52 protein-coding genes, 1 pseudogene and 2 riboswitches (1 of these 55 running past the window's edge) are annotated in these 55,834 nt (G+C 72.7%); of the genes and pseudogenes, 21 read left to right on the forward strand and 32 right to left on the reverse strand.

Annotated elements, in window-relative coordinates; all coding sequences use genetic code 11:
• Positions 1-1,396: the 3' portion of a DUF3488 and DUF4129 domain-containing transglutaminase family protein gene (locus ACICHK_RS12200; RefSeq protein WP_406836908.1), read on the forward strand. 992 nt of this gene lie to the left of the window's left edge; only the last 1,396 of its 2,388 coding nucleotides appear in the window; the start codon falls outside the window, past its left edge; the stop codon is at positions 1,394-1,396.
• A 330-nt stretch (positions 1,397-1,726) separates the two neighbouring features.
• Here ACICHK_RS12200 and ACICHK_RS12205 read toward each other — a convergent pair whose 3' ends face one another.
• The 3 genes from ACICHK_RS12205 to ACICHK_RS12215 form a co-directional block, all read right to left on the reverse strand.
• Positions 1,727-2,125, reverse strand: coding sequence for a DUF3040 domain-containing protein (locus ACICHK_RS12205; protein ID WP_151469724.1), 399 nt, complete (start codon positions 2,123-2,125; stop codon positions 1,727-1,729).
• 273 nt (positions 2,126-2,398) lie between these two features.
• The gene (locus tag ACICHK_RS12210; RefSeq protein ID WP_151469723.1) at positions 2,399-3,169 is read right to left on the reverse strand and encodes a methyltransferase; all 771 of its coding nucleotides are present in this window, start codon (positions 3,167-3,169) and stop codon (positions 2,399-2,401) included.
• A 136-nt stretch (positions 3,170-3,305) separates the two neighbouring features.
• Positions 3,306-3,872 carry an SAV_6107 family HEPN domain-containing protein gene (locus ACICHK_RS12215; protein WP_406836909.1) on the reverse strand — a complete coding sequence of 189 codons (567 nt, stop codon included), beginning with the start codon at positions 3,870-3,872 and terminating at the stop codon, positions 3,306-3,308.
• Positions 3,873-4,047: 175 nt separating this feature from the next.
• Between ACICHK_RS12215 and ACICHK_RS12220 the strand changes: the two genes are divergently transcribed.
• The 5 genes from ACICHK_RS12220 to ACICHK_RS12240 all read left to right on the forward strand — a co-directional run bounded on the left by ACICHK_RS12220 (position 4,048) and on the right by ACICHK_RS12240 (position 10,398).
• Positions 4,048-5,025, forward strand: a complete 978-nt coding sequence (locus ACICHK_RS12220) for an ATP-binding cassette domain-containing protein (protein ID WP_406836910.1) — start codon at positions 4,048-4,050, stop codon at positions 5,023-5,025.
• On the forward strand, positions 5,012-7,096 hold the full coding sequence (locus ACICHK_RS12225; protein ID WP_406836911.1) for a YhgE/Pip family protein: 2,085 nt from the start codon (positions 5,012-5,014) through the stop codon (positions 7,094-7,096). Before ACICHK_RS12220 ends, ACICHK_RS12225 begins: the two co-directional genes overlap by 14 nt.
• 35 nt (positions 7,097-7,131) lie before the next feature.
• The gene (locus tag ACICHK_RS12230; RefSeq protein WP_103552125.1) at positions 7,132-7,761 is read left to right on the forward strand and encodes a TetR/AcrR family transcriptional regulator; all 630 of its coding nucleotides are present in this window, start codon (positions 7,132-7,134) and stop codon (positions 7,759-7,761) included.
• 431 nt (positions 7,762-8,192) lie between these two features.
• Positions 8,193-8,837: a DUF4126 domain-containing protein gene (locus ACICHK_RS12235; protein WP_406836912.1), complete on the forward strand. Its 645-nt coding sequence runs from the start codon at positions 8,193-8,195 to the stop codon at positions 8,835-8,837.
• Positions 8,838-8,847: 10 nt separating this feature from the next.
• On the forward strand, positions 8,848-10,398 hold the full coding sequence (locus ACICHK_RS12240; protein ID WP_406836913.1) for a phytoene desaturase family protein: 1,551 nt from the start codon (positions 8,848-8,850) through the stop codon (positions 10,396-10,398).
• Between the two features lie 60 nt (positions 10,399-10,458).
• Here ACICHK_RS12240 and ACICHK_RS12245 read toward each other — a convergent pair whose 3' ends face one another.
• The 6 genes from ACICHK_RS12245 to ACICHK_RS12270 form a co-directional block, all read right to left on the reverse strand.
• Positions 10,459-11,466, reverse strand: a complete 1,008-nt coding sequence (locus ACICHK_RS12245) for a hypothetical protein (RefSeq protein WP_406836914.1) — start codon at positions 11,464-11,466, stop codon at positions 10,459-10,461.
• A gap of 56 nt (positions 11,467-11,522) precedes the next feature.
• A complete protein-coding gene (gene metF, locus ACICHK_RS12250) occupies positions 11,523-12,446 on the reverse strand; it encodes a methylenetetrahydrofolate reductase [NAD(P)H] (protein WP_151469716.1) in 924 nt (307 codons plus the stop codon).
• Positions 12,447-12,574: 128 nt separating this feature from the next.
• Positions 12,575-13,234 carry a thiamine phosphate synthase gene (thiE, locus tag ACICHK_RS12255; RefSeq protein ID WP_406836915.1) on the reverse strand — a complete coding sequence of 220 codons (660 nt, stop codon included), beginning with the start codon at positions 13,232-13,234 and terminating at the stop codon, positions 12,575-12,577.
• Between the two features lie 90 nt (positions 13,235-13,324).
• Positions 13,325-13,696: an Rv2175c family DNA-binding protein gene (locus tag ACICHK_RS12260; RefSeq protein ID WP_151469714.1), complete on the reverse strand. Its 372-nt coding sequence runs from the start codon at positions 13,694-13,696 to the stop codon at positions 13,325-13,327.
• 65 nt (positions 13,697-13,761) lie between these two features.
• Positions 13,762-14,925: an NAD(P)/FAD-dependent oxidoreductase gene (locus ACICHK_RS12265; protein ID WP_406841204.1), complete on the reverse strand. Its 1,164-nt coding sequence runs from the start codon at positions 14,923-14,925 to the stop codon at positions 13,762-13,764.
• Between the two features lie 107 nt (positions 14,926-15,032).
• A complete protein-coding gene (locus ACICHK_RS12270; protein WP_406836916.1) occupies positions 15,033-15,410 on the reverse strand; it encodes a hypothetical protein in 378 nt (125 codons plus the stop codon).
• A 51-nt stretch (positions 15,411-15,461) separates the two neighbouring features.
• Positions 15,462-15,574, forward strand: a riboswitch (TPP riboswitch).
• Here ACICHK_RS12270 and thiO point away from each other — a divergent pair.
• The 5 genes from thiO (at position 15,572) to ACICHK_RS12295 (ending at position 21,074) form a co-directional block, all read left to right on the forward strand.
• Positions 15,572-16,738: a glycine oxidase ThiO gene (thiO, locus tag ACICHK_RS12275; protein ID WP_406836917.1), complete on the forward strand. Its 1,167-nt coding sequence runs from the start codon at positions 15,572-15,574 to the stop codon at positions 16,736-16,738. It overlaps the preceding riboswitch by 3 nt.
• Entirely contained in the window at positions 16,735-16,935 is a 201-nt protein-coding gene (thiS, locus tag ACICHK_RS12280; RefSeq protein ID WP_406836918.1) for a sulfur carrier protein ThiS, read from the forward strand. The genes thiO and thiS overlap by 4 nt, the downstream gene beginning before the upstream one ends.
• Positions 16,936-16,939: 4 nt before the next feature.
• Entirely contained in the window at positions 16,940-17,734 is a 795-nt protein-coding gene (locus tag ACICHK_RS12285; protein ID WP_406836919.1) for a thiazole synthase, read from the forward strand.
• A 392-nt stretch (positions 17,735-18,126) separates the two neighbouring features.
• Positions 18,127-20,067: a Stk1 family PASTA domain-containing Ser/Thr kinase gene (pknB, locus tag ACICHK_RS12290; protein ID WP_406836920.1), complete on the forward strand. Its 1,941-nt coding sequence runs from the start codon at positions 18,127-18,129 to the stop codon at positions 20,065-20,067.
• A 137-nt stretch (positions 20,068-20,204) separates the two neighbouring features.
• On the forward strand, positions 20,205-21,074 hold the full coding sequence (locus ACICHK_RS12295) for a deoxyribonuclease IV (RefSeq protein WP_151469707.1): 870 nt from the start codon (positions 20,205-20,207) through the stop codon (positions 21,072-21,074).
• 10 nt (positions 21,075-21,084) lie between these two features.
• Here the strand turns inward: ACICHK_RS12295 and ACICHK_RS12300 are convergent, their stop codons facing one another.
• Positions 21,085-21,717 (reverse strand): sulfite oxidase-like oxidoreductase, encoded by a 633-nt coding sequence (locus ACICHK_RS12300; RefSeq protein WP_406836921.1) that lies wholly within the window; start codon positions 21,715-21,717, stop codon positions 21,085-21,087.
• Positions 21,718-21,872: 155 nt separating this feature from the next.
• Between ACICHK_RS12300 and bfr the strand changes: the two genes are divergently transcribed.
• Positions 21,873-22,352 (forward strand): bacterioferritin, encoded by a 480-nt coding sequence (gene bfr / locus ACICHK_RS12305; protein WP_103552107.1) that lies wholly within the window; start codon positions 21,873-21,875, stop codon positions 22,350-22,352.
• 28 nt (positions 22,353-22,380) lie between these two features.
• Here the strand turns inward: bfr and ACICHK_RS12310 are convergent, their stop codons facing one another.
• The 3 genes from ACICHK_RS12310 to ACICHK_RS12320 form a co-directional block, all read right to left on the reverse strand.
• Positions 22,381-22,653, reverse strand: a complete 273-nt coding sequence (locus ACICHK_RS12310; RefSeq protein WP_406836922.1) for a bacterioferritin-associated ferredoxin — start codon at positions 22,651-22,653, stop codon at positions 22,381-22,383.
• Positions 22,654-22,821: 168 nt separating this feature from the next.
• A complete protein-coding gene (locus ACICHK_RS12315) occupies positions 22,822-24,174 on the reverse strand; it encodes a class II 3-deoxy-7-phosphoheptulonate synthase (RefSeq protein WP_151469704.1) in 1,353 nt (450 codons plus the stop codon).
• Between the two features lie 137 nt (positions 24,175-24,311).
• A complete protein-coding gene (locus ACICHK_RS12320) occupies positions 24,312-25,529 on the reverse strand; it encodes a glycoside hydrolase domain-containing protein (protein WP_406836923.1) in 1,218 nt (405 codons plus the stop codon).
• Between the two features lie 125 nt (positions 25,530-25,654).
• Here ACICHK_RS12320 and ACICHK_RS12325 point away from each other — a divergent pair, with 125 nt between their 5' ends.
• Together ACICHK_RS12325 and ACICHK_RS12330 are read left to right on the forward strand one after the other, a co-directional pair.
• Complete coding sequence (locus tag ACICHK_RS12325) at positions 25,655-25,711, forward strand: trp operon leader peptide (RefSeq protein ID WP_101392327.1); 57 nt, start codon at positions 25,655-25,657, stop codon at positions 25,709-25,711.
• A 110-nt stretch (positions 25,712-25,821) separates the two neighbouring features.
• Complete coding sequence (locus ACICHK_RS12330; RefSeq protein WP_406836924.1) at positions 25,822-27,723, forward strand: anthranilate synthase family protein; 1,902 nt, start codon at positions 25,822-25,824, stop codon at positions 27,721-27,723.
• Here ACICHK_RS12330 and ACICHK_RS12335 read toward each other — a convergent pair.
• The 5 genes and pseudogenes from ACICHK_RS12335 to ACICHK_RS12355 form a co-directional block, all read right to left on the reverse strand.
• Entirely contained in the window at positions 27,675-28,670 is a 996-nt protein-coding gene (locus tag ACICHK_RS12335; RefSeq protein WP_406836925.1) for a 2-hydroxyacid dehydrogenase, read from the reverse strand. The two genes, ACICHK_RS12330 and ACICHK_RS12335, sit on opposite strands and share 49 nt — an antisense overlap.
• Before the next feature lie 112 nt (positions 28,671-28,782).
• Entirely contained in the window at positions 28,783-29,811 is a 1,029-nt protein-coding gene (locus ACICHK_RS12340; RefSeq protein ID WP_151469699.1) for a 6-phosphofructokinase, read from the reverse strand.
• A 141-nt stretch (positions 29,812-29,952) separates the two neighbouring features.
• Positions 29,953-30,600, reverse strand: coding sequence for a response regulator transcription factor (locus tag ACICHK_RS12345; RefSeq protein ID WP_103552118.1), 648 nt, complete (start codon positions 30,598-30,600; stop codon positions 29,953-29,955).
• A gap of 61 nt (positions 30,601-30,661) precedes the next feature.
• Positions 30,662-31,882 carry a MacS family sensor histidine kinase gene (gene macS, locus ACICHK_RS12350; RefSeq protein ID WP_406836926.1) on the reverse strand — a complete coding sequence of 407 codons (1,221 nt, stop codon included), beginning with the start codon at positions 31,880-31,882 and terminating at the stop codon, positions 30,662-30,664.
• A 258-nt stretch (positions 31,883-32,140) separates the two neighbouring features.
• Positions 32,141-32,920 (reverse strand): annotated as a pseudogene (locus tag ACICHK_RS12355) (lysophospholipid acyltransferase family protein); the annotation flags it as partial.
• A gap of 159 nt (positions 32,921-33,079) precedes the next feature.
• Here ACICHK_RS12355 and ACICHK_RS12360 point away from each other — a divergent pair.
• Both ACICHK_RS12360 and ACICHK_RS12365 read left to right on the forward strand, forming a co-directional pair.
• Positions 33,080-33,889 (forward strand): alpha/beta hydrolase, encoded by an 810-nt coding sequence (locus ACICHK_RS12360; protein WP_406836927.1) that lies wholly within the window; start codon positions 33,080-33,082, stop codon positions 33,887-33,889.
• 202 nt (positions 33,890-34,091) lie between these two features.
• Positions 34,092-34,688 carry a hypothetical protein gene (locus ACICHK_RS12365; protein WP_406841205.1) on the forward strand — a complete coding sequence of 199 codons (597 nt, stop codon included), beginning with the start codon at positions 34,092-34,094 and terminating at the stop codon, positions 34,686-34,688.
• A 38-nt stretch (positions 34,689-34,726) separates the two neighbouring features.
• Here ACICHK_RS12365 and ACICHK_RS12370 read toward each other — a convergent pair whose 3' ends face one another.
• The 6 genes from ACICHK_RS12370 to ACICHK_RS12395 all read right to left on the reverse strand — a co-directional run bounded on the left by ACICHK_RS12370 (position 34,727) and on the right by ACICHK_RS12395 (position 40,278).
• Positions 34,727-35,491: an endonuclease/exonuclease/phosphatase family protein gene (locus tag ACICHK_RS12370; protein WP_151469694.1), complete on the reverse strand. Its 765-nt coding sequence runs from the start codon at positions 35,489-35,491 to the stop codon at positions 34,727-34,729.
• A 390-nt stretch (positions 35,492-35,881) separates the two neighbouring features.
• A complete protein-coding gene (locus ACICHK_RS12375; RefSeq protein WP_151469693.1) occupies positions 35,882-36,835 on the reverse strand; it encodes an ROK family glucokinase in 954 nt (317 codons plus the stop codon).
• Positions 36,836-36,889: 54 nt separating this feature from the next.
• Positions 36,890-37,375, reverse strand: a complete 486-nt coding sequence (locus ACICHK_RS12380) for a DUF5304 domain-containing protein (RefSeq protein WP_151469692.1) — start codon at positions 37,373-37,375, stop codon at positions 36,890-36,892.
• 92 nt (positions 37,376-37,467) lie between these two features.
• Complete coding sequence (locus ACICHK_RS12385; RefSeq protein ID WP_406836928.1) at positions 37,468-38,646, reverse strand: ArsA family ATPase; 1,179 nt, start codon at positions 38,644-38,646, stop codon at positions 37,468-37,470.
• Positions 38,647-38,915: 269 nt separating this feature from the next.
• A complete protein-coding gene (locus tag ACICHK_RS12390) occupies positions 38,916-39,356 on the reverse strand; it encodes an SRPBCC family protein (protein WP_103552094.1) in 441 nt (146 codons plus the stop codon).
• A gap of 124 nt (positions 39,357-39,480) precedes the next feature.
• Positions 39,481-40,278, reverse strand: coding sequence for a metallophosphoesterase (locus tag ACICHK_RS12395; RefSeq protein WP_406836929.1), 798 nt, complete (start codon positions 40,276-40,278; stop codon positions 39,481-39,483).
• Between the two features lie 296 nt (positions 40,279-40,574).
• On the opposite strand from ACICHK_RS12395, the gene ACICHK_RS12400 reads away from it, so the two are divergent.
• Complete coding sequence (locus tag ACICHK_RS12400) at positions 40,575-42,371, forward strand: AMP-dependent synthetase/ligase (RefSeq protein ID WP_406836930.1); 1,797 nt, start codon at positions 40,575-40,577, stop codon at positions 42,369-42,371.
• Positions 42,372-42,718: 347 nt separating this feature from the next.
• Here the strand turns inward: ACICHK_RS12400 and ACICHK_RS12405 are convergent, their stop codons facing one another.
• Positions 42,719-43,861 (reverse strand): glycosyltransferase family 4 protein, encoded by a 1,143-nt coding sequence (locus ACICHK_RS12405; RefSeq protein ID WP_406836931.1) that lies wholly within the window; start codon positions 43,859-43,861, stop codon positions 42,719-42,721.
• Between the two features lie 143 nt (positions 43,862-44,004).
• Between ACICHK_RS12405 and ACICHK_RS12410 the strand changes: the two genes are divergently transcribed.
• Entirely contained in the window at positions 44,005-45,246 is a 1,242-nt protein-coding gene (locus ACICHK_RS12410; RefSeq protein WP_406836932.1) for a glycosyltransferase 87 family protein, read from the forward strand.
• Here ACICHK_RS12410 and ACICHK_RS12415 read toward each other — a convergent pair.
• Complete coding sequence (locus tag ACICHK_RS12415; protein ID WP_406836933.1) at positions 45,207-46,535, reverse strand: MATE family efflux transporter; 1,329 nt, start codon at positions 46,533-46,535, stop codon at positions 45,207-45,209. The genes ACICHK_RS12410 and ACICHK_RS12415 overlap by 40 nt on opposite strands.
• A gap of 134 nt (positions 46,536-46,669) precedes the next feature.
• Here ACICHK_RS12415 and ACICHK_RS12420 point away from each other — a divergent pair, with 134 nt between their 5' ends.
• Positions 46,670-47,194, forward strand: coding sequence for a PadR family transcriptional regulator (locus tag ACICHK_RS12420; protein WP_151469815.1), 525 nt, complete (start codon positions 46,670-46,672; stop codon positions 47,192-47,194).
• 13 nt (positions 47,195-47,207) lie between these two features.
• Here the strand turns inward: ACICHK_RS12420 and ACICHK_RS12425 are convergent, their stop codons facing one another.
• The 5 genes from ACICHK_RS12425 to ACICHK_RS12445 form a co-directional block, all read right to left on the reverse strand.
• Positions 47,208-48,443: a hypothetical protein gene (locus ACICHK_RS12425; protein ID WP_406836934.1), complete on the reverse strand. Its 1,236-nt coding sequence runs from the start codon at positions 48,441-48,443 to the stop codon at positions 47,208-47,210.
• A gap of 66 nt (positions 48,444-48,509) precedes the next feature.
• A complete protein-coding gene (locus ACICHK_RS12430; protein WP_406836935.1) occupies positions 48,510-49,532 on the reverse strand; it encodes an NlpC/P60 family protein in 1,023 nt (340 codons plus the stop codon).
• Positions 49,533-49,773: 241 nt separating this feature from the next.
• Complete coding sequence (locus ACICHK_RS12435; RefSeq protein ID WP_151469682.1) at positions 49,774-50,808, reverse strand: C40 family peptidase; 1,035 nt, start codon at positions 50,806-50,808, stop codon at positions 49,774-49,776.
• Positions 50,809-51,198: 390 nt separating this feature from the next.
• Positions 51,199-52,548 carry an NYN domain-containing protein gene (locus ACICHK_RS12440; protein ID WP_406836936.1) on the reverse strand — a complete coding sequence of 450 codons (1,350 nt, stop codon included), beginning with the start codon at positions 52,546-52,548 and terminating at the stop codon, positions 51,199-51,201.
• Between the two features lie 36 nt (positions 52,549-52,584).
• Positions 52,585-52,824 carry a hypothetical protein gene (locus ACICHK_RS12445; RefSeq protein WP_037624014.1) on the reverse strand — a complete coding sequence of 80 codons (240 nt, stop codon included), beginning with the start codon at positions 52,822-52,824 and terminating at the stop codon, positions 52,585-52,587.
• Between the two features lie 153 nt (positions 52,825-52,977).
• On the opposite strand from ACICHK_RS12445, the gene ACICHK_RS12450 reads away from it, so the two are divergent.
• Both ACICHK_RS12450 and ACICHK_RS12455 read left to right on the forward strand, forming a co-directional pair.
• Positions 52,978-53,733 carry a rhomboid family intramembrane serine protease gene (locus ACICHK_RS12450; protein ID WP_406836937.1) on the forward strand — a complete coding sequence of 252 codons (756 nt, stop codon included), beginning with the start codon at positions 52,978-52,980 and terminating at the stop codon, positions 53,731-53,733.
• 43 nt (positions 53,734-53,776) lie between these two features.
• Entirely contained in the window at positions 53,777-54,058 is a 282-nt protein-coding gene (locus ACICHK_RS12455; RefSeq protein ID WP_151469679.1) for an Lrp/AsnC family transcriptional regulator, read from the forward strand.
• Between the two features lie 39 nt (positions 54,059-54,097).
• Here ACICHK_RS12455 and ACICHK_RS12460 read toward each other — a convergent pair whose 3' ends face one another.
• Entirely contained in the window at positions 54,098-55,459 is a 1,362-nt protein-coding gene (locus tag ACICHK_RS12460; protein WP_406836938.1) for an aminotransferase class V-fold PLP-dependent enzyme, read from the reverse strand.
• A 187-nt stretch (positions 55,460-55,646) separates the two neighbouring features.
• A riboswitch (SAM riboswitch) is annotated at positions 55,647-55,763 on the reverse strand.
• Positions 55,764-55,834 lie beyond the last annotated feature (71 nt).

The following is a 55,834-nucleotide window of genomic DNA, read 5'->3' on the forward strand; positions in this document are numbered from 1 at the left end:
CGGCGAGGTCAAGCGGGCGACGGTCCGGACCCGGATCGAGGCCGCCGACGGGTACGTGCAGAACTGGCTGCCGATGCCGTATCCGGCCAGCGAGGTCGACATCAGCGGCAACTGGCGCTACGAACCCGTGGGGCGCACCCTCATCGGCGACCACGGACAGAACACGAGTGGCGCGCGGTACGAGGTCTCGAGCCTGATGGTGGAGCCGACGGCGCAGCAGCTGGCGGGCGCCCCGGAACCCTCACCCGCGATGAAGCGCGAGTACACCAAGGTTCCGCGGTCGTTGCCCGCGGTGGTGGCGAGGACGGCGCGCGAGGTCACCGCGGGCTCGGCCAACCACTACGAGCAGGCGGTCAAGCTCCAGGACTACTTCGCCGTCAGCGGTGACTTCCGGTACAACACCGACGTCCATGTGGGTACCGGCTCCACCGCGATCGCGAGCTTCCTGAAGAAGAAGGAGGGCTTCTGCGTCCACTTCTCCTTCGCGATGGCCTCGATGGCGCGGACGCTCGGAATCCCGGCCCGTGTGGCGGTGGGCTTCACACCGGGGACCCCGCAGGCGGACGGCTGGACGGCGGTGGGGCTGCGGGACGCGCACGCCTGGCCCGAGCTGTACTTCGAGGGCGTGGGCTGGACCCGCTTCGAGCCGACCCCGAGCCGGGGCTCGGCGCCGTCCTACACCCAGACGAACACGCCGGGCACCGTCGAGTCCGCCGCCCCGAAGCCGACGGTCTCGGCGTCCGCGGAGCCCTCGGCCGAACCGTCGGCGAGCGAGAGCTGCTCGGCCCAGCTGCGGAAGCTGGCGTCCTGCCCCGGTCAGTCCTCCGCGGTGATCGGTCCCCAGGACGACGACTGGCCCTGGACCAGGATCCTCGGACTGACGCTGACCGGACTCCTGGTCCTGGGAGTGCCGCTGCTGCCCCTGCTGTGGCGGATGCGGGTACGGGCGGTCCGGCTCGGCGGCCACGGCCGTACCGAGGCGGACGTGGCCGCGTACACGCTGGGGGTCTGGTCGGAGGTGACCGACACGGCGTGGGACCACGGGATCGCGCCGGAGGGGTCGCAGACGCCGAGGAAGGCGGCCGAGCGGATCGTCCGGCTCGGGAAGCTGGATCCGGAGGCCTCGGACGCGGTGCACCGGCTGGCCACGGCCGTGGAGCAGGTTCTCTACGCTCCGCGCCCCCGGCCGGTGGCGAGCCTCGCGAACGACGCGCGTCTGGTCGCGAAGTCCTTCAGGGCCTCCGCGAGCCGTCCGGCCCGTCTGCGCGCCCTCCTCGCCCCTCGTTCGGCCGTCCGGGTGATGTGGAGGATCTCTGCCGTCCGGACGACTCTGAGGACCCGCCTGTCCGCCCGTCGGCGGGCGCTGTTCCACCGCCCGTCGAGCCAGAACGGCTGACCTGCGCCGAGTTCGACCCGGCCCGGTCCTGGTCCTGATCTCGGTCCCGGTTCTCGACAGGACGCCCCCTGCGGCCTGTCGAGAACCCGCCCGGCGGCAACCAGCCCCGCGGCAACCGCCTCGGCGGGGACCGGCCTGACGGGGGCGGCCCAGGGAGCCGGTCCCGACGGGGAACCGGGCTCGGCGGGAAGCCGGGGCCGGTGGAGGGCGACCTGGCAGGCGTCGGCACCACGGAGGTTCGACCGCACATATGCGTGAGGGGGCGTCCACCCGGATCCGGGTGGACGCCCCCTCACGCATATGTATGTCTGCGGCGACGACGCCGGAGGCTCAGTGGCCGTCCTGTTCGTCGCGCCGACGCTGCCAGCGCTGTTCGATCCGGTCCATCATGGAACGGTGTTGGCGCCCCTGCCTGCGCGCCGCGGGCGAGCCCGGCACGGTCGGCTGCTCACCCGGCTTGGGGGCTTTGCGCCAACCGGTGACGGCGAGCACCGCACAGCCCAGCATGACGAGGAAGCCCACCACGCTCAGCCAGATCTGGACCGCGACCATTCCAGCCATGAGGAGCGCGATACCCACCAGGAAGCCCACGACCGCCTGGTAGACCCGTCGCCGGGTGTACGTACGCAGCCCGCTTCCCTCAAGCGCTGTCGCGAACTTGGGATCTTCGGCGTACAGCGCTCGCTCCATCTGCTCGAGCATTCGCTGCTCGTGCTCCGAGAGCGGCACGGAGTCCTCCTCATCGTGCAGTCGCCGGGGCGACCGGGGGTCCCCTTCAGGATAGGCAGGGAATCGGCCCCGTGAAACCCGCCCTCTACGCCAATTCGCCGACCGGGACCCGGCACGGCGCCCCGATCCGCTGAGGCGTGCATTCCCCAGCGAACGGCCCGTCATGCCGGACGGTCTCCCCCGATCATACGGCGCCGAGCACTCGATCGGGTGGTCTGTGGCGTACTCCATCTGCCGCCGAGCCCCTGATCAGCGGCGCACCACGGGAGCCGCTCAGTCCTCCGTGGCCCCTCGGGCCTCACCGAGCACATGGAGCTGCGTGGCCACCGAGTGGAACGCGGCGAGCTCGGCCGCCGCCGCCTCCAGCTTCAGCAGGGCTTCCAGGGCACCCGGCTCGGTGTCCACCAGGACTCCCGGCACCAGGTCCGCGAAGACCCGCACACCGTGCACGGCGGCGACGTGCAGGCCGGCGCCCGCGACCAGGGAGGTGAGCTGTTCGGCCGTGAACCGGTGCGGAACGGGATCACTCGTGCCCCAGCGTCCGTCCGGGTCGTCGAGCGCGTGCCGGGCCTCCTTGAAGTGTCCGGCGAGGGCGCGGGCCAGCACGGCCCCGCCCAGGCCCGCGGCGAGGAGGCTGAGCACGCCCTCGGGGCGCAGCGCGTCCACCACGTTGCGGACGCCCTCGGCCGGGTCGTCGACGTACTCCAGGACGCCGTGGCACAGCACGGCGTCGTAGCCGCCGCGCTCGACCACGTCGAAGAGGCCGTGCGCGTCGCCCTGGACACCCTGCACGCGGTCGGCGACGCCGGCCTCGGCGGCACGCCGCTCCAGCGCGAACAGCGCGTTCGGGCTGGGGTCGACGACGGTGACACGGTGGCCGAGGCGGGCGACGGGCACGGCGAAGTTGCCGCTGCCGCCGCCCGTGTCGAGTACGTCGAGCGACTCCCGCCCGGCGGCCTTGACCTGACGGTCCAGGGCGTCCTTGAGGACCTCCCAGACCACGGCGGTACGGAGAGAAGCGCGGGGGCGCATCGGGTCCGACACGGCAGTTGACTCCTCGGCGTGGCACCGCGCGCTGAACGGCGGAGCGATCTTCGAGCCTCCCGGCGGGGAGGCAGCAGGCGCCTCCACCCTATTGCCTCCGCCACCGTGGCCGTTCTCCCGTCTCACGCGCGCCGGATCACGCAGGGGCCTGGTCCTGGTCCTGGTCCTGGTGCCGGTCCCGGTCCCGGCCTCCGTCCTGGCGGGGCTGGGGCAGCACGGGCTGCAGCATCAGCATCCGCTCGACCAGGCGCAGGAACATGGCCACGTCGCGTATCAGGTCGTCGGCGTCGCGGGTGGTGGCGGCCCCCTGGATGCCGGCTTCGGCGCGGGCACGGCGAGTGGCCCCCGAGGCGAACAGCGCGCTCCACTCGGTCAGTTCGGGCGCGATCTCCGGGAGTACCTCCCAGGCGCTGCGGATCCGGGCCCTGCGCCGGGACGCGGGCTCCGGGCGGGCGCGGGCGGCGAGGACGGCGGCCGCGGTGCGCAGTGCGGCCAGGTGGGCTGTCGCGTAACGCTCGTTGGACGTCTCCAGCGCCGCCGCCTCGTCGAGTCCGGCGCGGGCCTGGGAGAGCAGGTCGAGGGCGGCGGGCGGGGCCGTGGCCCGGCGGAGCACGGGATGGACGTCGGCCGCCGGTCCGGTCAGTGAGGGGGCAGGGCCGGTGGCGCGGCGCCGACGGGCGGCGGCTGCGGAGGAGCTGGCCATGACGAACCTCCTGTCGTCGTGTGACGGCACTGTGGCCGTATGCGCACATCGTGCGGTATGCCACTGACAATCCGTTCTGACCTGCGGTTTTGCTTCGATCGCAAGTTCGGGTTAGTTTTTGCACTGACCAGTCAGTTCAAAAGTAGTTCGATGTGTTCCAGAGGATGGGGGAGCTGTGGACGGTCCGTACGGACTGCGTGTCACGGCCGAGGACTTCGGACTCGACGGACCCCGCGGACGGGTTTTCCGCGGGGTCCGTCTCGACGCGGAGCCCGGATCGCTCATCGCGGTCGAGGGACCGTCGGGATCCGGCCGCACCTGCCTGCTGCTCGCCCTCACGGGCCGGATGAAGGCCACCGAGGGGACGGCGGCCGTGGGTCCGGCGAGGCTGCCGAAGCAGATGGCGGCGGTGCGCCGCGTGAGCGCGCTCGCGCACGTGCCCGGCGTCACGGACCTCGATCCCGCGCTGACCGTCGGGGAACACCTCCGGGAACGGGCCCTGCTGCAAAGGCGGTTCGGGGACTCGCTGCGCGCCCTGCTGCGACCTCGCGGCGAACGGGCGGGCGAGGCCCGGACACGGATCGGCGCCGCGCTGGCCGCCGCCGGACTCGACCTGGACACGCTGCCCAAGGGGCCGAGGACCGCCGTACGCGATCTGGAACGGCTCGAAACCCTGCGGCTGTCCCTCGCCCTGGCCCTGATCGGCCGCCCGGGGCTGCTCGGCGTCGACGACGCCGACCTCAAGCTCTCGGACGCCGAACGGTCCGAGGCCTGGGCCCTGTTGAGGTCCGTCGCCGAGTCCGGCACGACGGTCGTGGCGGTGTGCAGCGAGGCTCCCGAGGGCGCCGTCGTCGTGTCCACCGCACCGGCCGGCACGGCGAAGGCCGCCGCCGGGGAGGACCCCGGCACCGTCACCACCGCCACGCCCCCGGAAAACACGGCCGACACCGACACCGGGACGGACGCGGCCACGGAAACGGCCGCGGACGTGGAAAAGGCCGCGGACGCGGAAAAGGCCGCGAGCACGGACACCGACACCACAGCCACCGCCACCGCCACAGCCACAGCCACCGCCAGCGACAGCGACAGCGACAGCGACAGCGACAGCGACAGCGGGAACCACGACAGGGAGACGGCCGATGCGCTCGCCTGAACTGGCCTTCCTCGAACTCCGCCGCTTCGGCCGGGGCAAGCTCCCGCGCGCCGCCCTGGTCGCGCTCCTGCTGCTGCCCCTGCTGTACGGCGCCCTCTACCTGTGGTCGTTCTGGGACCCGTACGGCCGTCTCGACCGCATCCCCGTGGCGCTGGTGAACGACGACGAGGGCGCGACGGCCGACGGCCGCAGGGTCGCCGTCGGGGACACCATCACGGAGAAGCTGCGCGACAGCGACACCTTCGAGTGGCACGAGGTGAGCTCGGCCGAGGCCCGCCGGGGCGTGGAGGACGGCACGTACTACCTGTCGCTGACCATGCCGGGCGACTTCAGCAGGAGGATCGCGTCCAGTTCCGGGACCTCGCCCGAGACGAGCGCGCTCCAGGTGCGGACCAACGACGCGAACAACTACATCGTCGGGCAGATCTCCCGCACGGTGTTCAGCGAGGTGCGGACGGCCGCCTCCACGAAGGCCTCGCGTTCGTTCCTCGACAAGATCTTCATCTCGTTCTCGGACATCCACGGGAAGACCGTGCAGGCGGCCGAGGGCGCCGACCGGCTCAACGGCGGCCTCGGCAAGGCGAAGAAGGGCTCCAAGGCCCTGGCGGACGGTCTGAAGGAGGCCAAGGCGGGCAGCGGGAAGCTCTCCGGGGGCCTCAGGAAGCTCACCACGGGCGCGGGCGACCTGGAGGACGGTTCACGGCAGGTCGCGAACGGCACGCAGGCGCTGGCGGACAAGGTCGACGGCGTCGCGGACAAGGTGGGCCCCTTCCTGGAGGACAACGAGAAGACGATCGGTGACACGGCCCGGCTGGTCGCCGACTCCGCCGCCGGGATCCGCCACGATCTCGGCACCCTGGTGAAGACGGCCCCGGTCGCGGCCAAGGGCGCCCGCACGGCCTCCGACGCGCTGAAGGCCGTCCACCGCACGCGGTGCGAGACCCTGCCCGTCCCCGACCCGGCGTGCCCCGAGCTGACGAAGGCCGCCCAGGCCGCCGCGGACGTCGTCAAGGTCACCGACGACGTGAACGCGCTGATCGACGACCAGGACGGCGACCTCGGCGAACTGGACGGCAACCTGGCCACCCTGGAGAAGCAGGCCCGCGCCCTCGCCGCCCGCGCGCCGCACCTCTCCGAGGACCTCGACGACGCCGTCGCCAGGATCGACAAGCTGAACGAGGGCGCCGCCGCGGTCGCCCGGGGCGCCAAGCGGCTGCACTCCGGTCTCGGCACCGCGAAGTCCGGCGCGGCGGACCTCGACAAGGGCGTCGGGCGGCTGAAGACCGGCGCGAACGACCTCGACGGCGGCCTCTACAAGCTCGTCGACGGTTCCGGGAAGCTGGCCGGCGGCCTGCACGACGGCGCCGGGCGGATCCCCGACTACGACAAGCCCGACCGCGATCTGCGCACCGAGGTCATGGCCGACCCGGTGCGCATGGCCTCCAGGGACCTGCACAAGGCGCCCAACTACGGCACCGGTTTCGCCCCGTACTTCATCCCGCTGTCCCTGTGGGTCGGCGCGATGGTGGCGTACATGCTGATCCAGCCGCTGAACCGGCGCGCGCTCGCGGCGGGCGCCCCGGCGTGGCGCGTCGCGCTGGCGGGCTGGCTGCCGGTCGCCGCCGTCGGCGTGCTCCAGACCAGTGCCCTGATGGCCGTGCTGCACTGGGCGATCGGTCTGCAGATGGCGCGGGCCGCGGGGACGGTCGGCTTCCTGTTCCTGGTGACGGCCTGCTTCGCGGCGATCGTGCAGTGGCTCAACGCCCGCTTCGGGGCGGCGGGCCGGATCCTCGTCCTGGCCCTCCTGATGCTCCAGCTGACCTCGGCGGGCGGCACGTACCCCGTCCAGACCAGTCCGGGCTTCTTCAACGCGATCCACCCCTACCTGCCGATGAGTTACATCGTCGAGGCCCTGCGCAGGCTCATCACCGGCGGCGGCCTGGAGCCGGTGCGGACGGCGTGCGCCGTGCTGGCGGCCTTCACGGTGGGCGCGCTCGCGCTCACCGCCCTGACGGCGCGCCGCAAGCAGGTGTGGACCCTCGACCGGCTGCACCCGGAGCTGAGCCTGTGATCGCGCGCGCGGACGCTCCTGTGACAATCGGAGCCATGGAAAGCAGCAGCACCACGGCGGGCGGCGGCAGCCGCCGCGAGGCGACCCGGCAGAAGCTCTACGAGGCGGCCGTCACCCTGATCGCCGAACAGGGCTTCTCCGCCACCACGGTGGACGAGATCGCCGAGCGGGCCGGGGTCGCGAAGGGCACGGTCTACTACAACTTCGCGAGCAAGTCGGTCCTCTTCGAGGAGCTGCTGCGCCATGGCGTGGGGCTCCTCACCGCCTCGCTGCGGGAGGCCGCGGAGAAGACCGAACGGGACGGCGGCAGCAAGGTCGACGCGCTGGACGCGATGATCCGGGCGGGGCTCGTCTTCATCAACCGCTATCCGGCGTTCACCCAGCTGTACGTGGCGGAGCTCTGGCGCACCAACCGGGCCTGGCAGTCCACCCTGATGGTGGTGCGTCAGCAGGCGGTGGCGGTCGTCGAGGGCGTGCTGCTCGACGCGGTGGCGGGCGGGGAACTCAGCGACGAGATCGACATCCCACTGACGGCGGCGGCGCTGGTCGGGATGGTCCTGGTGGCCGCCCTGGACTGGCAGGCCTTCCAGCCGGAGCGCTCCCTGGACGACGTCCACGCGGCACTGTCCCGGCTCCTCCAGGGACGCGTGAGCGGTCACCGCTGAGGCCGCCGGCCCGTACCGCCCCGTCGGCGCTCCGGAGCGGCACCCGTTCCCGGAGCGCCTCACGCCGTGCGCGCGAAGGCGCCGGTACGGACGGCCGCGTCCCCCGCGGGCCGTCCGTACCGGCGCTCCGTCGTGCTCCCCCGTACCCCCCGTACCCCCGTCGGGCCCCCGTTCGGTCGTCCCCCCGGGTTCCCCCGTGCCTCGCTCCCGCCGAGCGGCTCGGCGGAAGGAGCGGCCAAGGGCGCGGGTTCCGTTCCGCCGCCCCGTGTCGGCGGTGCCGGAACCGCGCCCCTCTCCGTGCCTCCACTCTTCCGTTCGCGCAGGTCGGGCCCATCCGTGCGCCTACTCATCTCACCCCGTAGGTACGGATACTCAGACGTACGTGCTCAGACCCAGGACACCCCCGTCGCCCCCTGGTTACGATCCCCTCCGTGTCCGTACTCCCCTTGGTCTTCACCAGCGGCTGGGCCAGCGGCGTCAACGCGTACGCGGTGGTGCTGCTCCTCGGCCTCTTCGGCGCCACCGGACTGAGCGACGAGGTCCCGGCGGCCCTGCAACGCCCTGAGATCCTGGTCACAGTCGGCGTCCTCTTCCTGTGCGAGGCCGTCGCCGACAAGATCCCTTACGTCGACTCGGTGTGGGACTCCGTGCACACCGTGATCCGGCCGGCGACGGGTGCCTGGGTCGGCGCGCTGCTCGCCGGGCAGAGCGGCTCGGTCTCGGACCTGGCGGCGGCCGTGATCGGCGGTTCGACGGCGCTGGCCAGTCACACGGTCAAGGCCGGGACGCGGATGGCGGTCAACTCCTCGCCGGAGCCCTTCAGCAACTTCGTGCTGAGCACCGCCGAGGATCTCGGGGTGGCGGGCGTCGTCACGCTGGCGATCTTCCATCCCTGGGCCGCGGCGAGCATCGCCGGCGTGCTGCTGTTCACCGGGCTCGCGGTGCTCTGCTTCCTCGTCTCGCGGATCAGACGGTTCCTGCGCCGCCGGGCACAGCGCCGGGAGGAGCGGCGGACGGCCTCGGCGGGGCACACCGGGCGGACCGCGGCCGACGGGAGCGTCGGCGGGGGCCGATAAAGTCGCCGGCATGGGACGGATCGCGGTGATCGGCGCCGGGATGGGCGCGATGGCGACCGCCGCCCGGCTGGCCGTCGCGGGCCACCGGGTGGTGGTGTACGAGCGGACGGAGACGTACGGCGGTGCGGTGCGCCGCTTCGAGCGGGACGGCTTCGCCTTCGACACGGGACCGGGGCTGCTGCCGGTGCCCGCGGTCTACCGCGACCTGTTCGTCAAGACCGGGAAGCGGCCCCTGGAGGAGTGCGTCGAGCTGGTGCAGGTCGATCCGTCGGCCGGCCACGTCTTCGCCGACGGCACCCGGGTGTCGCTGCCGAACGCCTCGCGCGCGGGTGTGGTCGCCGCGCTGGACGAAGCGCTCGGCGACGGTGCGGGCGCCCGGTGGGGCGACTTCCTGGTGCGGGCCCGGGAGGCGTGGGACCGCGCGCGCCGTCCGCTCCTGGAGGAGCCGCTGTGGCCCAACTGGACGGTGCTGGCCGAGCGCGAGCCCTATCCCTCGGTGGCGCACAGGAAGCTGCTGCGCACCCGCCGGGCCGGCACCCTCGCCGAGGTCGGCGCCTGGGAGCTGCGCGACCCGCGCCTGAGGGCCCTCCTGGAGAGCCACGCCCTGACGTACGGGCTCGACCCGCGCACCACCCCGGCGAGCGCCGCCGTGCTGCCGTACATGGACCACGCCTTCGGCACCTGGTACGTGCGCGGCGGCATCCGGGAACTGGCGCGCGCCGTGTACGAGCGGTGTCTGGAGCGCAGGGTCGAGTTCCGCTTCGGCGCCACCGTCGGGCGGATCGTCGAGAAGGACGGCCGGGCCGCCGGTGTGGAGCTCTCCCGGGACGGCTCCGCGGCCGTCGGGACCGGGGGCGGCCCGGAGTCCCCCGGATCCGGGGGAGGCACGTTCGAGGAGGCGGACCTCGTGGTCGCGGGTGTGGCGCCGGGCGCCCTGGACGGCCTTCTCGGCGGGGCGGCGCTCCGCGGCGGTGACGAGGTGCCGCCGCGGCCCGGCGCGCCCAGCCGGCTGACGCTGCTGCTCGCGCTGCGCGGCGCGCGGCCCGCCGGGACGGCCCACCGGACGGTGGTCCACTCGGCCGACCGCGACGGCGAGCTGGACCGGCTCTTCGGCGAGCGTCCCGGGGTGCCCGCGGCGCCGACCGTCGTGGTGGCGCGTCCCGACGACCCGGCGCTCGTGCCGGACGCGGAGCACGAGGCGGTCACGCTGACCGTCACCGTGCCGTCCGGGGCCCGGGTGTCCGGGGAGGACGTGGAGCGGGTCCTGGGCACCGCCGAACGGGCCCTGCCCGGCCTGCGCGACCGGCTCCTGTGGCACGAGGTCCGCACCCCGGCCGACATCGCGGCGGCGACCGGGGTGGAGGGCGGCGCGGTTCCCGCCCCGGCGCTCGCCGCGGCGGGCGGACGGCTGCTGCACCCGTCGAACACCACCCGGATCCCGGGGCTCTTCGCGGCCGGGGGCTGGGCGCACCCCGGCGGCGGTCTGCCGCACGCGGGCATGTCGGGCGCGCTGGTGGCCGGACTGATCGTGGAAGGGCCGGACTTCCAGGGCTCGCAGTGAACGGCCCGGCGGGCGCGGACGGCGGGCGGCTCGGGTGCCCCCGTACCGCCGCCCGGCCGGTCAGTAGCGGTACTGCTCGTCGTACCCGGCGTTGCCGTTGCCCTGGTACGGGTACTGCTGCTGCTCGGGCGGGAGTTCACCGCCGTACTCGTCGGTGCGCTGCTGCGGCATCCAGACGCCGCCGGCCGGGGTCTCGCCGCCATACGTGCCGGTGGCGTACTGGTCCTGGCCGTAGTTCTGCTGCTGCTGTGCGTACTGCTGCTGCTCGCCGCCGTTGTAGGCGGTGTTGTCGTACGTGCCGCCGGTGTACTGCTGCTGGCCGGTGTACGGGTCCGTGTAGCCGGCGTACTGCTGCTGGCCGGTGCCGTAGCCGTACTGCTGCTGGTCGTAGCCCGTGTAGCCGTCGTACGCGTAGGCCTGCTGGTTCTGGCCCGTGGCGTAGGCCTGCTGGTTCTGGCCGGTCGCGTAGGCCTGCTGGTCCTGGGACGGGGACGCGCCGGCGTAGGACTGGCCGGTGGCGGCGGCGTACGTGTCGGAGTCGTAGACGCCGTAGGAGCCGGTGTCCTCGGGCAGGGGCTGCGGCTCGTACACCGAGGTCGACTCGGCGGCCGTGGGCTCGGACGGCTGCTCCGGGGACGCGTTCCGGTCGGACGAGGCGGGCGTGAACACGTCGTCCTCGTCGGCGTAGGGGTCCTCACGCCGGTAGGCGGCCACCTCGACCTCGTCGAGGTCGGGGTTCTCCTCCGGCTCCTCCGCCTCCTCCGGCTCACCGCGGCGGCGCTTGCTGAGCTTGCCGACCTTGCCCTCCACAGCGGGACCCTTGATGGCCCAGCCCTGTGCGAAGCCCTGGCGGAACGACAGCGTCACGTACGTCTGGCCGACCGTGAAGGCGGCCGCGCCCAGCCCGATGACCACGACCGAGTGCATCAGGACGCCGAGGACCACGCCGAGGAAGCCGACGAAGGCGAGCAGCCTGAAGCGCAGCCGCGCCTTGTACTGCAACAGCACCTCGCCGAGCAGCCACAGCGCGACGATGCCGAATGCCAGATAGAGGACCGTCAAGCCCATGTACGCCCCTCTCCCAGTGGCCGCTACGCAGTGTGTCGTACGCGGGTGCGACCGGTCTAGGCCTGCTGCGGGTGATGCAGGCCCAGATTCTCGTAGATTTCCAGCGTCGCTGTGGAGTTGTTGAGCGTGATGAAGTGCAGTCCGGGGACTCCCTCGGCCAGCAGCCTCGCGCAGAACTCCGTCGCGAACTCGATCCCGATCGAGCGTACAGCCGCCGCATCGTCTTTGACTGTGAGGATCCGCTCTTTCAGGACGTCCGGGAACGAAGCGTTCGAGAGTTTGGGCAGCCGTTCCAACATCTTCACACTTGTCACGGGCATGACTTCAGGGATGACCGGCGTCCCGCAACCCGCCGCGTCCACGCGGTCACGCAGACGGAGGTAGGACTCCGGCTGGAAGAACATCTGCGTGATCGCGTAGTCGGCGCCGGCGCGGCACTTGTCGACGAAGTGGGAGACGTCCAGGTCCCACTCCGTGGAACGGGGGTGCATCTCCGGGAAGGCCGCCACCCCGACGCAGAAGTCGCCGGATTCCTTGATGAGACGCACGAGTTCGGCCGCGTAGGTCAGCCCCTGGGGGTGGGGGACCCACTCGCCCATGGGGTCGCCGGGCGGGTCGCCGCGCACGGCGAGCATGTTGCGGATGCCCGCGTCCGCGTACTGCCCGATGATGTTGCGCAGTTCCGCGACGGAGTGGTCGACCGCGGTGAGGTGCGCGACCGGGGTGAGCGTCGTGTCGAGGACGATCTGCTCGGTCTCCTTGACCGTGCCGGCCCGGGTGGAGCCGCCGGCCCCGTAGGTCACGGAGACGAAGTCGGGGGCCACGGCCTCGACCCGTCGCAGGGCGTTCCACAGGTTCCGCTCACCCTTGGGGGTCTTCGGCGCCGAGAACTCGAAGGAAAAGGTCTGTTTGCCGGTCGCGAGCATGTCGCGCACGGTGCGCGCGCGATCAGTCCTGGTGGAAGCAGATCCGAGGGCCATACTCGCAGGTTAGCCAGAGGGCGACGGCCACCCAACCGAACCGCTGGCTTTTGTCCGATCTGTCGATTTCTTGTCCACCCCTCGGACAGCGGCCCGCCGGAACGCTCCCCGCGGACGGTCCGCGGGGGCTACGCCGTGCGCAGCCGCTTCGCGAATTCCGCCGCCGCCGCGCCCGGGTCGTCCGCCTCGGTGATCGCCCGTACGACGACGACGCGGCGGGCGCCCGCCTCGAGCACCTCGTCCAGCCGGCCGAGGTCGATGCCGCCGATCGCGAACCAGGGGCGGGCGGTGCCGAGGGCCGCCGTGCCGCGGACGAGGCCGAGCCCGGGCGCGTGGCGGCCGGGCTTGGTGGGGGTGGGCCAGCAGGGGCCGGTGCAGAAGTAGTCCACGCCCTCCTGGACGGCGGCGGCCCCGGCCTCGGCCTCGGAGTGCGTGGAGCGGCCGATGATCACCTCGTCGCCGAGGATCGCGCGGGCCGCGGGAACCGGGAGGTCCCCCTGGCCCAGGTGCAGGACGTCGGCACGGGCGGCGTGGGCCACGTCGGCCCGGTCGTTGACCGCGAGGAGCTTGCCGTGCCGGGCGCAGGCGTCCGCGAAGACCTGGAGGTGCTCCAGCTCCTCCCCCGCCTCCATGCCCTTGTCGCGCAGCTGCACGATGTCGACGCCGCCCGCGAGGACCGCGTCGAGGAACTCGGGGAGGTCGCCCTGGCGTCTGCGGGCGTCCGTGCAGAGGTAGACACGGGCGTCGGCGAGGCGGCCCCGCGCGGTCGTGGCGGCGGTCTCGGGCATGCGTGGGTCCCCCGTTGTCGGTGCGCGGGGAGCTCGGCGGCCGGGATCCTCCCGCCGCCGGGCTCCCCGCGCCGGACGGTCTCGATCAGGTCAGACGGCGAGCGCCTGGGCGCGGCGCTTCACCTCCGTGCCGCGATTCTCGCTCAGTGCCTGCGCGGGGGTGCCGGGCAGGGTCGGGTCGGGGGTGAAGAGCCATTCGAGGGCCTCTTCGTCGGAGAAACCGTCGTCCCTCAGGAGCGTCAGGGTGCCGACCAGGCCCTTGACGACCTTCTGCTCGGCCACGTCGATGAAGTCGGCGGGGACGTGCAGCGCGCGGTTCTCACCACGGCGTACGGCGATCAGCTGGCCCTCCTTGACCAGCTGCCGGACGCGCGTCACCTCGACGCCGAGCTGTTCGGCGATGTCGGGGAGGGTGAGCCAGGCGGGGACGAGAGCATCGGTCTTTGCGTCAATCTCGGTCACGGGACAAGCCTGCCATCCCGGACCGACAGCCGGAAGCCGAGGGCGTCCGACCCGGGGTGACGGGATCAGGCCGTGGCGCCCTTCAGCGGTCTCGACGGGTCCGCGAGCAGCGCCGGATCCATCGTGGCGCCCGCCTCGATCAGCCGGCGCCCCTGGGCGAGGTCCCTCGGGCGGCCCACCGCCAGGAGGGCGACGAGCCGCGCCTCGCGCAGCCAGCACACCGACCAGGAGGCGCCCGAGGGGTCCCCGCGCCACAGCAGGGTGTCGGCGGGCGTGTGGTGGCCGACGTACTGCACGAAACGGCCGAACTGCTCGGACCAGAAGTACGGCACGGGGTCGTAGGCGGCGGGCGTCTGGCCGACGATGTTCAGGGCGACCGTGCGCGGGCCCTGGAGGGCGTTGTCCCAGTGGTGGACGAGGAGGCGCTCCTCGTAGCGGCCCGAGGGGAACGAGGCGCAGTCGCCGACCGCGTAGACGTCCGGCAGGGAGGTGCGCAGGTGGTCGTCGGCGACGATCTCGCGGTGCGCGCCGAGTTCGATGCCGGAGCCGGCGATCCAGGCGGTCGCGGGCCGCGCGCCGATCCCGACGACCACGGCGTCGGCGGGCACCCGGGAGCCGTCGTCCAGGACCACCGCGCCGGGTTCGATCCGCTCCACGCGCGCGCCGGTGCGCAGCGAGGCCCCGCTGTCCGCGTACCAGGCGGTCATCGGGGCTGCCACCTCGGCGGGCAGCGCCCCGGCGAGCGGCCGGTCGGCGGCCTCGACGACGGTCACCGCGCAGCCCGCCTCGCGCGCCGCGGTGGCGAACTCTGCGCCGATCCAGCCCGCGCCGACCACCACGATGTCGTGCTGCCGGGCGAGGACGGGCCGCAGCCGGTCGGCGTCGTCCAGGGTGCGCAGCAGGTGCACCCCGGGCACGCCTTCGGCGCCGGGGAGCCGGATCGGTTCGGCTCCGGTGGCGACGACCAGGACGTCGTAGGGGACGGGTCCCGCGGCCGTGTCCAGTTCGTGGTCGCCGGGGCGCACGCCGAGCGCCTCGCTGCCCAGCCTGAGGTCGATGTCCAGGGCCTCGAAGTCGACGTCGAAGGCGGAGCCCTCGGCCTTGCCCAGCAGGACGGCCTTGGACAGCGGCGGCCGGTCGTAGGGCTGGTGCGGCTCCGCGCCGATCAGCGTGACGGTGCCGGTGAAGCCCTGTTCGCGCAGGGCGACGGCGGTCTGCACCCCGGCCATGCCCGCGCCCACCACGACGACCCGCCGTGCCGCGGGCTCTCGCTCCTGAGACTGTGCCTGCGTCTGATCGCTCACCTGATCACCATAGACACGTGACAATCCGTCAGTCAGCGGACGTGCTCGGTGACCTGTTCCACACCACCGGTCCTGGACGGTTCCTCGACCACGCTCGTCCCCTCGCCCGGCTGCGACTCCCAGGTCCAGGTCTCCTCCAGCCGCACCCGCCCGTCGGGCAGTTCCACGACGAGGGACACGCAGTGGCCCGACGCGGTGGTCCCGTCACCTCTGAGCTGCACGTACCGGAAGTCGAGGCGGTCGCCCTCGCGGGTGCCCACGAGGTGTCCGCGGACGATGTCGCCGCCCGCGTAGTCGGCCCAGACCACCCCGTCCTCCTCGTGGTAGGCGAACCGGGTGCCGGTGCCCACCTGGCCGGGGGCCTGGTCGGCGACGGGGGCGAGGACGAGGCCGTCGAGCGGTCGCGCCATGGGCGAGGCTCCCTTACTGAGACGGACGGGGGCGGGCTAGGGTGGCCAACGTAAAGCACTCGCGGGAGCCCGGACGCACCGGGCTGAGAGGGAGGCTGGGCGGCCTCCGACCGTACGAACCTGATCCGGGTCATGCCGGCGAAGGGAGGGGCTGGACGCCCATGCCGTCTGCACGTTCGTCGGACGTCCTCGTCGTCGGGGGCGGGATCATCGGTCTGGTGACGGCCTGGCGGGCCGCGCAGCGCGGGTTCACCACCGCGCTCGTGGACCCCGAGCCGGGCGGCGGGGCCGCCCAGGTCGCGGCGGGGATGCTCGCCGCCGTCACCGAACTGCACTTCGGCGAGGAGACCCTGCTGGGTCTCAACCTCGCCTCCGCGCGCCGTTATCCGGACTTCGCCGCCGAGCTCACCGAGGCCACCGGCCAGGACCTCGGCTACCGCCGGAACGGCACGCTGGCCGTCGCGCTGGACGCCGACGATCGCGCCCACCTGCGGGAACTGCACGCGCTGCAGGTCCGGTCGGGGCTGGAGTCGCAGTGGCTGAGCGGTCGTGAGTGCCGCCGTCTGGAGCCGATGCTCGCGCCCGGCGTGCGCGGGGGGCTGCGGGTGGACGGCGACCACCAGATCGACCCGCGGCGCCTCGCCACGGCCCTGGTCACCGCGTGCGAGCGGGCCGGAGTGGTGGTGCACCGGACCTGGGCGGAGCGGCTGGGCGTCGTACGGGAGCGGGCGACCGGTGTCGTCACCGCGGACGGCACCGACCTCGCCGCGGACCGGGTGGTGCTCGCCGGGGGCAGCCTCAGCGGGCGTCTGGCGGGCGTCCCGGACGACGTCGTGCCGCCGGTGCGCCCGGTCAAGGGGCAGGTGCTGCGGCTGACCGTGCCGCGGCGGTACGCGCCCTTCCTGAACCGCACCGTGCGGGCCGTGGTGCGCGGCAGCCACGTCTACCTGGTGCCGCGCGAGAACGGCGAGCTCGTGGTGGGCGCGACCAGCGAGGAGCTGGGCTGGGACACCACCGTGACGGCGGGCGGCGTGTACGAACTGCTGCGCGACGCCCACGAGCTGGTCCCCGGGATCACGGAGCTGCCGCTCACCGAGACCCGCGCGGGGCTGCGTCCCTGCTCGCCCGACAACGCCCCGCTGCTCGGCCCGAGCGCGCTGGACGGGCTGCTGCTGGCCACCGGCCACCACCGCAACGGCGTGCTCCTGACGCCGGTGACCGGCGACGTGATGGCCCACGTCCTGACCACGGGCGAACTCCCCGCCGAGGCCCGCCCCTTCACCCCCCAGCGCTTCGGCGCCACGGCCCGCACGGAGCTGCCCGTATGAACATCGTCGTCAACGGGGAGCGGCGGCGGATCGCCGCGGGAACCGCTCTCGACGCGCTCGTCGCGGCCCTCACCCCGGCACCGTCCGGGGTGGCCGCCGCCCTGAACGAGACCGTCGTCCCGCGCGCGCAGTGGTCGTCCACCCCGCTCCGCGAGGGCGACCGCGTCGAAGTCCTCACCGCCGTCCAAGGAGGCTGAACCCATGGCAGACGATCCCTTCGTCCTCGGCGGTACGGCCTACGCGTCCCGGCTGATCATGGGGACGGGCGGCGCGCCCAGCCTGGACGTGCTGGAGCGCTCCCTGGTGGCGTCCGGCACGCAGCTGACGACGGTCGCGATGCGGCGCGTGGACGCGTCCGTGCACGGCTCGGTCCTGTCGGTGCTCGACAGGCTGGACATCCGCGTCCTGCCGAACACGGCCGGCTGCTACACCGCGGGCGAGGCCGTGCTGACGGCCCGTCTGGCGCGCGAGGCGCTGGGCACCGATCTGGTCAAGCTGGAGGTCATCGCCGACGAGCGCACCCTGCTGCCCGATCCGATCGAGCTGCTCGACGCGGCGGAGACGTTGGTCGACGACGGTTTCACCGTGCTGCCGTACACGAACGACGACCCGGTGCTGGCGCGGAAGCTGGAGGACGTCGGCTGCGCGGCGATCATGCCGCTCGGCTCGCCCATCGGCTCCGGGCTCGGCATCCGCAACCCGCACAACTTCGAGCTGATCGTCGAGCACGCGCGCGTGCCGGTGATCCTGGACGCGGGGGCGGGTACGGCGTCGGACGCCGCGCTCGCGATGGAGCTGGGATGCGCGGGGGTGATGCTCGCCTCGGCGGTGACGCGGGCGCAGGAGCCCGTGCTGATGGCGGAGGCCATGCGGCACGCGGTGGAGGCGGGGCGTCTGGCACGGCGTGCGGGGCGCATCCCGCGACGGCACTTCGCGACGGCGTCCTCCCCCGCGGAGGGCATGGCGGTGCTGGACCCCGAGCGTCCGGCGTTCTGAGAGCGTCCGGCGTTCCGAGAGCGTCCTGACCGCCGGTCCGCCGCCGTCGGTTTTCGGCCGGACGGGCGCGTCGGGCCGGACGCGGACGGGTCGGCCGCCGGCGGGCGCGGTGGGATGAAGTGTCCGTGCGCCCCCGGGCGCGCCCCCGTACGACGTGCGCTTCGTGTCGCGGGTCGGGCCGCGGACCGGTGGACGCCGTCGCCCGTGGACCGTTCCGCCGCCGTCGCGGGTTGTCGCGTTGTGGCCTTGCGGTGACGGACGGGGCCTGATCGGACATCTGTGCGACGAACGGACTCCCGTACCCGCGGTGCGCGTCACAGCTCGGCTGCAGTCGGGCCCCCGGATCGGCCGAACGGGGCGCCGTGACAGTGACGGCTCGTAGACTCACCTGCGTGGATACGACCCTTCAGGACCCGCTTGTCGGACACGTGCTCGACGGCCGCTACCGCGTCGAGGCACGGATCGCGGTCGGCGGGATGGCCACGGTCTACAGGGCCTTGGACACCCGCCTCGACCGCGTGCTCGCCCTCAAGGTGATGCACCCGACGCTGGCCGCCGACGCCTCGTTCGTCGAGCGGTTCATCCGCGAGGCGAAGTCGGTGGCCCGGCTGGCCCACCCCAACGTGGTGCAGGTCTTCGACCAGGGGGCGGACGGGTCGTACGTCTACCTGGCCATGGAGTACATCGCCGGGTGCACCCTGCGCGACGTGCTGCGCGAGCGCGGCGCCCTGCAGCCCCGGGCCGCGCTCGACATCCTGGAGCCGGTGCTCGCCGCGCTCGGCGCGGCCCACCGCGCCGGGTTCGTGCACCGCGACATGAAGCCTGAGAACGTCCTGATAGGGGACGACGGCCGGGTCAAGGTCGCGGACTTCGGCCTCGTCCGCGCCGTGGACACGGTGACCAGCACGACGGGCGCCGTCCTCGGCACCGTGTCGTACCTCGCCCCCGAGCAGATCGAGCACGGCACCTCCGACACCCGGGTCGACGTCTACGCCTGCGGAGTCGTCCTCTACGAAATGCTCACCGGCGCCAAGCCGCACACCGCGGACTCCCCCGCCCAGGTCCTCTACCAGCACCTCCACGAGGACGTGCCGCCCCCCTCGGCCGCCGTGCCGGGCATGGCGCACGCCCTGGACGAGCTGGTCACCGCGGCCGCGGCCCGCAACCCCGAACTCCGCCCGGCCGACGCGGTGGCGCTGCTCGGCCAGGTCCTCGAGGCGCGGGCCGGTCTCACCGCCGAGCAGCTCGACGCGGTGCCGCCGGGCGCCCTGTCCGTGAGCCACGACAACGCCGACGACCGTACGAGTGTGATCCCGCGCTCGCTGTCCGTCCCCCGTCTGCTGCCCGTGAACGAGGTCGACGGCGCCGTCGACCGGACCAGCCGGTTCGAGCAGAGCAGCCCGTTCACCACGGCGCCGGTCGTGCCGCAGCGGGCTCCGGCCGCGCGGCCGCGGCGCGGGATGCTGCTGGTGATCGCCGCGATCGTGCTGGTGCTCGGCCTCGGCGCCGGTGTCTGGTACATCAACTCGGGCCAGTTCACCCAGGTCCCGCCCGTCCTGGCGAAGACGGAGCAGCAGGCCAGGGACCGGCTCCAGGGCGCCGGGCTCGACGTCAAGCGGGTCGAGCACGCCTACAGCGACACCGTGAAGCGCGGCACGGTCATCAGCACCGACCCCGGTGTCGGCGAGCGGATCCGCGACAACGGCTCGGTGACCCTGACCGTCTCCGACGGCCCCCAGACGGTGAAGGTGCCGGACCTCGACGGCCTCGCCCTGTTCAAGGCGAGAGAGGTGCTCAAGGGCGACGGGCTCGTCGCGGGCATGGTCACGCGCGAGTTCAGCCAGGACGTCACCAAGGGCTTCGTGATCCGTACGGAACCGGCCGCGGGCACCGAGCGGCACACGGGTTCGGCGATCGCGATCGTGGTGAGCAAGGGCAGCCCGGTGGAACTGCCCGACGTGAGCGGCTCGTCGGTCGAGGACGCCACCGCGCAACTGGAGGGCGCGGGCCTGAAGGTGAAGATCGCCCCGGAGCGGGTCGAGTCGGAGTTCGACAAGGGCCAGGTCGCCCGGCAGTCGCCGGCCGCCGGCCGCGAGGCCGCCACGGGCGACACGGTGACGCTGACCCTCTCCAAGGGTCCGGAGATGGTCGAGGTCCCGGACGTCGTGGGCGACAGCGTGGACGACGCCCGGAAGGCGCTGGAGGGCGCCGGGTTCCAGGTCGACGAGGACCGCGGGCTGCTCGGGCTCTTCGGCGACACGGTCAAGAAGCAGTCGGTGGACGGCGGCGACATGGCGCCCAAGGGCTCGAAGATAACCATCCAGATCCGCTGAGCGGGGCCTCCGGGCCGCGGTGACGCGGGGCCTCCGGCCGGGCGGCCGCCCGGAGGCCGCTCCCGCGGTGTCCGCCCGCGGGTCCGCGCACAGGTCCGCCCGCGGGGCGCCCGGCGGCGCGTGACACCCTGGCGGGTGTGACCAGCAAGCAGCTCCGCAACCCCGTCGGCGGCCATGTCCCCGTGGCCGGCGGCCTCAGTTCCGTCGGCCTGGCCTACGCCCGCGACCTCGCGGCGGAGACCGTCCAGGTCTTCGTCGCCAACCCGCGCGGCTGGGCGACGCCCGCCGGGAACCCGCAGCAGGACGAGGACTTCCGCGCCGCCTGCGCCGCCGGGTCGATCCCCGCGTACGTCCACGCCCCGTACCTGATCAACTTCGGCTCGCACACCGAGGCGACGGCCGAGAAGTCGGTGGAGTCGCTGCGGCACTCGCTGCGGCGCGGGCGGGAGATCGGCGCCCTGGGGGTCGTCGTGCACACCGGGAGCGCCACCGGCGGCCGGGAGCGCTCCGTCGCCCTGAAGCAGGTGCGCGACCGTCTGCTGCCGCTGCTGGACGAGCTGACCCATGACGACGACCCGTTCCTCCTGCTGGAGTCGACGGCCGGCCAGGGCTCCTCCCTCTGCTCGCGCACCTGGGACTTCGGTCCCTACTTCGAGGCCCTGGACGCGCACCCCAAGCTGGGTGTCTGCCTCGACACCTGTCACATCTTCGCGGCGGGCCACGATCTGACCGGACCGAGCGGCATGCACCAGACCCTCGACTCCCTGGTCGACACCGTCGGCGAGGGACGGCTGAAGCTGATCCACGCCAACGACTCCAAGGACGTGGTCGGCGCGCACAAGGACCGCCACGAGAACATCGGCTCCGGGCACATCGGCGAGGACCCGTTCCGCGCCCTGATGACCCACCCCGCCACCGAGGGCGTACCGCTGATCATCGAGACGCCCGGCGGGAAGGAGGGGCACGCGGCGGACGTGGAGCGGCTGAAGAAGCTGCGCGAGGGATAGTCCCGCGGGGTCAGAGTTCGGGGCCGTCCCCGGGTTCCTCCTGGTAGGAGTAGCGCTGCTCGCGCCAGGGGTCACCGACGTTGTGGTAGCCGCGCTCCTCCCAGAAGCCGCGGCGGTCGGCGGTCATGTACTCGATGCCGCGGACCCACTTGGGGCCCTTCCAGGCGTACAGGTGGGGCACGACCAGGCGCACCGGGAAGCCGTGCTCGGCGGTGAGGAGCTCGCCGTCCTTGTGGGTGGCGAAGATGGTGCGCTCGGAGGCGAAGTCCGCGAGGCGCAGGTTCGAGCTGAACCCGTACTCGGCCCACACCATCACGTGGGTGACGGCGGGCGCGGGAGGGGCCGCCTCCAGGATCGTGCGGGCGCGGACACCGCCCCATTCGGCCCCGAGCATGCTGAACTTCGTGACGCAGTGCAGATCGGCGACGACGGAGGCGTACGGGAGGGCGGTGAACTCGTCGTGGTTCCAGCACTGCTTCCCGCCGTCGGCGGTGGCCCCGAAGACCCTGAACTCCCAGCGCTCGGGGCGGAACTTGGGGACGGGCCCGTAGTGGGTGACCGGCCAGCCGCGTTGAAGCCGCTGTCCCGGCGGAAGCTCCGGCTGCGCCGTTTCTCCAGATTCGCGCTTCACCGGCTGACCCATGACTCCATCCTGACAGACCCGGAACGATGCCCATGACCAGCACCGGCACCATTCTGGGCAAGTAGGAGTAAGCATGCACTTACTGGACGCTACCGGACACCGGTGCAAAGATGCGGCGCAATCTGCCCAGTACCCGCTTGGAAGGAGCCTCTGCGATGCAGGGCGACCCCGAGGTCATCGAATTCCTCAACGAGCAGCTGACCGCCGAGCTGACCGCGATCAACCAGTACTTCCTGCACGCGAAGATGCAGGAGAACTTCGGCTGGACGAAGCTCGCCAAGTACACGCGGCACGAGTCGTTCGACGAGATGAAGCACGCGGAGGTGCTCACCGACCGCATCCTCTTCCTGGACGGGCTGCCGAACTACCAGCGGCTCTTCCACGTCCGGGTGGGGCAGACCGTCACCGAGATGTTCCAGGCCGACCGGCAGGTGGAGGTCGAGGCGATCGACCGCCTCAAGCGCGGGATCGAGGTGATGCGCACGAAGGGCGACATCACGTCCGCGAACATCTTCGAGTCGATCCTCGCGGACGAGGAGCACCACATCGACTATCTGGACACCCAGCTGGAACTGGTCGAGAAGCTCGGTGAGGCGCTCTACATCGCGCAGCTCGTCGAGCAGCCGGAGAGCTAGTCGGACACAGGGCCGGGCGGCCGGAGGGTCACGCGGCCTCGCGCCCGGAGGTCCCGTGGCCGACGGCCTCGCGCCGATCGGCCTGCCCGAGGACCTCGGAGAGCACCGGCTTCCCCTGGTCGGCCAGCTCACGGCGCGGACACGAGCCCCTGCCCAGCAGCGCCTGGATCCGGCGCACGCACGAACCGCAGTCCGTGCCCGCCTTGCAGGCCGAGGCTATCTGCCGAGGAGTACAGGCGCCGTCCTCCGCGTGCTTCTTCACCTGCTGCTCGGTGATCCCGAAGCAACTGCAGACGTACATGCGGTTCACCTCCCGCCGGAATCGTTGGTGGTGCCGTCCCGATGATCGGTGAGGCTAACCTAACCTTACCCGTCACACAGAAGCCACAAAAGTGGCGTGGGGCGCGGATCGCATGTGATCCGCGCCCCACTTCAGGCGTCCGTAACAGGCGTCGCGCCTGTTGATCTGCTACTGGTCCCGGTACATCTCGGCGACGAGGAAGGCCAGGTCGAGGGACTGGCTGCGGTTCAGACGGGGGTCGCAGGCCGTCTCGTAGCGCTGGTGCAGGTCGTCGACGAAGATCTCGTCGCCGCCGCCCACGCACTCGGTGACGTCGTCACCGGTGAGCTCGACGTGGATGCCGCCCGGGTGCGTGCCGAGGCCCTTGTGGACCTCGAAGAAGCCCTTGACCTCGTCGAGCACGTCGTCGAAGCGGCGGGTCTTGTGGCCCGAGGCCGCCTCGAAGGTGTTGCCGTGCATCGGGTCGGTCACCCAGGCCACGGTCGCGCCGGAGGCGGTGACCTTCTCGACCAGCTCGGGCAGCTTGTCGCGGACCTTGTCCGCGCCCATGCGCACGATGAAGGTGAGACGGCCCGGCTCGCGGTCCGGGTCGAGGCGCTCGATGTACTGCAGCGCCTCCTCGGCCGTCGTCGTCGGGCCCAGCTTGATCCCGACGGGGTTGCGGATCTTCGACGCGAACTCGATGTGCGCCCCGTCCAGCTGACGGGTGCGCTCGCCGATCCACACCATGTGGCCCGAGACGTCGTACAGGTTGCCCGTGCGCGAGTCGACGCGGGTCAGGGCCGACTCGTAGTCGAGGAGCAGCGCCTCGTGGGAGGCGTAGAACTCGACGGTCTTGAACTCCTCCGGGTCGGTGCCGCAGGCCCGCATGAAGTTCATCGCGTTGTCGATCTCACGCGCGAGCTGCTCGTAGCGCTGGCCGGACGGGGACGACTTCACGAAGTCCTGGTTCCAGGCGTGCACCTGGCGCAGGTCGGCGTAACCGCCGGTGGTGAAGGCGCGCACCAGGTTGAGCGTGGAGGCGGACGCGTTGTACATCCGCTTCAGGCGCTCGGGGTCCGGGACGCGGGCCTTCTCGTTGAAGTCGAAGCCGTTGACCGAGTCGCCCCGGTAGGTCGGCAGGGTCACGCCGTCGCGGGTCTCGGTGCTCTTGGAGCGCGGCTTGGAGTACTGGCCGGCGATCCGGCCGACCTTCACCACGGGGACCGAGGCGGCGTACGTGAGGACGGCGCCCATCTGGAGCAGCGTCTTGAGCTTGTTGCGGATGTGGTCGGCCGACACGGCGTCGAAGGCCTCGGCGCAGTCGCCGCCCTGGAGAAGGAACGCCTCTCCCTTGGCGACGGACGCCATCCGGGCGCGCAGCTGGTCGCACTCGCCCGCGAAGACGAGCGGCGGATACGACTCGAGGTCCGCGATCACATCGCGCAGAGCCTCGGCATCGGGGTACTCGGGCTGCTGCGCCGCGGGCAGGTCTCGCCAGGTGTTGCCAGCGCTCGCGCTGGACTTAGCGTTCACGGTCACCCGGACAACATTACGGGGTCGTGTCGGGCGTCTTGTTCACATGCCCATCAAGTGAGACGAACCCCGCTCGATCGGTGACTCCCCGGGCGGCCGCACGACCGGTCGCGGCGCCCGCCCGGGGAGTGGGGACGGGAGTCCTAGTCCACGTCGAGGCGGTCGCGGTCGATGGAGATCCGCACCCCGCCGTGGGTCTCGGTCGTGTCGCCCACGTACTGGTGGACGCGCTGGTGCTTGGCCCACAGGGTCGAGGGGATCGAGGAGTCGGACGTGCTCGACACACGGTTCCAGCGGGCGAAGTGGATCACGTCTGGCAGGGTGACGCGGCTCTTGTTGGCGATCAGGTCGGACATCAGGGACGAGGTGTTGCCGTACGCGCCGGAGCGGTAGCCGAGCGCGTGCAGGCGCACGGTGTAGGCCTGGAGGTAGGCGAGCACCGAGTCGGTGACCTTGCCTCCGGGCTCGTAGTGCTCCAGGTCGAGGTAGATCACCGAGCCCTTGCCGAAGCCCAGCGCGGCGGCCTGCTTGACGGCGTCGTCGGCGCCCGCGGTGCCCTGCGACACCGGGCTGGTGATCGCCGCGCAGCCGCCCCCGCAGCTGCCGCCGTCGGAGGAGGGCTGCCGGCCGACGTACAGCGGGAAGAACCGCCAGCCGCGCGTGTACTGCGTGCGCACCCAGTCGGCGGTCAGGTTCTGCTGGGCGCAGGCGCGGTTGATGCCCCCGATGTAGACGCCGACGGCGCCGTACGGGGAGTCGTCGCGCCAGGCGTCCATCGCCGACCGGCTCGGGGCGGCGCAGGTGTCGAAGCCCTCGCCGCGGAAGGAGGTCGCGTCGGTGGGCAGCGGGGCCGCCGCGCGCTGTTCGGCGGACCCCTCGCGCCGTGCGCCGGCGACGGGCAGTCCGGCGCCGCGCAGGACGTCCTGGATGCGGGCGCGGTCGTAGCCGTAGGCGGCGGTGACGGCGATGCGGTCGGCGGTGGCCCGGTAGGTGCGGGCCACCGGGTTCTCGGTGACGGCCCTGGGGGCCGCGGAGGCGGGCTGGACCAGGAGCGCCTCGGTGCGGCCGCTGGCCCTGGCCGGGCAGTTCTGGTCAGGGCCAGGTGTGCCGAGGTAGACGGCGTGCCGGTCGAAGCGGACACAGGTGTCGGGATGCTTCCTCAGGTCCACGATCCGCCAGGAGTCGGGCACGGTGAAGACGTGACCGCGGTAAGCGACCTGGGTCAGGTCCTCGGAGCCGCTCCGGCGCGGGGCCGAGCTCGCGGGGACGAGCGTTCCGGCGGCGAGGGCGGCCGCCGTGAGGAGCACGGTCAGGGCGCGGGCTCCGGTCCGGCGGGTCTGGGACGAACGGGCTGCGTGCATGGTTCTCGTTTCTCGGTGCGTTCGGACTGTCTGGCCATCCATGGCCGGTGACCGGACGGTCGGAACGCCCCGCGGGACCGTTTCACGCTGTTGCCCGCCCCTCACCGTCGGGTAAGGTGCGGCGCATGTTCGCGCATTCGAACCAGAACTGGTGGTGGACCGCTCATCCGGCGGCCCACTGACTGCGCGTTGACGAGAACTTCGCGAAGGCCGCCCGAGGGGCGGCCTTCGGTGTTTGCGGACCCGGGCCGTTCCTCTCCGAGATGCACGTTCCGAGAGAAGGACCGCACCGATGAATCTGCTCGACCTGCTGGACGATCCCCGTCCCTTCGCCCTGCTGCGCCGCCGTACCCCGGGCCGCGACCACGACGTGGTCGAACTGCTGCTGGGGCCGGTGCGCGAGGTGGAGCGCCTCGCCGACATCCCCGACGAGGCCCTCGCGCTGATCCCGTTCCGGCAGATCCGCGAGCGCGGCTTCGACGTCCGTGACGACGGCACGCCGCTCTCGGTGCTCGTTCCCGAGGAACGCCGTGAACTGCCGCTCGCACAGGCACTGGCGGAACTCCCGGACCACGACGTGCGGGTCGAGGGCGGCGGCTTCGACGTCGGGGACGAGGAGTACTCCGGGATCGTCGAGCGGGTGCTGCGCGAGGAGATCGGGCGCGGCGAGGGCGCCAACTTCGTGATCCGGCGGACGTACGAGGGCCGGATCCCGGGGTTCGGACGGGCCGACGCCCTGGCGCTGTTCCGCCGGCTGCTGGTCGGCGAACGCGGCGCGTACTGGACGTTCGTCGTGCACACAGGGGAGCGAACTTTGGTCGGGGCGAGCCCGGAGGTGCACGTGCGGATGTCCGCCGGGACGGTCGTGATGAACCCGATCAGCGGGACGTACCGCTATCCGGCCGGGGGTCCGACGCCCGAGGACCTGCTGGCCTTCCTCGCCGACGGCAAGGAGATCGAGGAGCTCTCGATGGTCGTCGACGAGGAGCTCAAGATGATGTGCACGGTCGGGGACATGGGCGGGGTGGTGATCGGGCCGCGGCTCAAGGAGATGGCCCATCTCGCGCACACCGAGTACGAGTTGCGGGGCCGCTCCTCGCTGGACGTGCGGGACGTGCTGCGGGAGACCATGTTCGCGGCGACCGTCACCGGCTCGCCCGTGCAGAACGCCTGCCGGGTCATCGAGCGCCACGAGGTCGGCGGGCGCGGCTACTACGCGGGCGCGCTGGCGCTGGTCGGGCGGCAGCGCGAGGACGGGCCGGACGGCGGGCCCGGGGCGCAGACCCTCGACTCACCGATCCTCATCCGCACCGCCGACATCGACGCGGACGGCCGGCTGCGGGTGCCGGTCGGCGCCACCCTCGTCCGGGGATCGGACCCGGCGGGCGAGGTCGCCGAGACGCACGCCAAGGCGGCGGGCGTGCTGGCGGCGCTCGGGGTGCGGCCCGGCCGGCCGCGCCCGGAGGCGGCCCGGCCCCGGCTCGGCGACGATCCGCGGGTGCGGGCGTCGCTGGACGGGCGGCGGGCCTCGCTGGCGCCGTTCTGGCTGCGGATGCAGGAGCGGTCCCGTGACCTCACCGGGCACGCGCTGGTCGTGGACGCGGAGGACACCTTCACCGCGATGCTCGCGCACGTGCTGCGCTCGTCCGGCCTCGAGGTGACGGTGCGCCGCTACGACGGGCCGGGGCTGCGCGAGGCGGTCCTCGCGCACGTGGGCCCGGTCGTCCTCGGCCCGGGTCCCGGCGACCCCTCGGACGCGGCGGACCCCAAGATGCGTCTCCTGCGCGCCCTGACCGCCGAGGTGCTGCGCGAGCACCGGCACGGCGTCCTCGGTGTCTGCCTCGGGCACGAGCTGATCGCGGCCGCGCTGGGGCTGGAGATCGTGCGCAAGGACGTGCCGTACCAGGGCGCGCAGACCCGCATCGACCTCTTCGGGCGACCCGAGACCGTCGGCTTCTACAACAGTTTCGCGGCGCGCTGCGACGACGAGGCGCTGGCGGAGCTGGCGGAGCACGGCGTGGAGGTCAGCCGGGCCGCGAACGGCGAGGTGCACGCGCTGCGCGGTCCCGGGTTCGCGGGCGTGCAGTTCCACCCGGAGTCGGTGCTGACGCTGAACGGGGCGGCCGTGGTGCGGGAGCTGACGGGTCAGCTGCGGGGCACGAGCACGTTCTCCGAGCGGCGGCCCTCGGTGTAGTCGAGGACGTTGGCGGCGGTGGCGTCGACGATCTGGCCGACCGCGTCCCGGGTGTAGTACGCCTGGTGCGAGGTGACCAGGACGTTCGGGAAGGTGACCAGGCGGGCCAGGGTGTCGTCCTCGACGGTCTCGAGGGACTTGTCGAGGAAGAAGAGTCCGGCCTCCGCCTCGTACACGTCGAGGCCGACGCCCGTGAAGCGGCCCTCGCGCAGCTGCGTCACGAGGGCCTGGGTGTCGACGAGGCCGCCGCGGCTGGAGTTCACCAGGATCGCGTCGTCCTTCATCAGGCGCAGGGCCTCGGCGTCGATGAGGTGCTGGGTCGCCGGCATCAGCGGGACGTGCAGGGTGACGAGGTCGGACTCGGCGAGGAGGCGCTCCTTGGAGACGTACTCCATGCCGAGTCCGACGCACGCCGGGTTCTCGGCGACGTCCCAGCCGAGCAGCTTCATGCCGAACCCGTGGGCGATCCTGGCGAAGGCCTCGCCGATCTTCCCGGTGCCGACGACGCCCGCGGTGCGGCCGTGCATGTCCCGGCCCATCAGCCCCGCGAGGCGGAAGTCGAAGTCGCGGGTGCGGTTGGCGGCGCGCACGATACGGCGGTTGACGGCCATGCCGAGGGTCCAGGCGAACTCGGCGACCGAGTACGGCGAGTAGGACGAGACCCGGGCGACCGTCATGCCGAGGCGCTCGGCGACCTCCAGGTCGATGTTGTTGAACCCGGTAGAGCGCTGGGCGACGAGCTGGGTGCCGCCGGCCGCCAAGGTCTGCAGGACGCGGTGTCCCAGGGCGCAGTTGACGCTGGTGGACACCACCTCGTAGCCGGCCGCGATGGGCGCGGTGTCCGCGGTGAGGAAGACGTCGAGGCAGCGGACCTCGTGGCGTCCCTCGAAGGCCTTCTCGATCAGGGGCTTCTCGTCGGACTGGACGCCGAACGCCAGGATCTCCACCGGTCTCTCCCGTGCTGGGGTACGGGCCGAATATTACGGCCCGTACCCCAGCGCCCGCTCGGGCGGTACCGGAGCTCCGCCGTCAGCCGTCGGTCGCCGTCGGCCTCGGCCGTCAGCCGAAGAAGACTCCTGCCTCCGCGTACAGGCCCGGGTCCACCGTCTTCAGCCTGGCGGTGGCCTCCGCGATCGGGACGCGGACGATGTCCGTGCCGCGCAGGGCCACCATCTTGCCGAAGTCACCGTCGCGGACGGCCTCGATGGCGTGCAGTCCGAAGCGGGTGGCGAGCCAGCGGTCGAAGGCGCTGGGCGTCCCGCCGCGCTGGACGTGCCCGAGGACCGTGGTGCGGGCCTCCTTGCCGGTGCGCCGCTCGATCTCCTTGGCCAGCCACTCCCCGACGCCGGAGAGCCGGACGTGCCCGAAGGAGTCCAGGCTGCCGTCCTTGAGGACCATGTCGCCGTCCTTGGGCATGGCGCCCTCGGCGACGACGACGATCGGCGCGTACGAGGCCTTGAAGCGCGAGGTCACCCAGGCGCAGACCTGGTCCACGTCGAAGCGCTGCTCGGGGATGAGGACGACGTTCGCGCCGCCGGCCAGACCCGAGTGGAGGGCGATCCAGCCCGCGTGGCGGCCCATCACCTCGCAGACGAGGACGCGCATGTGCGATTCGGCGGTGGTGTGCAGGCGGTCGATGGCCTCGGTCGCGATGTTGACCGCCGTGTCGAAGCCGAAGGTGTAGTCGGTGGCGGAGAGGTCGTTGTCGATGGTCTTCGGCACGCCGACGATGTCGATGCCGTACTCGTCGCCGAGCCGCGCGGCGACGCCCAGGGTGTCCTCGCCGCCGATCGCGACGAGGGCGTCGACCTCCTGCTTGGCGAGGTTCTCCTTGATCCGGCGGATGCCGTTCTCGTGCTTGAGGGGGTTGGTGCGCGAGGATCCGATGATGGTGCCGCCGCGCGGCAGGATCCCGCGCACGGCGGGGATGTCGAGCCGCACGGTGTCGCCTTCGAGCGGCCCCCGCCAGCCGTCCCGGTACCCGACGAAGTCATAGCCGTACTCCTGCACGCCCTTGCGGACGATGCCCCGGATGACGGCGTTGAGTCCGGGGCAGTCGCCGCCTCCGGTCAGTACTCCGACCCGCATGGAAAGTCCCTTCGCCACGATTGGCTGTCGGACTCACGCTAATAGTGATCCAGGTCACTTCGGCACGGTGCGGACGGGCCGTTCCGGTGAATTGTCGGGTAGTTGATCAATAGATCACCCGAAAGACGGCGTTCGTGGCGGTCACGCCCCGTCCAGTCCGCGCTCTATGGCGTAGCGGACCAGCTCGACGCGGTTGTGCAGCTGGAGCTTGCCCAGGGTGTTCTGCACGTGGTTCTGGACGGTGCGGTGGGAGATGACCAGGCGTTCGGCGATCTGCTTGTAGCTCAGGCCCTTGGCGACCAGGCGCAGCACCTCCGTCTCACGGTCGGTCAGCTGCGGGGCCCTCGGCTCGTCGGCGCCCGTGGCGGTGACGGGTTCCGAGGCCAGCCGGCGGTACTCGCCTAGGACCAGTCCCGCGAGGCCCGGCGTGAACACCGGGTCGCCGACGGCCGTCCGGCGCACCGCGTCGGTCAACTCCTCCGCGGACGCCGACTTCAGGAGGTAGCCGGTCGCGCCGGACTTCACCGCCTCCAGCACGTCGGCGTGCTCGCCGCTGGCCGACAGGACCAGGACGCGCAGGGACTGGTCGGCGCCGACCAGTTCCTTGCAGACCTGGACACCCGGCTTGGCGGGCAGGTTCAGGTCGAGGACGAGGACGTCGGGCGCCGCCGCCAGCGCGCGGCGCACGGCCTGTTCCCCGTCGCCCGCGGTCGCGACCACGTCGAACCCGGCGGCCGCCAGGTCACGGGCCACGGCGTCACGCCACATGGGGTGGTCGTCCACCACCATGACCTTGATGGGGGTCTCCCCCGTCGTCCCGCCCGTCATCGCCCTACCGTCGCCTTCGTCATCACGTTCTCGCCTTCCCCCGCACGTCCTTCGGCACCTTCAGCTCGACCTCGGTGCCCTGTCCCGGGACGGAGACCAGCTCCGCCGTGCCGCCCAGATCGCGCAGCCTGCCGCGGATCGAGAGCGCCACGCCGAGCCGGCCCTCGCCCTCGGCCTGGGCGAGCCGCCCCGCCGGGATGCCGGGGCCGTCGTCGCGCACCGTCACGATCACGGCGTCCGGCTCGTCCTCGACCAGGATCCAGGCACGGGCGTCCGCGCCCACGTGCCTGCGGACATTGTCCAGGGCGGCGCCCACGGCCGCGGCCAGTTCCCGCGCGGCGGACGGGTCGAGCGGCACCGCGGCGCCGGGCTCGGAGAGGGTCACGCGCGCGGTGGCGTACGGGGCGAGCAGGGCGCGCAGGTCGAGGGGACCGCCGGGGTCCTCGTCGTCGGGTTCGTCCACGGCCCGTACGACCGCGCCGAGCGCCGCGTCCTCCGACACCCGCGAGACGGGCACCAGACCGCCCGACACCAGCGTGCGCAGCGCGACCTCCTGCTCCCCGGCCATCCGGCCCAGCTCGGCCGCCTCGCCGCCGAGCGCGCTGCCCCGCCGCTGCACCATGGCGAGGACCTGGAGCACACCGTCGTGGATGTCCCGGGCGAGGCGCTCGCGTTCGCGGGTGGCCGCCTCGATCTCCAGGGCGCGGGCGAGGGTGCGCTCGGAGGCGCGGGCGACCTCGACGACGTAGCCGATGGCGATGGAGGCGACCCAGACGAGGATCACGTTGTGCACGGTGTCGCGGGTCGGGGCGCCGCGCTCGACGAGGTTGGCCGCGGCGACGAGCGTGGAGGCGAAGGCGGCCCACCGCCAGCCGCCCTTGATCGCGAAGGCCAGGACGGCGCCCGCGGTCCATATCGACGGCAGGGTCGGGCCGCCCGATTCGATGCGCTCGGCGGAGTCGGCGACGCGGGTCAGCAGGATGCCGGCCAGCGCGACGGTGAGGTCGGCGGCGAGGAACCCTTTGGTGCAGTTCGCCGCCCCGGCGACCTTCGGGAGCGTGGCCAGCGTCCAGACGAGCAGGAACGCGAAGAACGCGACGGCCGCCCACGGGCGGTCGAACCGGTGGTACGCGGTGGCGAAGAGCCCGATCGCGTACAGCACGGTCAGAACGCGGTACCCGGCCAGGGCGCGCCACAGCGGCTGCTCGACCGACATCCTCATGACTCTTTCGCGCTTGGCCATGCCCCCCACCCCACGCTGCCGACGTCCCTACGGACGCTCCCGGGAGCCGGACCGTTGCCTGCCGGCCGGTCCGGCTCTCCCCCGCCCCTAACCGGCCGCCGGACCGGTCTGTTCCCCGGTCTGCTTCTCGGAGGATCCCGCCTCGGGGGTCTGCTCCTCGGGGGTCTGCTCCTCGGGGGTCTGCTCCTCGGGGGTCTGCTCCTCGGGGGTCTGTACCTGGGGGGTCTGTGCCTGGGGGGTCTGTGCCTGGGGGTCCTGGCCGGCCCGCTCCTCGGCGTCCCGCGCTTCGGCCTGTTCCCTGGCCGCCTGCTTCTCCGCCTGGGCGAGGGCCGCCTTCGCCGCCTTCTCGGCGTCCTTCTCGGCCTTCGCCGCCTCCGCGATCTGCCGCTTGGCGGCCGTCGCGTACATGTCGACGTACTCCTGGCCGGAGAGCTTCATGATCTCGTACATGACCTCGTCGGTCACCGCGCGGAGCACGAACCGGTCGTGCTCCATGCCGCTGTAGCGGCTGAAGTCCAGCGGCTTGCCGATGCGGATGCCCGGACGCATCAGCTTGGGCATCAGCTTGCCCGGCGGCTGGATCTTCTCGGTGTCGATCATCGCGACCGGGATGACGGGCGCGCCGGTGGCGAGGGCCACGCGGGCGAGGCCGCCGGGCTTGCCGCGGTAGAGGCGGCCGTCGGGCGAGCGCGTGCCCTCCGGGTAGATGCCGAACAGCTCACCGCGCTCGATCACCTCGATACCGCTCTTGATGGCCGCCTCGCCCGCGCCGCGCGCGCCGGAACGGTCCACCGGGAGCTGGCCGACCCCCTTGAAAAAGGCCGCCGTCATCCGGCCCTTGACGCCCGGGGTCGTGAAGTACTCCGCCTTCGCGATGAAGGTCACCTTGCGTTCGAGGACCGCCGGCAGGAAGAACGAGTCCGAGAACGAGAGGTGATTGCTCGCCAGAATGGCCGGGCCCTCGGCGGGGATGTTCTCGAGGCCTTCCACCCAGGGCCTGAAGGCGAGCTTCAGCGGCCCTCCGATGGAAAACTTCATTGCGCCGTAGATCACCCGCGTGCCTCCTGTGTCGTAGATCAGACCTTAACCCGGAGCGGCGGCAAAGGACCCGACGACCCTGGTCGGTGTCAGTACGCTCGCGTACGGTGAAGCACACCCGGAGTCGTTTTCCGCCCAACTCATGAACAGGAGACCGAGGTGCCGGTCCTTCCTGGAGCCGAGCCGTTCCGCCACGAGGGCGGAGAGGTCGGCGTCCTTCTCTGCCACGGTTTCACCGGCTCCCCGCAGTCGCTGCGCCCCTGGGCGGAGTACCTCGCCGAGCAGGGTCTGACCGTCGCGCTGCCGCTGCTGCCGGGCCACGGCACCCGCTGGGAGGACATGCAGGCCACCGGCTGGCAGGACTGGTACGCGGAGGTCGACCGCGAGCTGCGCGCCCTGCGCGGGAGCTGCTCGCGGGTGTTCGTCTTCGGGCTCTCGATGGGCGGCGCGCTGGCCCTGCGGCTCGCGGCCCGGCACGGCGACGAGATCGACGGCGTCGTGCTCGTCAACCCGCTCAACAAGGTGCGGGGCCTGGCCGCGCACGCCCTGCCCGTGCTGCGTCACCTCGTCCCCTCCACCAAGGGCATCAAGAGCGACATCGCGAAGGAGGGCTCCGAGGAGATCGGCTACGACCGGGTGCCGCTGCACGCCGCGCACTCGATGCGCCGGCTGTGCGGGGTGGTGGACGCGGAGCTGCCGCAGGTCACCCAGCCGCTCCTGCTGCTGCACAGCCTGCAGGACCACGTGGTCTCCCCCGCCGACTCGGCGCGCGTCCTCGGCCGGGTGTCCTCCACGGACGTGACGGAGATCGTGCTGGAACAGAGCTACCACGTCGCGACGTTGGACCACGACGCGGACCGGATCTTCGAGGAGAGCCTCTCCTTCGTCACCCGGCTCGCGCCCGGTGCCGGCAAGGAGGCCGACGCCGGTCAGGTGGGTCTGCAGGAAGGGACGGCAGCCGGTGGCTGAGCACGACGCGGACCGCGGCGATTTCGAGGAGAAGGGCGTACCCGTCGGCGAACCGCTCGACGGGGCTCGCGGCGAGGGGCCCGGCGACGCGCTCACCGAGTCCGCCGGGGACCCGCGCGGGGAGTCTCCCGGTGATGCCCGCGGGGAGTCCGCCGCCGACGGGCAGAGCGCGCCCTTCGACGAGGAAGCCGCCTGGAAGTCGATCGTCGAGGGATACGGCGAGGAGCCGCCGGACCCGCCCGGCTCGCGGCCGTTCCGGTCGGTGGAGGACCTGGCGCTCCCCGAGCCCGGGACGGACACCGGCCCCGGGACCGGTGGCAAGAGCACCGGGGACGGCGGGGGTCCCTCCCGGCCGAGGACCGGGGGAGAAACCGAGACCTCGAAGGAGGGCGAGGACGGCCCGTCGGGGTCCGGGCCGGAGGCCTCCTCCGGCGACCTGCCCTCCGCCGTCAGGCCCCTCGGCAGTTCGATCCGCTTCGCGCCCGGTGTCGGCGGCCCGCGGGACTACCGCGCGCCCGAGCCGTCCGAGGACGACTTCGACGAGGACGACGAGGGCCACTTCGTTCCGCCCGAGCCGCCTCCGCTGCCCGCCGCGGACACGACCGCCAAGTTCGCCTGGCTCGGCGTGCTCGGCGGCCCCGCGCTGCTCCTGCTGGCCGTCCTGCTCGGCTGGGACATGACCTGGTGGCTCACCACCCTCGGCATCGGCGGTTTCCTCGGCGGCTTCGCCACCCTGGTGACGCGCATGAAGGACGACGACGAGGACGACGACGATCCGGGCCGCGGCGCGGTGGTCTGACCCGTCCCGCCCCGGCCGGGAGCACGGCGGGACGGTTCTCAGGACGCGGGCACTCTGAGGGCGGCCAGTACGGGCAGGTGGTCCGTGGCCGCCCTCAGGTCCGCCGCGCTCACCCCGGGGAGGCCGAGCGGCACCCCGCAGCCGAGGACCTCGATGCCGGGCGTGGCGAAGACCGCGTCGATGCGCCGGTCGGGCCCCGCGAACGTCCAGGTGTGCTCCCCGCCCCAGGGACGGGTCGCGAAGCCGTCCTGGAGCGCGTCCGCGAGCCGGCGGAAGGCCGGTCCCGTCGGGCTCTCGTTGAGGTCGCCGCCCGCGACGGCGTGCGGGGTGCCGAGGCCGGCGAGGCGGTCGAGGAGCATGCCGCTCTGCTCGTGGCGCTCGTCCTTCCGGAGCGACAGATGGCAGCTCAGCACGCCGAGCCGGGCACCCCCGAACCGCACGACCGCCGTGGCGAAGCCCCGTCGGTGCTGCCCCGGGGTGAGCGGGAGCAGCACGTCCTCGGTGCGCTCCACGGTGGCCCGCAGGGTGCACAGCAGCGCGGGCCCGGCGGCGGTGGCGCCCCCGGACAGGATGACGAGATCCGAGGCGGCTGCGAGACGCGCGAGCTTCTTGCGCCAGCGGAAGAAGCGCGGCGCCTCCTGAACCAGGACGAGGTCCGGCGCGCAGGCGCTGATCACCCGGGCGAGCGCCGCGGTGTCGTCGCGCATCGAGCGGATGTTGTAGCTGAGCACGCGGACGACGGCCGAACCGTCGGCTTCGGTGCGGGACACGGGCAGCGGACTGGCGGAGGAGCTGGTCGGCATGGCGATCAAGATACGCGCCGGAGGCCCGCCGGAAGGGCCGAAGAGGCACATGGCCCGTACTCCGCGGGGCGCGGGGCGGGCGGACGGGCTCCCCGGCACACCGGGGGACCCCCGATCGGGTGAAGCGCGGTCGGCGCGCGGCCGGGGTTTCGCGGAAGCGCGCCGGGCCCGGTGGGGCGCGCGGTTCCGACGGGCGCGGTGGGCACGGGGCGCGCGCCCTCCTGGGCGGGTGAGGCGCGGTCGGCTGACGGCCGGGGTTTCGTGGAGATGCGCCCGGCTCGGTGGGGCGCCGTTCCGACGGGCGCTGTGGGCACGGGGGCTCTCGGACGCGGCTGCGCCCGCCGTCCTGTGCGGGTGCGGCGGGCGCTGCCGTGCGAGAGGGTGCGGGACCTACATGATCGGGTCGGGCTCCCGGGCGAGGTCCGCCGCTCCGACGAGACCCGCCTTGTTGCCCAGCTGGGCGGCGATCACGTCGGCGACCGGACGCCAGTTGCCGCCGACCAGCCAGCGCTTGTACGACTTGCGGATCGGGTCGAGGACCAGCTCGCCCTCGTCCGAGAGGCCGCCGCCGACGATGAAGGCGGACGGGTCGAAGAGCGAGGCGAGGTCGGCCAGGCCCGCGCCGGCCCAGCGGGCCAGCTCGCGGTAGGAGTCCACCGCGACGTGGTCGCCCTGGCGGGCGGCCATGGAGATGTGCTTGCCCTCGATGCCGTCGGGGGTGCCGTCGCCGAGGCCCAGCAGGACCTGCGCCGCCTCCGGGGTGGCGTTGGCGCGCTGCTTGGCGTAACGGACGAGGGCGCGCCCGGAGGCGTACTGCTCCCAGCAGCCCTGCGAGCCGCAGCCGCACAGCAGTCCGTCCGGCACCATCCGGATGTGGCCGAACTCGGCGGCCACGCCGAAGTGGCCGCGGCGCAGCTTGTTGCCGATGATGATGCCGCCGCCGAGGCCCGTGCCCAGGGTGATGCAGATGACGTTGCGGTGGCCCTTGCCCGCGCCGAACTTGTACTCGCCCCAGGCGGCCGCGTTCGCGTCGTTCTCGACGACGACCGGCAGGCCCACACGCCGCTCGACCTCGGCCTTGAGCGGTTCGTTGCGCCAGTCGATGTTCGGCGCGAAGTAGACGGTCGAACGCTGGCGGTTCACATATCCGGCGGCACCGATGCCGACGCCGACGATGTCGTGGCCGGCACGCGCGCCCTCCACGGCCGAGGCGATGGCGTCCACGATCGCCTGCGGCGTGCCCGGGGTCGGCACCTTGTGCGTCGAGAGGATATTGCCTTCCTCGTCGACCACACCGGCCGCGATCTTCGTGCCGCCGATATCGACGCCGATGGTGAGTCCCATGAATCCCTCAGTTTCGGTCGAGCCCCGCTACGGCCAACCGTACCCGAGGGGCGATTAGTCCAAGTCGATGTGTTCGCCCGGACCGGCCTCGTCGTCGCGGGAACCCGTGCCCCGGGTGGTCCAGCGGCGCTCCTGGTTCTCGACGGCCGAACGGTAGGCGGCGAGCAGTTCGGAGCCCGCGGCCGCGAGGTGGTCGAAGACCTCGGGATTGCGCTCCAGCACCGGTTCCACGGCGGCCTTGGCCTGCTGCACGACCTGGTTGACCACCTGCTGGGCGGTACCGCCGGCCACCGCGCCGAACAGCGGTGACTGGAGCCCGGAGAGCTTGTCGGCGACGGCGTCGACGAGTTTGCGCAGTTCCTCGGCGGCCGAGCCGGGCGGCGGGCCGTGCTGGGCGCGGCGGCGGGCCTTCTCCTCGGCGAGGTCCTCCGCGCAGGCCGTCGCCCAGGCGTCGTCGTCGGTGGCGCGCTTCTCCTCGAAACGCACCTCGTCGGCCGTCTCCTCCTGAGCGGCGTCGGATGTGGGGCGCTCTTCGCTCATGGCGGGACTCCTGCCTACGTGTCTCGTGCTTTCGACGTTACCCGAACGGGGGTACCCCGTTCACCGTGCCCGGCGTCCCGGATCGCGCACGGTCACTTCTCGCGCGGCCACAGCCCGGGATCGGGCGTGAAACGGACGCGCAGCTCGCCCTCGCGCAGTGCCGCTCCGGCCACCGCGCAGCGGCGCAGCGCGGACGGGAGCGGGACGATCCTGCGGAACTGGCCGACGGTGACGACGAGTTCGTCGCCGCGCCGGACGAGATCGAGTTCGTCGCGTATCGCGCCGGGCAGCGGGATGTGCCACACGAGCACGCCGTCGTCGGCGAGGCGGTCGGTGACGGGCCACTCGACCGGGGTGGGCGCGGTGTTGACGCCGGGCACGGGAAGCGCGGCGAGGTCGTCGGTGCCGCGCGGGTCGTGGCCCCGGTGCGGGACCTCGTGGACCTCGTGGACCTCGGACGACTCCCGCCACTCGTCCAGGGCCTTGCGCTGCTGGGCCACGAGGGCTCCCAGCCAGGCGTCGTGGGCGGTGTCGGGCAGCACCCGGTTCGCGACGAGGGCGTCGACGGGCAGGCCCCGCAGGGCGAGGGCGGTGGCGGCGGTGCGGACGGCGTCGGTGCCGGCCGGGCCGGGCTCGGCGACCAGTCGTACGGTCGTGGCGCGGTCCTCGACCACGCCCTGTACGGCGGCCAGCTCGATGTCCCAGCGCCCCGCGGTCTCGTACAGCCACTCGGCGGGCATGGGCACGCCCGCGAGCCGCCCGAGGACCGGACGCAGGGCCCGGGCCGCCTGGCGCTCCGGCGGGAGCAGGCGGCGCAGATAGCGGCGGAGTTCCTCGGGCAGGGCGAGGAGGGCGAGGGCCTGGGGGGCCGGGGGCAGGTCCACGACGAGCAGGTCGTACGCCTCCGACAGCGCGGCGTCGCGCAGGGCGCGCAGCAGGGCGAGTTCCTCGGCGCCGGGGAGCGGGGTCACTTCCTCGGCGTCCAGGCGGGAGGCGCCGAGGAGGTCGAGGGCGGTGGTGGCGCGCCGCTGGAAGGCGGTGAGGTCGTCGCGGAAGCGGGCGGCGGCGTCGGGACGCCAGGCGGTGAGGCCGGGGGCGGCTTCCACGGGGTCCGGGCCGGTGGGGACGCCGAGGACGGCACCGAGGGTGTCGGTGCGGTCGGCGGTGAGCACCAGGGTGCGGGTGCCCTCGCGGGCGGCCCGCAGCGCGGTGGCCGCGGCGACGGTGGTACGGCCTGTGCCGCCTTGGCCGGTGATCAGGATGGTGCGCATGGGGGTGAACGCTACCGGTGCGGTGGCCTCGGCGGTTTTCGGGATCCGGTCCGGTGGGGGCCGGGGCCGTGCCGGTGCATCAGCCCGTCGCTGTCGGGTGAGGCGTGGCCGTCGGTGGCGACGGGCATCGATGTACCGGCACGGCCCCTCCCGCCGTATCCCGGCTGCGGGTGCGCGCTCGGGAGAATCCAGCCCCTCCGGCGTTTGAGGAGCGGGGGGTCCGGGGGGCAGTACCCCCGGTACGGGTAGGGGCGGAGGGGCGAAAAAACCTAGGCCGTTTCCTCGACGCGCTTCTTCAGGCCCGCCAGGGCGCGGTCGATGATGACCTTCTCGGCCTTGCGCTTGATCATGCCGAGCATGGGGATCTTCACGTCGACGGTCAGCCGGTAGGTGACCTCGGTGGCGCCCTCGCCCGCGGGCTTGAGGAGGTACGAGCCGTCCAGGGAGCGGAGCATCTGGGACTTGACCAGGGTCCAGGAGACCTCGTGGTCGCCGGTCCAGGTGTAGCCGAGGGTCTGGTCGTCCTTGATGGCACCGGCGTCCATGACGAGACGGACCTGCTCGGCGCGGCCGAGCTCGTCCGACTTGAGGACCTCCGCCTCCTTCACCTCACCCGTCCAGTCCGGGTAGCGGGCGAAGTCGGCGATCACCGCCATGACGTCAGCCGGTGCCGCCTCGATCGTGATGCTCGAACTGGTGTGTTCCGCCATCGCGGTGGCTCCTCGAGATGCGGTCCGGTGAGGGAGGGTGGTACGCACGTGTGTGCAGCGTGAAGGCTACCGCGCACGGCCGCGGGCGCCGTCACCCCACCTGGTCTTCAGCGCCGTCGCCGTGTCACCACTCCAGCACCCAGGGGCGGCCCGAGCCCGCGAAGTGCCCCACATTGACGCATTCCGTCGCCCCGACGCGCATCCGGCGGACGAGGGGCTGGTGAACGTGGCCGAAGAGCGCGTAACGGGGGCGCGTGTGCCGGATCGCGTCCAGCAGCGCGAGGGAGCCCCGCTCGAAGCGGCGCGCCACGGTGTCGTACACCAGCTCCGGCACCTCCGGCGGGATGTGCGTGCACAGCACGTCGACCTCGCCGACCGCCTCGATCTTGGCCGCGTACTCCTCGTCGCTGATCTCGTACGGCGTCCGCATCGGTGTCCGCAGCCCCCCGCCCACGAAGCCGAAGACGCGGCCGCCGATCTCGACCCGCTCGCCGTCGAGAACGGTGGTGCCGGGGCCGGCGCACTCCGGCCACAGGGTCGGCATGTCGACATTGCCGTAGGTCGCGTACGTCGGTTCCGGGAAGGCGGCGAACATCTCGGCGTACTGCCTGCGCACCGCCTTCTCGATCGCCGCGGCCCGGTCGGTGCCGATGCCCGCCCACAGTCGGGCACCGAACGCGCGCGCCTCCTCGAAGCGGCGGGCGGTGCGCAGCTCGACGATGCGATCGGCGTTCTCCACGCCGAAGAGGTCCGGGAAGATGCCGCGCGCGTGATCGGCGTAGTCGAGGAAAAGGACCAGGTCACCGAGGCAGATCAGGGCGTCGGCGCCGTCTCCGGCCCGGGCCAGGTCGCGGGCGTTGCCGTGTACGTCGCTGACGACGTGGATGCGCGTCCTCGGACGGCCGACCGGTGTGGATGCCATGACGATCAAGCGTAGGCCGGTGCGGCAAACGTGAACAGAGGGGGCCGGACCTGCGATTACTGGCACCGCCGGAAGCGTGTGGACTACTGTGCGCGCAGGAATGCCACCACGTGTGACGCATGGAACATCTCGCCGGGACCCCCTGTCGAAGAAGCCATACCGACGGGTAACGTCCGGGCAGTCCAGTCGTACTCGGGATTTCAACATGTGATCTCTTGAGTACTTGCCCGAGCCTTGGACCGCATCGTCGCATCACACAGAGTCGTGGCGTTGGTGCCCTATGAGGAGCAGCAGTCTTGCGCGAGTTCAGCCTTCCGGCTTTGTACGAGGTCCCCGCGGACGGAAATCTCACCGACATCGTCCGCCGAAACGCCGCGCAGCATCCCGACGTAGCCGTGATCGCCCGCAAGGTGGGCGGTACCTGGACGGACGTCAGCGCCACCACGTTCCTCGCCGAGGTGCGGGCCGCGGCCAAGGGCCTGATCGCCTCGGGCGTGCGGCCCGGTGACCGGGTCGCCCTGATGTCCCGCACCCGCTACGAGTGGACGCTGCTCGACTTCGCGATCTGGAGCGCCGGCGCCGTCACCGTGCCGGTGTACGAGACCAGCTCCCCCGAGCAGGTGCAGTGGATCCTCGGCGACTCGGGCGCCCGGGCCGCCATCGTCGAACTGCCCGCGCACGCGGCCTCCGTGGAGTCGGTGCGCGACCGGCTGCCCGCCCTCGAACACGTCTGGCAGATCGAGGCCGGCGGTGTCGAGGAGCTGGGGCGCCTGGGCGCGGACGTCAGCGACGCCACCGTCGAGGAGCGCAGCTCGACCGCCAAGGCGGACGACCCGGCGACCATCGTCTACACCTCCGGGACCACCGGCCGCCCCAAGGGCTGCGTCCTGACCCACCGCTCCTTCTTCGCGGAGTGCGGCAACATCGTGGAGCGGCTGCGTCCGCTGTTCCGTACCGGTGAGTGTTCCGTCCTGCTCTTCCTCCCGCTCGCGCACGTCTTCGGGCGGCTCGTGCAGATCGCGCCGATGATCGCGCCGATCAAGCTGGGCTGCGTCCCGGACATCAAGAACCTCACCGACGAACTGGCCGCGTTCCGGCCGACGCTGATCCTCGGCGTGCCGCGCGTCTTCGAGAAGGTCTACAACTCGGCGCGTGCCAAGGCCCAGGCGGACGGCAAGGGCAAGATCTTCGACAAGGCGGCGGACACGGCGATCGCCTACAGCCGCGCGCTGGACACCCCCTCGGGACCGTCGTTCGGCCTGAAGATCAAGTACAAGACCTTCGACAAGCTCGTCTACAGCAAGCTGCGCGCGGTGCTCGGCGGTCGCGGCGAGTACGCGATCTCGGGCGGCGCCCCGCTGGGCGAGCGGCTCGGCCACTTCTTCCGCGGCATCGGCTTCACGGTCCTGGAGGGCTACGGCCTCACCGAGTCCTGCGCGGCCACGGCCTTCAACCCGTGGGACCGCACGAAGATCGGTACGGTCGGCCAGCCGCTGCCGGGCTCCGTGATCCGCATCGCCGACGACGGCGAGGTGCTGCTGCACGGCGAGCACCTGTTCAAGGAGTACTGGAACAACCCGTCCGCGACCGCCGAGGCGCTCGCCGACGGCTGGTTCCACACCGGTGACATCGGCACCCTCGACGAGGACGGCTACCTCAGCATCACCGGCCGCAAGAAGGAGATCATCGTCACCGCGGGCGGCAAGAACGTCGCCCCGGCCGTGATAGAGGACCGCATCCGCGCCCACGCGCTGGTCGCGGAGTGCATGGTGGTCGGTGACGGGCGTCCGTTCGTCGGCGCGCTGGTCACGGTCGACGAGGAGTTCCTGGCCCGCTGGGCCGCGGAGCACGGGAAGCCGGCCGGCTCGACCGCGGAGTCGCTGCGCGAGGACGCGGACCTGATGGCCGCCGTCCAGGACGCGATCGACGACGGCAACGCGGCGGTGTCCAAGGCCGAGTCGGTCCGCAAGTTCCGCATCCTCGCCCACCAGTTCACCGAGGAGTCGGGGCACCTCACGCCGTCCCTGAAGCTGAAGCGCAACGTGGTGGCGAAGGATTACGCGAACGAGATCGAGGCGCTTTATCGGGGCTGACGCCCGAGCGACCGGGTTCCACCCCGGCCGGGAACAACACGGCTCGGCCCCCCTCAGGTGGAGGGGGCCGAGCCGTTTCCGTCGCCGGGGCCGTCCGCCCTCCTTCGCGGGGAAGGTGGTTCCGGCTCCCGCCGTGGGGGTGGGTCTCCGTCCCGGGCGGGAGGTACGTCGTGGCCGCTCGCGCAGTTCCCCGCGCCCCTGACGGGGCTCGTCGTGGTCGCTCGTGTCCCTGGCGGGCGCCCGCAGGGCGGCCGTTCAGGGGCGCGGGGAACTGCGCGAGCAACCCAGGGCGGCCCGCAGACGCCGATGGACGGCCAGGGGCACCCCGGTGGGCGGGCCCGGTGGGGTCAGAGCAGGGCTCGGAGTTGCTCGGCCAGGAGGTCCCAGCGCCATTTCTCCTCGACCCAGGCCCGGCCGCGCTCGCCCATGCGGCGGCGCAGTTCGGGGCCGCCGAGCAGGGTGACGATGCGGTCGGCGGCCTCCTCGGGGGAGCCGCCGCGGACGACCCAGCCCGTCTCGCCGTCGAGCACGGCGTCGGGCGCGCCCCCCGAGTCGCCGGCCACCACCGGGAGGCCCGTCGCCGAGGCCTCCAGGTAGACGATGCCGAGCCCCTCGACGTCGAGCCCGCCCCTGCGGGTCCGGCACGGCATGGCGAAGACGTCCCCGGCCCCGTAGTGCGCGGGCAGTTCCGACCAGGGCACCGCCCCGGTGAACCGGACCGAGCCGGCCACCCCGGTCTCCGCGGCCAGCGTGCGCAGGTCCTTCTCGTAGGGCCCGCCGCCGACGATCAGCAGCACCGCGTCCGGCTCCTTGGCCAGGATCCGCGGCATCGCGAGCACGAGGGTGTCCTGGCCCTTGCGCGGGACCAGGCGGGAGACGCAGACGACGACGGGCCGGTCGGTGAGGCCGAGCCGGGCCCTGACCTCGTCCCCGCCCGAGCCGGGGCGGAAGGTCCGCTCGTCGACGCCGGGCGGCAGCTGCACCATGCGCGCGGCCGCCTCGGGGGTCAGCGCGGAGGCGATCCGCGAGCGCGTGTACTCCCCGAGGTAGGTGATCGTGTCGGTGGACTCGCCGATCCGGCGCAGCAGCGTCCGGGCGGCGGGCAGCTGGGCCCAGCCGGCCTCGTGGCCGTGCGTGGTCGCCACGAGGCGTGTCGCGCCCGCCCTGCGCAGGGCCGGGGCCATCAGGCCGAGCGGTGCCGCCGCCCCGAACCACACGGACGTGCAGCCGTGTTCACGCAGCAGGCCGACCGCCCGCCGGGTGGCGCCCGGCGTCGGGAGCAGCATGGTCGTACGGTCCCGTACGACGGTGAAGGGCTGCTCGGCGTCGAACGCGGCGGTCGCCTCGGCGCCCTCGCGGCCGCGCTTCCAGGTCGAGGCGTAGACGACGAGCCGCTCGGGGTCCAGGCGCAGCGCCATGTTGTGCAGAAAGGCCTGGATACCGCCGGGGCGGGGCGGGAAATCGTTCGTCACGATCAGGGTCTTGTGCATCGTGTTCGACGATATCGAACCTATACTCACAGCTCCGCCAGGCCGCGCTCGACGGCTCGTGCACAGACCGGTGCGTCACCCTGGTTCCGCGAGGAGCGCGGCGGCGGGGCACACGGATTCCGGACGACGAGGGCCAGGTGGGCATGACGGGGACACGGAGGACGAGGTTCCCGTTCGGCGTGGCCGTACTGCTGGGGACCTGGGGTCTGACCAGGCTGGGGCTGCTGCTCTTCGTGGCCAAGGTGTACGTCTTCCCGGGGCCGGACGTCACCAGCGACGTCTCGGTGATCTACCACGGCTGGTACGAGGTCCTGAGCCGGGGCTTCTTCCCCCTGCACGACGTCACCTGGCAGTATCCGCCGGCCGCCGCCCTGGCGATCCTCTCCCCCGGCCTGCTGCCCTTCCTCGACTACCCGCACGCCTTCTTCGTGCTGGCCTTCGTCGCCGACCTGGTGGTCTTCGGACTGCTCCTGTACGCGGGCTCGCGCTCCGGCAGGACCCTGCGCGGCGCCTGGGTGTGGATGATCGGGGTGCCGCTGCTCGGGCCGACCGTGTACGCCCGCTACGACCTGATGGTGACGGCCGTCGCGGTCGCCGCGCTGCTCGCCGGCTCCCGCCACCCCCGGGTGATGGGGGCGCTCACGGGCTTCGGCGCGATGGTGAAGGTGTGGCCGGTGCTGCTGCTGCTCGGCGCCGTGCGCCGCCGGGCCTGGGCGTGGGCGGCGATGACGGCGGCCGGGATCGCGGCGCTGTTCTGGGCGACGATGCCGGGCGCGTTCGCCTTCCTGGCCTTCCAGCGGGACCGCGGCACCGAGGTGGAGTCGCTCGGCGCCCTGGTCTTCCACGTGGCCCGGCACCACGGCTGGAACGGGCGGGTGCTGCTCAACTACGGCTCGGTGGAGTTCGTCGGCCACTACGTCGACGAGGTGAGCACGGCGGCCCTGGTGCTGACCGCGCTCGCCTTCGGCTGGCTGCTGCTGTGGCGGCTGCGCGTCAAGCGGTTCCTGCCGCACACGCTCGCCGACGCCGCGTTCGTCGCCGTCCTGATGTTCATCACCACCAGCCGGGTCATCAGCCCGCAGTACCTGGTGTGGCTGGTCGGGATCGCCGCGGTCTGCCTGTGCTTCCGCGCGAGCCGGATGCTGGTGCCCGCCGTCCTCGTGCTGGTCGCGTGCTTCGTGACGGTGCTGGAGTTCCCGACCTGGTTCGGGGACGTCGTGAACAGCACGTGGCTGGGCATCACCCTGCTGGCCCTGCGCAACGGCCTGCTGGTGGTCTCCTCGGTGCTGGCCGCCCGGGAGCTGTGGCGGAGCACGGTCTCCCGGCCGGAGCCGGAGCTCCCCGCTCAGGCCGCCCCCACCAGGGAGACCCTGGCCTCCTCCTGACGCCCGGCCCGCACCGTCCGCCGGGCCCACAGCACCAGGGCCGCGCACTGCACCGTCATGGACAGCGCGAGGGCCAGACAGACGCCCGCCGGCCCCCATGCGGACAGGGCCAGGGCGAGCGGCAGCTGGACCGCCGTGCCGGCCAGCGTCACCCGCAGCAGCACCGGCGCTCCCCCGCTGCCCTCGAAGACCCCTCCCAAGGCGATGAAGCAGGCCATCAGCAGCAGGTAGGGGCCCACGCAGCGCAGGAACAGCACACCGTCGTGGGCGACCGCGGGACCGGCGCCGAAGGCCCGCATGATCCAGGGAGCCAGGGCCCCGAGCAGCGCCGCGGCGAGCAGGCCGGCCGTCCCCGAGACGAGGACGGCCTGCCGTCCGATGGCGCCCCGCTCGTCGCGGCCCGCGCCGCGGCTGTGCGCGGTGTGGATCGAGGCGGCCTGCCGGACCGAGTAGAACGCCATGGTGGCGACGTACATGACCTTGTAGGCGATCGCGTAGGCGGCCACGGCCGTCGTCCCGAGCCGGGCCACGATCGCGACCAGCACCAGCGCGCCGCCCTGGCGCACGGTGAAGTCGGCGGACATGGGCAGGCCGGTGGTGAGGGTGCGGCGCAGGGCCGCGCCGGTCCCTTCGGCGGGCGTCGCGCCGGCCGCCTGTGCCAGCAGGGTGTTGCGGCGCAGGGCGCGCAGACCCGCGACGAGGGCCACCGAGCGGCACAGCAGGGTCGACAGGGCGGCGCCCGGGACGCCGTACGCGTGGATCAGGAACGGGTCGAGGCCGAGGATCAGGCCGTTGGCCAGCAGGGCGAGGCGCATCGGGGTCCGGGTGTCGCCGGTGCCCTTGAGGATGCCGTCGACGAGGTTCTGCGCGAAGAAGACGGCGATGCCGGGCAGGGAGATCGCGAAGTACCGGACGGCGAGGGCCGACGCGGGTCCGTCGCCGTCGAGCACGAGCCGGGCCAGCGGCTCGCGCAGCAGGAAGCCGCCGAGGGCGATCACCGGGGTGACCGCCGCGCACAGCGCCCAGCCCCCGCGCACGGCCGCCCGGACCGCGCCCGGATCGCGGGCGCCCCGGGCGTGCGCGACCAGGACGGTGGTGCCGGAGGCGAAGACCAGGGCGACGCCCAGCAGCACGTTCTCGGTGTTCGTCGCGACGGCGACGGCGGCCACGGCGTCCCGGCCGAGCCGGGAGACCCAGACGGTGTTGATGATCCCGGCGGCGACGGAGGCGAGCAGCGAGAGGTAGACGGGGTGGGCGAGCGCCATGAGCTGCTTGCGGTGGGCGTTCACGGGGGCTCCCTCTTATCGAGTTACCTCGTTTCGAGGTAACTCGATAAGAGGTACCATGGGTGACCGAACCCCGCAACCATCCGGACGCGACGGCCCCGCGGGGCGCCGGTGTCCACGAGGGAAGGGCCGGCCCGGTGCTGGAGCTGTCGATCCTGGGATTCCTGTACGAGGAGCCCCTGCACGGCTATGAGCTGAAGGAACGCATCAAGGCCCTGAGCGGCCACGTCCGGCCGGTCAGCGACGGCGCGCTCTACCCGGCGATCAACCGCCTCGTCGACAAGGGCCTGCTCGACCAGCGCACCGAGCCCGGCAGCGGCGCGGCCCCGCGGCGCATCCTCGCGCTGACCGACGAGGGGCGCGAGGACCTGCTGGAGCGGCTGCGCCGGCCCAAGCAGGCCGAGATCACCGACCAGGTCCGCTTCAACACCCTGCTGGCGTTCCTGCGCCACCTGGGCGACCCCCGCGAGCAGGCCGCGGTGCTGCGCCGCCGCCAGGAGTTCCTCCACACCCCGGCGAGCTTCTTCTACGAGGACGGCAGGCCCGTGCGCGCGGAGGAGGCCGACGACCTGTTCCGGCGGGGGATGCTGCGGGTGGCGCGGGCGACGGGCGAGGCGGAGCGGGCCTGGCTCGCGGAGGCCATCGCCGTGCTGGAGGGCTGAACGGCCCGGCGCGTCAGCCGAGTTGGCCCCTGAGGTACTGCTGCCACAGCCGGGTGAAGTCCTCCGGCGTCGTGCGCAGCACGTCCCGCAGCGCGTCCTCGACCGCCCCCGCGCGCTCCCCGTGGTCGCCCACCGCCCGGTAGAAGTCGTTCAGCCTGACCTCGCCCCAGTGGTCCGCGATCAGCCGGCAGGCCATCCAGCCGCCCTCGTAGGCCCGCGCCAGCGCGCCCGCGTCCGCGGTGAACCCGAAGTCCCCGTCGTCGGGCAGGGCGGCCGGGACGTGCCCCTCGGCCACCGCCCGCTCCAGTTCCGGCGCGACCTGACCGGGCGTCCGCCCGCTGCCGCGGTAGCCGGTCCAGTCCGCGTACCCCTCGGAGAGCCACAGCGGGGTGGCGGCGGTGGTGCGGGCGCGGGTGGCGACGTGCGTGGTCTCGTGGGTGAGCACGACCTGCTTGCCGAGGTCGCCGAGGACGCCGTACGCGTCCGGGTTGACGATGATGCGGTCCGCGGGCGCCTTCGCCGGACCTCCCCCGGTCTTCGGCCGGGGGGATCCCCGTCCCGCTCCGCCCACCTCGCCGATGGTGACCGCCGCGATCCCCCGGTAGCCCGACGCCGGAGCCCCGAGCAGCCCCGCCATCCCCTCCAGCGACTTCGGCACGAGGACGACGACGCGCCGCGACCAGTCCGCGCCCCAGGCCTCCGACACGGCCGGAACGGCACGGTCCGCGAGATCCGCGAAGGAGCGCAGCCGCTCGCCGGACTGCCCGACCCCGAGGACGAGGCTGCTCCGGCCCCGTACGGCCGTCACGGTCCCCTCGTCCCACAGCTGCTCGCCGCCCTCGCCGGCCGGCCTGTCGGAGGTGACGCGCCAGGTTCCGCCGGTACGGGTCAGTCCGAGGGTGCGGTCCGCCTCGACCGGCGCGGCGTCGTAGCCCTCGATGCGGTAGCGCAGCTCGGCACGGGCGGTGGCGCGGTCGCCGGAGCGGCTCAGGCCGGACAGGCGGTAGGACCAGGACGCCAGCGGCACGTCCCGCAGGTTCGCGAGGCCCTCTCCGGCGCCGGCCGCCGCGCCGGTGGCCCGGAACGCGGTCTCGTCCCGGTCCAGGACCGCGGCCGCCCGCCGGTCGAGAACCCGCTGCACATCGGCCGACGCGGTGTCGGGAGCCGGCCGGCCGCCGCAGCCGACGAGCCCGGCGAGCAGCAGCACCACGGAGAGCCCCGCCCGCGACGCACCCCTTCGACCAGCCATCCTCCCGATCGTACGGTGCCCGGGCCCGGCCGCACCCGGCCCGTCCGGCGCCGGCCCCGCGCCCCGTCAGACCCGGGTGACCGACGAGATCGGCATCATCCCGACCGGGTCGTAGCGGACCGGGGCGCCCGGGTAGGGCGCGTGGATCACCTGGCCGCCGCCCACGTACATCCCGACGTGGCTGGCGTCGGACCGGTAGGTGACCAGGTCGCCGGGCCGCGCCTCGGAGAGCGGGATCCGCCGTCCGGCGAACCGCTGGGCCTGCGAGGTGCGCGGCAGACCGACCCCGGCGTGCGCGTAGGACCACTGCATGAGGCCCGAACAGTCGAAGCCGCCGGGTCCGTTGGCGCCCCACACATAGGGACGGCCGATCGCCGAGCGGGCCGCGGCGACGGCGGCGGCCGCGCGCGACGAGGACGCGACGGAGTCGCCGAGACCGGCCAGGCCGGTGCGGACCGAGCGCGACGCCCGGTCGTAGGCGGCGCGGTCGGCGTACGGCAGCGAGTCGAGCAGCCGCTTCGCCCTGGCCAGTTTGTCCTCGATGACCCGCTTGTTCCGGGCGACCGCCGTACGGCTGCGCTCCAGTTCGGCGAGCTTCCCGTGGGCCTCCTCGCGTTTCTGGGCGAGTTCGCGCAGGGCGAGCCGGAGGTCCTTGAGCTCTCCGGCCTGACGGGTGCCGATCCGGTCGAGCACGGAGGCCTTGTCGAGGTAGTCGTCCGGGTCGGCGGAGAAGAGCAGCGCGAGGGAGGGGTCGAGGCCGCCCGAGCGGTACTGCGCCCCGGCGAGCGAACCCAGCGCGTCCCGCATGGTGTTGACCCGGTCCTGCTGCCGGGCGATCTCGTCCTGCGCCGCGCCGAGCTGCTCGCGCAGCGCGTCACCGCGCTCGTCGGCCTCGTCGTACGCCTCGGTTGCCCTCTCCGCCTGGGTGTAGAGGCGGTCCACCTCGGCCCGGGTGTCGTCCTGCGGCGCCGCGGAGGCGGGCAGGGTGCCGAGTGCGGCGACCGCCGCGGACATCACGCAGGCGGCGACGCCGAAGGCGCCGGCGCTCCGGTCGGAGCCGGTCGGTGCAAGGCGGCGATGGAACCCCACGGGTGGCCGCACTCCCTTCCGCTGACGGACCCCCGCCCGTCGGGGGAACGCGCCAGACAGTAACCGCGCGACCACGCACCGGCCAAAGGCCCCGGCGGGCACGCACAGTGACGCCCCGCCGGAGACGCAGGTCACCGACGGGGCGTGGGGTCAGCGCGAGTTGCCGCGATTCGCCCGTTCGGACGGAGCGGCAGGGGGCGCTCCGGGCGGCGCGGGACGGGTCCCGGTCCGCCCGCGCGGATCAGATCCGGACGCCGAACTGGAAGGGCATGTTGCCGATCGACTCGTAGCGGACGACCGTGCCGGTGCGCGGGGCGTGCAGCACCTGGCCGTTGCCCGCGTAGAGGCCGACGTGGTGCTGGTCGCCGTAGAAGATGACCAGGTCACCGACCTGCAGATCGCTCTGCGAGTAGATGCGGGTGCCCGCGTTGGCCTGGGCCTGCGAGGTACGGGGTATGGTCACGCCGGCCTGGGCGTAGGCCCAGGAGGTGAGGCCCGAGCAGTCGAACGAGCTGGGGCCGGTGGCGCCGTAGACGTACGGCGTGCCGAGCTTGGTCTTGGCGGCGGCGAAGGCGGCGCCGGCGCGGCCCGAGGCGGGCGGGGTGTCGCCGAGGTCGACGCGCTCGCTGGCGCGGGTCGCCCGCTCCTGCTCCTCGGAGGCGAGCTTCGCCCGCTCCTGCGCGGTCAGGGAGTTCAGGAGCTTCTGCGCGGAGCCCAGCTTGGCCTGGACTTCCTTCTTCTTCTTGGCGAGCTCGGCCCGGGTGTCGGCGAGGTCCTTGAGCTTCGCGGAGGCCTCGGCACGCTGCTGGGCGAGCGAACGCTGCTTCTCCTGGACCTTCTTGAGCGACTCGATCTGCTGGGCGCTCAGCTGGTCCATGGCCGAGGCCTTGTCCAGGAAGTCGTCCGGGTCCGAGGAGAGGAAGAGCGCCACGGAGGGGTCGATGCCACCGGTGCGGTACTGGGCGCTCGCCATCGAACCGAGGCCGTCGCGCAGCTCGTTGAGCTCCTCCTGGCCGCGGGCGACGTTGTCCTGGAGAGCGCTGATCTGCTTCTGCAGCTTCTGCTGCTTCTCCTTGGCGCCGTCGAGCTTCTCGGTCGCCTGCTCGGCCTCTTCGTAGAGCTTGTCGACCTTGGTCTTGACCTCGTCCTTGTTGGGCTTCTCGGACGGGGCCGCGTTGGCGGCGTTGGCGCTCAGCACGACGGCTGCTGCGGCGGCGGTGGTGAGCACGGTCACACGGGCGCGGCTCGGCTGCTTGGGTCGACGGTGGGACGCCACGAAGGCGAGCTCCTTCTTCCTCCAGCCGCCTGCCGAAAACGCCGACGGGCGGTGCCCCTCCACCGTCACTCCCCATGAGTGATCACCCGAGTTAGAGGTTCGAGCCCAGACCCTAGTGACCCACTTGTGATCAGTTCAAATCCAAACCTGAAAATTCTTTGTCACGGAGCGCATTCTTTGCCATCAACTCACCTGCAGTGATGTCCGCTTGACGCTACGTCGCGTGAAATTCCGGCGAATCCGGGCATCAGAGCCAGAAGTTATGCATGGTGCGTAGGCGGCCCATGCGACTTATGGAACCGATCGCCGACCACACAGAAATCAACAGTCGGCCGCACGGAACCCGATCCCCGAACCGGTGCGAAAGGGGCGAAAGATGGAAAAGAACGCTCAGCCGCGCGAGAAGCGCTTGAGGAGCACCGCGGACGCCACCGGCCGGGCGCCCGCCTCGGCGATCCCGTCGGCCACCTCGCGGTCGGTCGAGACGACGATGACCGGCCGGCCGGGCGGTTCGGCCCGCACCAGCTGACGGATCAGCTCGTCCGCCGTGACACCGGGCTTGGAGAACAGCACCCGCACCCCGCGCGGCGGCGCGAGCAGCACCGGCGCGGCCAGTTCCGCCCCGTCGAAGACACAGGTGACCTCGGCGCCGGTCTGCGCGGCCAGCTGCGAGAGCTGCCCGAGCAGCCGCAGCCGCTGCTTCTCCAGCGGCATCTGGGGATAGCCGGTCTTGGTGACGTTGTAGCCGTCGACGACCAGATGCGCCTGGGGCAGCGCGAGCAACTGGTCCAGGATCGCGGGGTCGTTCTCGGACAGCGCGCGGGTGGCGATGTCCTTCGGGGTCATCCGCCCCGGCTCGACCGCCTCCACCGTCTCGGCGGGCCGCACGGAGACGGGGGGCAACGCCAGCTCCCGGCGCAGCCCCTGGGCCGCCTCCAGCACCGTGTCGAGCAGCAGCCGCACCCGCATGTCCTCGACGCTGCGCCCCTCGCGGGCCGCCTTGCGGGTGGCCTCCAGAGCGGCCTCGGCCTCCGCGAGGCGCGCCTTGAGCCGCCGCGTCTCGCTCTCGGCCGCGGACACCTGGGCCTGGCCCTCCGCCTTCACCCCGTCCGTCTCGGCCTGGAGCTTGCGCAGGGCCGCCTCACCGCGCTTGACGTCGCTGAGGGCCCCGCGCAGCTTGCGGTGAAGCGATTCCGCTTCCTTGCGGGCCGATTCCAGCTCCGTGCGCAGCCGTTCGGTCTCGGCCCGCGTCTGCCCGCGGGCCTCCGCGAGTTCCGTGCGCAGCCGCTCCAGCTCGGCACGGCTCTCCTCGTCGGCGCGCTCGGCGTCCGCCCGCACGGCCTCCTCGCCCGCGGCGGCCACCAGCTTCACCCAGCCCGCGGGACGCAGCACATAGGCCGCGGCCGCCACGTCCAGCGGATCCGCGGCCGGGGGCGGCGCGCCCGAGTCGAGAGCGCCGGTGAGCTCCGGCTGGGCCTCTCTGAGCTTCTCGGCGATGCGCTGTCTGAACAGCGGGTCCGTCTCCAGCGCGGCGGCCATCGCGTTGCCGGCGAACTTGGCGCGCCGATTCGGGGCGAACCGGGCGTACTGCCTCAACTGGGCGGGTAGTTCGGTCAGCGTCAGTCCGCCGAAGCCGTCCGAGACGATCTGCACGACGCGTCTGCGCACGCCGTCGGGCAGCGGACGGTCGAGCACCTCGGCGGTGCCGTCGTCCGGCTCCCCGCCCGCGGTCTCCACCATCCGTTCACCCCAACCATCCGTACGGGGCCCGCTCCGTCAGGAGCCGGCGCCCGGCCTGTCCACGAGTTCGACCTGATCCACCGCGTTGCACCAACGGCACCGCACCGACTCGATGGTCTCACTGACCACCTCGCGCTCCTCGACCTTGGGCTCACCGGCCAGGTCGAGGTGCACGTACTCGACGACCTTCGACGAGCGGGTCACGTCGAAACGCGTGAGGTTGCCGCAGAGAGTGCAGCGCCAGCGGGTCTTGGCGTCGGGCAGGGGAACTGTCATAGGGCAGCCGCTTTCCTTCTAGTGTCCGTCCGATGCCGGTCTTCCGGCGCGTCTGGCTCGTAACCCTACGGCCTGGCGGGTACTCGACGCTCGGGTGTCCACGGCGGCGAGGCGATCTGTGCGCATCGATGTGGTTACGTCATGCTCTGCACCATGATCGGCAATTGGAGTGCTGCGGTCGGCAGGGCGGTGCGGGGTCGGTCGGCGCCGGTGACGTACGGGCTGATCGTCCTGTGCTGTCTGATCTTCGTGATCGGTCCCGCCTCGGGCCTGGATCCCGCGTACGGCACCGGGGACGAGCTGCTGGTCGCCCAGCGGGCGTACTTCCGCCGCTGGGGCGTGGTGCCGGCCGACCTGTTCGGCGGGGCGCCGGGCGAGGCGCTCACCCCCGCCACCGCCCTGTTCATCCACGGCAGCTGGCTCCACCTCCTGGGCAACATGCTCTTCTTCTACGTCTTCGGGCTGATGGCCGAGGAGCGCATGGGCCATCTGGAGTTCGCCCTCTTCTACCTCGGCTGCGGATACCTGGCCCTGCTCGGCTACGCGGCCGCCAACGCCACCGCGCAGCAGTCCCTGGTCGGAGCCTCCGGGGCGATCTCCGCGGTGCTGGGCGCGTTCCTGTACCTGTTCCCCAGGGCCCGGGTGACCAGTCTCTTCCCGTTCCTCTTCTTCCTGCCGCTGCGGTTCCCGGCGTGGGTGGTGCTGCCGTTCTGGTTCGCCCTGCAGTGGCTGGCGGCGGGCCGCAGCAGCCCGGGCCCCGGGGTCGCCTACCTGGCCCACCTCGTGGGCTTCTCCCTGGGTTTCGTCTACGCGTGGGCGCGGTTCCGCCGGCGCCCGGCCGCCGCGCCCCCCGCGGGGCTGTTTCCGCGGCCCCCGGTGGAGCGGCCGGGTCCGGCGGACCGCGAGTAGGGTGAGATCCCCCAGCAGCGGCCCCCTAGGGAGAGAACCAGCCGTGATCACCGCGATCGTCCTCATCAAGACCAGCGTGGACCGGATCCCCGAGATCGCCGAGTCGATCGCGTCCCTGGAGAGCGTCAGCGAGGTCTTCTCCGTCACCGGCACCTACGACCTGATCGCCATGGTCCGGGTCCAGGCCCACGACGACCTGGCGGACGTCATCCCCGGCAGGATCAGCAAGATCCCGGGCGTCGAGGCGACGGACACGCACGTGGCGTTCCGTACGTACTCCCAGCACGACCTGGAGGCGGCGTTCGCGATCGGCCTCGACAACTGACCGACGCGGCGCCGCCTCCGGGCGGAGCTTTCACGGGCGTCAGACCGCCGGGACGCAGCGGCCGTCCTCGGTGCGGTACTGCCAGCGCGCGCCGTCGCTGACGAGCTCGCGCACCGCGCGGACGAAGCGCTCGACGTGCTCGTCGGGGGTGCCGGCGCCGAAGCTGACGCGGATGGCGTTGAGGGACTTCTCGCCCGGGGCCGCCTCGGGGGCGCCGCACTCCCCCTGGACCTCGGGGGCGCTGCCGAGCAGCGTGCGGACCAGCGGGTGGGCGCAGAAGAGGCCGTCGCGCACCCCGATGCCGTACTCGGCGGAGAGCGCGGCCGCGAAGTGCGAGCTGTTCCAGCCCTCGACGACGAAGGAGATGACGCCGACCCTCGGGGCGTCGTCGCCGAAGAGGGACAGGACCCGGACCTCGGGGATCTCGGCGAGGCCCGCGCGGACGGTGCGGATCAGGTGCTGCTCACGGGCGACGAGACGGTCGAAGCCCTCCTCGGCGAGCGCCTTGCAGGCCGACGCGATCGAGTAGGCGCCGATGACGTTCGGCGAGCCGGCCTCGTGCCGGGCGGCGCTGTCGTGCCACTCCACGTCCACACCGCCGTCCTCGCGCCGGGCGACCCGGCGGCTGGCGCCGCCGCCCGCGAGGTACGGCTCGGCCGCGCGCAGCCAGTCGGAGCGGCCCGCGAGGACGCCGGAGCCGAAGGGCGCGTACAGCTTGTGCCCGGAGAAGGCGACCCAGTCGACGTCGAGGTCCTGGACCGACACCGGGTGGTGCGGGGCGAGCTGCGCGGCGTCGAGGACGATGCGGGCTCCGTGGGCGTGCGCGGCAGCGGCCAGCTCCCGCACCGGCCACAGCTCGCCGGTGACGTTCGAGGCACCGGTGACGCAGACCAGGGCCGGTCCGTGGGGGTCCCGGGCGGCGAGGGCGCGCTCCAGGGTGTCGACGGCCTCGCCCGGGGTGCGCGGGGCGTTCAGGTAGGTCACCCGGGCGTCGCGCCAGGGCAGCAGCGAGGCGTGGTGCTCGGTCTCGAAGACGAAGACCTGGCAGCCGGCCGGGAGGGCCGCGGCGAGCAGGTTGAGCGAGTCGGTGGTGGAGCGGGTGAAGACCACCTGGTCGCCGGCGCGGCAGTCGAGGAACTCCTCGACGGTCCTGCGGGCGTTCTCGAAGAGGTCGGTGGACAGCTGCGAGAGGTAGCCGGCCCCCCGGTGGACGCTGCCGTAGTACGGCGCGTACGCGGCCACGTCGTCCCACACCCGCTGGAGGGCGGGCGCGCTGGCGGCGTAGTCGAGGGCCGCGTAGGTCACCTCGCCGCCGGTGACGAGCGGAACGGTGACGTCCCGGCCCAGGACCGGCAGGGGGGCACAGACGGACGAGTCGGCGGCAACGGTGGAGACAGACATGGCGAACTCCTGTGAGAAGCAGGCGGGATCACCGCGCGGCCGGCCGCCGGAAGGCGGGGCACGGCGCGGGAAAAAGTGAAAAGGGTGTGCGGAGGCGGGGCTCGGCGCCCTAACGCATTCGCTTGCTCACAGAAGGCTCCCTCGAACGACCAGGACCCCTGGTTGCGTCCGCCCGGAGGGCGGGAGGGGTCCGCGCTTGCCGTAGGCCTCGCTGCCTACGACCTGGTCTTCACCCGGGGCACCCCGCCACGGACGGAGGGTTGCCGGACAGCCGGCCGGGGCCTGATGGCTGTCACTCATGACCTGGTACAGCATCTTGCCAGAGGATCTCCCGCGCGCAAGGCGCAGTCCGGATCCTGGACTGCGCCTTGCGCG

This window comes from Streptomyces sp. AHU1 (assembly GCF_045343905.1).
GTDB lineage: Bacteria > Actinomycetota > Actinomycetes > Streptomycetales > Streptomycetaceae > Streptomyces > Streptomyces triticiradicis.

Coding starts and splice junctions, on each gene's coding strand:
- macS (WP_406836926.1), bottom strand. CDS start 31,882: ATGGCCAAGCGCGAAAGAGTCATGAGGATGTCGGTCGAGCAGCCGCTG.
- ACICHK_RS12405 (WP_406836931.1), bottom strand. CDS start 43,861: ATGCACAAGACCCTGATCGTGACGAACGATTTCCCGCCCCGCCCCGGC.
- ACICHK_RS12230 (WP_103552125.1), top strand. CDS start 7,132: ATGGAAAGCAGCAGCACCACGGCGGGCGGCGGCAGCCGCCGCGAGGCG.
- metF (WP_151469716.1), bottom strand. CDS start 12,446: ATGGCCCTCGGATCTGCTTCCACCAGGACTGATCGCGCGCGCACCGTG.
- thiS (WP_406836918.1), top strand. CDS start 16,735: ATGAACATCGTCGTCAACGGGGAGCGGCGGCGGATCGCCGCGGGAACC.
- ACICHK_RS12450 (WP_406836937.1), top strand. CDS start 52,978: ATGATCGGCAATTGGAGTGCTGCGGTCGGCAGGGCGGTGCGGGGTCGG.
- ACICHK_RS12285 (WP_406836919.1), top strand. CDS start 16,940: ATGGCAGACGATCCCTTCGTCCTCGGCGGTACGGCCTACGCGTCCCGG.
- ACICHK_RS12375 (WP_151469693.1), bottom strand. CDS start 36,835: ATGGGACTCACCATCGGCGTCGATATCGGCGGCACGAAGATCGCGGCC.
- ACICHK_RS12345 (WP_103552118.1), bottom strand. CDS start 30,600: ATGGTGGTGGACGACCACCCCATGTGGCGTGACGCCGTGGCCCGTGAC.
- ACICHK_RS12265 (WP_406841204.1), bottom strand. CDS start 14,925: ATGGCCGGGGTGCAGACCGCCGTCGCCCTGCGCGAACAGGGCTTCACC.
- ACICHK_RS12425 (WP_406836934.1), bottom strand. CDS start 48,443: ATGGCTGGTCGAAGGGGTGCGTCGCGGGCGGGGCTCTCCGTGGTGCTG.
- ACICHK_RS12440 (WP_406836936.1), bottom strand. CDS start 52,548: ATGGTGGAGACCGCGGGCGGGGAGCCGGACGACGGCACCGCCGAGGTG.
- bfr (WP_103552107.1), top strand. CDS start 21,873: ATGCAGGGCGACCCCGAGGTCATCGAATTCCTCAACGAGCAGCTGACC.
- ACICHK_RS12270 (WP_406836916.1), bottom strand. CDS start 15,410: ATGGCGCGACCGCTCGACGGCCTCGTCCTCGCCCCCGTCGCCGACCAG.
- ACICHK_RS12240 (WP_406836913.1), top strand. CDS start 8,848: ATGGGACGGATCGCGGTGATCGGCGCCGGGATGGGCGCGATGGCGACC.
- ACICHK_RS12300 (WP_406836921.1), bottom strand. CDS start 21,717: ATGGGTCAGCCGGTGAAGCGCGAATCTGGAGAAACGGCGCAGCCGGAG.
- ACICHK_RS12310 (WP_406836922.1), bottom strand. CDS start 22,653: ATGTACGTCTGCAGTTGCTTCGGGATCACCGAGCAGCAGGTGAAGAAG.
- thiE (WP_406836915.1), bottom strand. CDS start 13,234: ATGCCCGAGACCGCCGCCACGACCGCGCGGGGCCGCCTCGCCGACGCC.
- ACICHK_RS12460 (WP_406836938.1), bottom strand. CDS start 55,459: ATGTCTGTCTCCACCGTTGCCGCCGACTCGTCCGTCTGTGCCCCCCTG.
- ACICHK_RS12395 (WP_406836929.1), bottom strand. CDS start 40,278: ATGGCATCCACACCGGTCGGCCGTCCGAGGACGCGCATCCACGTCGTC.
- ACICHK_RS12380 (WP_151469692.1), bottom strand. CDS start 37,375: ATGAGCGAAGAGCGCCCCACATCCGACGCCGCTCAGGAGGAGACGGCC.
- ACICHK_RS12445 (WP_037624014.1), bottom strand. CDS start 52,824: ATGACAGTTCCCCTGCCCGACGCCAAGACCCGCTGGCGCTGCACTCTC.
- ACICHK_RS12390 (WP_103552094.1), bottom strand. CDS start 39,356: ATGGCGGAACACACCAGTTCGAGCATCACGATCGAGGCGGCACCGGCT.
- ACICHK_RS12410 (WP_406836932.1), top strand. CDS start 44,005: ATGACGGGGACACGGAGGACGAGGTTCCCGTTCGGCGTGGCCGTACTG.
- ACICHK_RS12245 (WP_406836914.1), bottom strand. CDS start 11,466: ATGGGCTTGACGGTCCTCTATCTGGCATTCGGCATCGTCGCGCTGTGG.
- ACICHK_RS12320 (WP_406836923.1), bottom strand. CDS start 25,529: ATGCACGCAGCCCGTTCGTCCCAGACCCGCCGGACCGGAGCCCGCGCC.
- ACICHK_RS12340 (WP_151469699.1), bottom strand. CDS start 29,811: ATGCGGGTCGGAGTACTGACCGGAGGCGGCGACTGCCCCGGACTCAAC.
- thiO (WP_406836917.1), top strand. CDS start 15,572: ATGCCGTCTGCACGTTCGTCGGACGTCCTCGTCGTCGGGGGCGGGATC.
- ACICHK_RS12225 (WP_406836911.1), top strand. CDS start 5,012: ATGCGCTCGCCTGAACTGGCCTTCCTCGAACTCCGCCGCTTCGGCCGG.
- ACICHK_RS12215 (WP_406836909.1), bottom strand. CDS start 3,872: ATGGCCAGCTCCTCCGCAGCCGCCGCCCGTCGGCGCCGCGCCACCGGC.
- ACICHK_RS12370 (WP_151469694.1), bottom strand. CDS start 35,491: ATGCCGACCAGCTCCTCCGCCAGTCCGCTGCCCGTGTCCCGCACCGAA.
- ACICHK_RS12385 (WP_406836928.1), bottom strand. CDS start 38,646: ATGCGCACCATCCTGATCACCGGCCAAGGCGGCACAGGCCGTACCACC.
- ACICHK_RS12330 (WP_406836924.1), top strand. CDS start 25,822: ATGAATCTGCTCGACCTGCTGGACGATCCCCGTCCCTTCGCCCTGCTG.